At 60.3% G+C, this 55,587-nt stretch carries 57 protein-coding genes (1 of these 57 cut by a window edge); 30 read left to right on the forward strand and 27 right to left on the reverse strand.

Translation table 11 applies throughout. The features are described from left to right. The 3 genes from AC1DF8_RS03140 to dnaG form a co-directional block, all read right to left on the reverse strand. Positions 1-37, reverse strand: the beginning of a protein-coding gene (locus AC1DF8_RS03140; protein WP_113201844.1) for a cupin domain-containing protein. Its footprint begins 425 nt before the window's first position; the window shows 37 of its 462 coding nt (coding positions 1-37); the start codon lies at positions 35-37; the stop codon falls past the left edge of the window. A 75-nt stretch (positions 38-112) separates the two neighbouring features. Next, positions 113-1,978: a DNA helicase RecQ gene (gene recQ, locus AC1DF8_RS03145; protein WP_477994949.1), complete on the reverse strand. Its 1,866-nt coding sequence runs from the start codon at positions 1,976-1,978 to the stop codon at positions 113-115. Then, positions 1,978-3,954, reverse strand: coding sequence for a DNA primase (gene dnaG / locus AC1DF8_RS03150; protein WP_477994950.1), 1,977 nt, complete (start codon positions 3,952-3,954; stop codon positions 1,978-1,980). Before dnaG ends, recQ begins: the two co-directional genes overlap by 1 nt. 666 nt (positions 3,955-4,620) lie before the next feature. Here dnaG and AC1DF8_RS03155 point away from each other — a divergent pair. Continuing rightward, a complete protein-coding gene (locus AC1DF8_RS03155) occupies positions 4,621-5,517 on the forward strand; it encodes a hypothetical protein (RefSeq protein WP_112972250.1) in 897 nt (298 codons plus the stop codon). Here AC1DF8_RS03155 and AC1DF8_RS03160 read toward each other — a convergent pair. Continuing rightward, positions 5,498-5,950, reverse strand: coding sequence for a GatB/YqeY domain-containing protein (locus tag AC1DF8_RS03160; protein WP_112972249.1), 453 nt, complete (start codon positions 5,948-5,950; stop codon positions 5,498-5,500). The genes AC1DF8_RS03155 and AC1DF8_RS03160 overlap by 20 nt on opposite strands. Positions 5,951-6,318: 368 nt before the next feature. Between AC1DF8_RS03160 and carA the strand changes: the two genes are divergently transcribed. Together carA and AC1DF8_RS03170 are read left to right on the forward strand one after the other, a co-directional pair. Continuing rightward, entirely contained in the window at positions 6,319-7,524 is a 1,206-nt protein-coding gene (gene carA, locus AC1DF8_RS03165; protein ID WP_477994951.1) for a glutamine-hydrolyzing carbamoyl-phosphate synthase small subunit, read from the forward strand. A 116-nt stretch (positions 7,525-7,640) separates the two neighbouring features. Then, positions 7,641-7,961 (forward strand): antibiotic biosynthesis monooxygenase, encoded by a 321-nt coding sequence (locus tag AC1DF8_RS03170; protein WP_112543616.1) that lies wholly within the window; start codon positions 7,641-7,643, stop codon positions 7,959-7,961. Positions 7,962-7,983: 22 nt separating this feature from the next. On the opposite strand, the gene AC1DF8_RS03175 is transcribed toward AC1DF8_RS03170, so the two are convergent. The 3 genes from AC1DF8_RS03175 to AC1DF8_RS03185 form a co-directional block, all read right to left on the reverse strand. Further along, positions 7,984-9,387 carry an MATE family efflux transporter gene (locus AC1DF8_RS03175; RefSeq protein ID WP_477994952.1) on the reverse strand — a complete coding sequence of 468 codons (1,404 nt, stop codon included), beginning with the start codon at positions 9,385-9,387 and terminating at the stop codon, positions 7,984-7,986. A gap of 140 nt (positions 9,388-9,527) precedes the next feature. After that, positions 9,528-10,775, reverse strand: a complete 1,248-nt coding sequence (locus tag AC1DF8_RS03180; RefSeq protein WP_477994953.1) for a TCR/Tet family MFS transporter — start codon at positions 10,773-10,775, stop codon at positions 9,528-9,530. A gap of 134 nt (positions 10,776-10,909) precedes the next feature. After that, positions 10,910-11,815: a LysR family transcriptional regulator gene (locus AC1DF8_RS03185; RefSeq protein WP_477994954.1), complete on the reverse strand. Its 906-nt coding sequence runs from the start codon at positions 11,813-11,815 to the stop codon at positions 10,910-10,912. Positions 11,816-11,926: 111 nt separating this feature from the next. Between AC1DF8_RS03185 and AC1DF8_RS03190 the strand changes: the two genes are divergently transcribed. Next, complete coding sequence (locus AC1DF8_RS03190) at positions 11,927-12,919, forward strand: aldo/keto reductase (protein WP_113115240.1); 993 nt, start codon at positions 11,927-11,929, stop codon at positions 12,917-12,919. Positions 12,920-12,971: 52 nt separating this feature from the next. Here AC1DF8_RS03190 and ypfJ read toward each other — a convergent pair whose 3' ends face one another. Together ypfJ and AC1DF8_RS03200 are read right to left on the reverse strand one after the other, a co-directional pair. Further along, positions 12,972-13,895, reverse strand: a complete 924-nt coding sequence (ypfJ, locus tag AC1DF8_RS03195) for a KPN_02809 family neutral zinc metallopeptidase (protein WP_112543611.1) — start codon at positions 13,893-13,895, stop codon at positions 12,972-12,974. A gap of 84 nt (positions 13,896-13,979) precedes the next feature. Beyond that, a complete protein-coding gene (locus AC1DF8_RS03200; RefSeq protein ID WP_477994955.1) occupies positions 13,980-14,468 on the reverse strand; it encodes a DUF2306 domain-containing protein in 489 nt (162 codons plus the stop codon). Between the two features lie 85 nt (positions 14,469-14,553). Here AC1DF8_RS03200 and AC1DF8_RS03205 point away from each other — a divergent pair, with 85 nt between their 5' ends. The 5 genes from AC1DF8_RS03205 to AC1DF8_RS03225 all read left to right on the forward strand — a co-directional run bounded on the left by AC1DF8_RS03205 (position 14,554) and on the right by AC1DF8_RS03225 (position 21,982). Further along, positions 14,554-15,324: a LytTR family DNA-binding domain-containing protein gene (locus AC1DF8_RS03205; RefSeq protein ID WP_477994956.1), complete on the forward strand. Its 771-nt coding sequence runs from the start codon at positions 14,554-14,556 to the stop codon at positions 15,322-15,324. Between the two features lie 77 nt (positions 15,325-15,401). Beyond that, the gene (locus tag AC1DF8_RS03210; protein ID WP_477994957.1) at positions 15,402-16,430 is read left to right on the forward strand and encodes a zinc-dependent alcohol dehydrogenase family protein; all 1,029 of its coding nucleotides are present in this window, start codon (positions 15,402-15,404) and stop codon (positions 16,428-16,430) included. A gap of 172 nt (positions 16,431-16,602) precedes the next feature. After that, the gene (gene carB / locus AC1DF8_RS03215; RefSeq protein ID WP_477994958.1) at positions 16,603-20,088 is read left to right on the forward strand and encodes a carbamoyl-phosphate synthase large subunit; all 3,486 of its coding nucleotides are present in this window, start codon (positions 16,603-16,605) and stop codon (positions 20,086-20,088) included. A 152-nt stretch (positions 20,089-20,240) separates the two neighbouring features. After that, positions 20,241-20,702: a hypothetical protein gene (locus AC1DF8_RS03220; protein ID WP_477994959.1), complete on the forward strand. Its 462-nt coding sequence runs from the start codon at positions 20,241-20,243 to the stop codon at positions 20,700-20,702. Positions 20,703-20,791: 89 nt separating this feature from the next. Continuing rightward, on the forward strand, positions 20,792-21,982 hold the full coding sequence (locus tag AC1DF8_RS03225; protein ID WP_477994960.1) for a T6SS phospholipase effector Tle1-like catalytic domain-containing protein: 1,191 nt from the start codon (positions 20,792-20,794) through the stop codon (positions 21,980-21,982). Positions 21,983-21,996: 14 nt separating this feature from the next. On the opposite strand, the gene AC1DF8_RS03230 is transcribed toward AC1DF8_RS03225, so the two are convergent. Both AC1DF8_RS03230 and AC1DF8_RS03235 read right to left on the reverse strand, forming a co-directional pair. Next, entirely contained in the window at positions 21,997-23,442 is a 1,446-nt protein-coding gene (locus AC1DF8_RS03230) for a UdgX family uracil-DNA binding protein (RefSeq protein WP_477995063.1), read from the reverse strand. Next, on the reverse strand, positions 23,442-24,674 hold the full coding sequence (locus AC1DF8_RS03235) for a putative DNA modification/repair radical SAM protein (RefSeq protein WP_477995064.1): 1,233 nt from the start codon (positions 24,672-24,674) through the stop codon (positions 23,442-23,444). Before AC1DF8_RS03235 ends, AC1DF8_RS03230 begins: the two co-directional genes overlap by 1 nt. A gap of 249 nt (positions 24,675-24,923) precedes the next feature. Here AC1DF8_RS03235 and greA point away from each other — a divergent pair, with 249 nt between their 5' ends. Then, positions 24,924-25,400: a transcription elongation factor GreA gene (greA, locus tag AC1DF8_RS03240; RefSeq protein ID WP_112543605.1), complete on the forward strand. Its 477-nt coding sequence runs from the start codon at positions 24,924-24,926 to the stop codon at positions 25,398-25,400. A gap of 28 nt (positions 25,401-25,428) precedes the next feature. Next, positions 25,429-26,478, forward strand: a complete 1,050-nt coding sequence (locus AC1DF8_RS03245; protein ID WP_477994961.1) for a glycosyltransferase family 4 protein — start codon at positions 25,429-25,431, stop codon at positions 26,476-26,478. A 129-nt stretch (positions 26,479-26,607) separates the two neighbouring features. On the opposite strand, the gene AC1DF8_RS03250 is transcribed toward AC1DF8_RS03245, so the two are convergent. Further along, positions 26,608-27,075: an Lrp/AsnC family transcriptional regulator gene (locus tag AC1DF8_RS03250; protein WP_112543653.1), complete on the reverse strand. Its 468-nt coding sequence runs from the start codon at positions 27,073-27,075 to the stop codon at positions 26,608-26,610. A 229-nt stretch (positions 27,076-27,304) separates the two neighbouring features. On the opposite strand from AC1DF8_RS03250, the gene trxB reads away from it, so the two are divergent. From trxB to AC1DF8_RS03280, 6 genes are all read left to right on the forward strand, one after another. Further along, positions 27,305-28,279, forward strand: a complete 975-nt coding sequence (gene trxB, locus AC1DF8_RS03255; RefSeq protein ID WP_112972239.1) for a thioredoxin-disulfide reductase — start codon at positions 27,305-27,307, stop codon at positions 28,277-28,279. A 22-nt stretch (positions 28,280-28,301) separates the two neighbouring features. After that, on the forward strand, positions 28,302-29,198 hold the full coding sequence (locus tag AC1DF8_RS03260; RefSeq protein ID WP_112543602.1) for a LysR family transcriptional regulator VtlR: 897 nt from the start codon (positions 28,302-28,304) through the stop codon (positions 29,196-29,198). Between the two features lie 577 nt (positions 29,199-29,775). Continuing rightward, positions 29,776-30,069, forward strand: a complete 294-nt coding sequence (locus AC1DF8_RS03265; protein WP_112543601.1) for an ArsR/SmtB family transcription factor — start codon at positions 29,776-29,778, stop codon at positions 30,067-30,069. 2 nt (positions 30,070-30,071) lie between these two features. Further along, positions 30,072-31,238 carry an MFS transporter gene (locus tag AC1DF8_RS03270; RefSeq protein WP_112543600.1) on the forward strand — a complete coding sequence of 389 codons (1,167 nt, stop codon included), beginning with the start codon at positions 30,072-30,074 and terminating at the stop codon, positions 31,236-31,238. Positions 31,239-31,262: 24 nt separating this feature from the next. Further along, positions 31,263-32,387, forward strand: a complete 1,125-nt coding sequence (locus AC1DF8_RS03275; RefSeq protein WP_183878110.1) for an alkene reductase — start codon at positions 31,263-31,265, stop codon at positions 32,385-32,387. Positions 32,388-32,460: 73 nt separating this feature from the next. Then, on the forward strand, positions 32,461-33,258 hold the full coding sequence (locus tag AC1DF8_RS03280; protein WP_477994962.1) for an aminoglycoside phosphotransferase family protein: 798 nt from the start codon (positions 32,461-32,463) through the stop codon (positions 33,256-33,258). Between the two features lies 1 nt (position 33,259). Here the strand turns inward: AC1DF8_RS03280 and AC1DF8_RS03285 are convergent, their stop codons facing one another. Continuing rightward, positions 33,260-34,279 (reverse strand): NAD(P)H-binding protein, encoded by a 1,020-nt coding sequence (locus AC1DF8_RS03285; RefSeq protein ID WP_113147169.1) that lies wholly within the window; start codon positions 34,277-34,279, stop codon positions 33,260-33,262. An 89-nt stretch (positions 34,280-34,368) separates the two neighbouring features. Here AC1DF8_RS03285 and AC1DF8_RS03290 point away from each other — a divergent pair, with 89 nt between their 5' ends. Next, positions 34,369-35,289, forward strand: a complete 921-nt coding sequence (locus tag AC1DF8_RS03290; protein ID WP_113208172.1) for a LysR family transcriptional regulator — start codon at positions 34,369-34,371, stop codon at positions 35,287-35,289. A 25-nt stretch (positions 35,290-35,314) separates the two neighbouring features. On the opposite strand, the gene AC1DF8_RS03295 is transcribed toward AC1DF8_RS03290, so the two are convergent. After that, a complete protein-coding gene (locus AC1DF8_RS03295) occupies positions 35,315-35,596 on the reverse strand; it encodes a DUF2188 domain-containing protein (protein ID WP_112543596.1) in 282 nt (93 codons plus the stop codon). Between the two features lie 239 nt (positions 35,597-35,835). On the opposite strand from AC1DF8_RS03295, the gene AC1DF8_RS03300 reads away from it, so the two are divergent. After that, the gene (locus tag AC1DF8_RS03300) at positions 35,836-36,930 is read left to right on the forward strand and encodes a calcium:cation antiporter (protein WP_477994963.1); all 1,095 of its coding nucleotides are present in this window, start codon (positions 35,836-35,838) and stop codon (positions 36,928-36,930) included. Positions 36,931-37,053: 123 nt separating this feature from the next. Here the strand turns inward: AC1DF8_RS03300 and AC1DF8_RS03305 are convergent, their stop codons facing one another. Further along, positions 37,054-38,256 (reverse strand): pyridoxal phosphate-dependent aminotransferase, encoded by a 1,203-nt coding sequence (locus tag AC1DF8_RS03305; protein WP_477994964.1) that lies wholly within the window; start codon positions 38,254-38,256, stop codon positions 37,054-37,056. A 384-nt stretch (positions 38,257-38,640) separates the two neighbouring features. Here AC1DF8_RS03305 and AC1DF8_RS03310 point away from each other — a divergent pair, with 384 nt between their 5' ends. The 3 genes from AC1DF8_RS03310 (at position 38,641) to AC1DF8_RS03320 (ending at position 40,522) form a co-directional block, all read left to right on the forward strand. Continuing rightward, positions 38,641-38,937, forward strand: a complete 297-nt coding sequence (locus tag AC1DF8_RS03310; RefSeq protein ID WP_113208170.1) for a hypothetical protein — start codon at positions 38,641-38,643, stop codon at positions 38,935-38,937. Further along, positions 38,927-39,259 (forward strand): sortase, encoded by a 333-nt coding sequence (locus AC1DF8_RS03315; protein ID WP_477994965.1) that lies wholly within the window; start codon positions 38,927-38,929, stop codon positions 39,257-39,259. Before AC1DF8_RS03310 ends, AC1DF8_RS03315 begins: the two co-directional genes overlap by 11 nt. A gap of 108 nt (positions 39,260-39,367) precedes the next feature. Continuing rightward, on the forward strand, positions 39,368-40,522 hold the full coding sequence (locus AC1DF8_RS03320; RefSeq protein WP_477995065.1) for a PQQ-dependent sugar dehydrogenase: 1,155 nt from the start codon (positions 39,368-39,370) through the stop codon (positions 40,520-40,522). On the opposite strand, the gene AC1DF8_RS03325 is transcribed toward AC1DF8_RS03320, so the two are convergent. Together AC1DF8_RS03325 and AC1DF8_RS03330 are read right to left on the reverse strand one after the other, a co-directional pair. Next, positions 40,519-41,001 (reverse strand): DUF3052 domain-containing protein, encoded by a 483-nt coding sequence (locus AC1DF8_RS03325; RefSeq protein WP_183878118.1) that lies wholly within the window; start codon positions 40,999-41,001, stop codon positions 40,519-40,521. The genes AC1DF8_RS03320 and AC1DF8_RS03325 overlap by 4 nt on opposite strands. Beyond that, positions 40,941-41,504: a DUF1176 domain-containing protein gene (locus tag AC1DF8_RS03330; protein WP_113210862.1), complete on the reverse strand. Its 564-nt coding sequence runs from the start codon at positions 41,502-41,504 to the stop codon at positions 40,941-40,943. Before AC1DF8_RS03330 ends, AC1DF8_RS03325 begins: the two co-directional genes overlap by 61 nt. A gap of 105 nt (positions 41,505-41,609) precedes the next feature. Between AC1DF8_RS03330 and AC1DF8_RS03335 the strand changes: the two genes are divergently transcribed. From AC1DF8_RS03335 to AC1DF8_RS03345, 3 genes are all read left to right on the forward strand, one after another. Continuing rightward, positions 41,610-42,500, forward strand: coding sequence for a DMT family transporter (locus AC1DF8_RS03335; RefSeq protein WP_477994966.1), 891 nt, complete (start codon positions 41,610-41,612; stop codon positions 42,498-42,500). Positions 42,501-42,988: 488 nt separating this feature from the next. After that, positions 42,989-43,204, forward strand: coding sequence for a cold-shock protein (locus AC1DF8_RS03340; protein ID WP_007824341.1), 216 nt, complete (start codon positions 42,989-42,991; stop codon positions 43,202-43,204). A 143-nt stretch (positions 43,205-43,347) separates the two neighbouring features. Beyond that, positions 43,348-43,803, forward strand: coding sequence for a BA14K family protein (locus AC1DF8_RS03345; RefSeq protein ID WP_477994967.1), 456 nt, complete (start codon positions 43,348-43,350; stop codon positions 43,801-43,803). Positions 43,804-43,866: 63 nt separating this feature from the next. Here the strand turns inward: AC1DF8_RS03345 and AC1DF8_RS03350 are convergent, their stop codons facing one another. Then, entirely contained in the window at positions 43,867-44,739 is an 873-nt protein-coding gene (locus AC1DF8_RS03350; RefSeq protein ID WP_477994968.1) for an oxidoreductase, read from the reverse strand. 98 nt (positions 44,740-44,837) lie between these two features. On the opposite strand from AC1DF8_RS03350, the gene AC1DF8_RS03355 reads away from it, so the two are divergent. Beyond that, on the forward strand, positions 44,838-45,218 hold the full coding sequence (locus AC1DF8_RS03355) for a winged helix-turn-helix transcriptional regulator (RefSeq protein WP_477994969.1): 381 nt from the start codon (positions 44,838-44,840) through the stop codon (positions 45,216-45,218). On the opposite strand, the gene AC1DF8_RS03360 is transcribed toward AC1DF8_RS03355, so the two are convergent. From AC1DF8_RS03360 to AC1DF8_RS03380, 5 genes are all read right to left on the reverse strand, one after another. Continuing rightward, entirely contained in the window at positions 45,215-46,591 is a 1,377-nt protein-coding gene (locus AC1DF8_RS03360; RefSeq protein WP_112543585.1) for an ATP-binding protein, read from the reverse strand. The two genes, AC1DF8_RS03355 and AC1DF8_RS03360, sit on opposite strands and share 4 nt — an antisense overlap. Before the next feature lie 25 nt (positions 46,592-46,616). Next, positions 46,617-47,318, reverse strand: a complete 702-nt coding sequence (locus tag AC1DF8_RS03365; RefSeq protein WP_112972225.1) for a response regulator — start codon at positions 47,316-47,318, stop codon at positions 46,617-46,619. After that, positions 47,319-47,810, reverse strand: a complete 492-nt coding sequence (locus tag AC1DF8_RS03370) for a MarR family winged helix-turn-helix transcriptional regulator (RefSeq protein WP_112543583.1) — start codon at positions 47,808-47,810, stop codon at positions 47,319-47,321. It abuts the gene before it with no gap. Between the two features lie 658 nt (positions 47,811-48,468). After that, positions 48,469-48,735: a hypothetical protein gene (locus tag AC1DF8_RS03375; RefSeq protein WP_112543582.1), complete on the reverse strand. Its 267-nt coding sequence runs from the start codon at positions 48,733-48,735 to the stop codon at positions 48,469-48,471. Between the two features lie 166 nt (positions 48,736-48,901). Then, positions 48,902-49,519 carry a DUF1236 domain-containing protein gene (locus AC1DF8_RS03380; RefSeq protein WP_112543581.1) on the reverse strand — a complete coding sequence of 206 codons (618 nt, stop codon included), beginning with the start codon at positions 49,517-49,519 and terminating at the stop codon, positions 48,902-48,904. Between the two features lie 279 nt (positions 49,520-49,798). On the opposite strand from AC1DF8_RS03380, the gene AC1DF8_RS03385 reads away from it, so the two are divergent. Further along, positions 49,799-50,443, forward strand: a complete 645-nt coding sequence (locus tag AC1DF8_RS03385; protein ID WP_477994970.1) for an MBL fold metallo-hydrolase — start codon at positions 49,799-49,801, stop codon at positions 50,441-50,443. A gap of 2 nt (positions 50,444-50,445) precedes the next feature. After that, positions 50,446-51,015 carry a DUF1349 domain-containing protein gene (locus AC1DF8_RS03390; protein ID WP_477994971.1) on the forward strand — a complete coding sequence of 190 codons (570 nt, stop codon included), beginning with the start codon at positions 50,446-50,448 and terminating at the stop codon, positions 51,013-51,015. Positions 51,016-51,060: 45 nt separating this feature from the next. Here AC1DF8_RS03390 and AC1DF8_RS03395 read toward each other — a convergent pair whose 3' ends face one another. The 4 genes from AC1DF8_RS03395 to AC1DF8_RS03410 all read right to left on the reverse strand — a co-directional run bounded on the left by AC1DF8_RS03395 (position 51,061) and on the right by AC1DF8_RS03410 (position 53,402). Next, on the reverse strand, positions 51,061-51,402 hold the full coding sequence (locus AC1DF8_RS03395) for a tRNA-binding protein (RefSeq protein ID WP_112972222.1): 342 nt from the start codon (positions 51,400-51,402) through the stop codon (positions 51,061-51,063). A gap of 9 nt (positions 51,403-51,411) precedes the next feature. Next, positions 51,412-52,239, reverse strand: coding sequence for a pyrroline-5-carboxylate reductase (gene proC, locus AC1DF8_RS03400; protein ID WP_112543577.1), 828 nt, complete (start codon positions 52,237-52,239; stop codon positions 51,412-51,414). 1 nt (position 52,240) lies between these two features. After that, positions 52,241-52,741, reverse strand: coding sequence for a type III secretion system chaperone family protein (locus AC1DF8_RS03405; RefSeq protein ID WP_112543576.1), 501 nt, complete (start codon positions 52,739-52,741; stop codon positions 52,241-52,243). 400 nt (positions 52,742-53,141) lie between these two features. After that, positions 53,142-53,402 (reverse strand): accessory factor UbiK family protein, encoded by a 261-nt coding sequence (locus tag AC1DF8_RS03410; RefSeq protein WP_112543575.1) that lies wholly within the window; start codon positions 53,400-53,402, stop codon positions 53,142-53,144. Between the two features lie 192 nt (positions 53,403-53,594). Here AC1DF8_RS03410 and lgt point away from each other — a divergent pair, with 192 nt between their 5' ends. Further along, a complete protein-coding gene (gene lgt / locus AC1DF8_RS03415; protein ID WP_477994972.1) occupies positions 53,595-54,446 on the forward strand; it encodes a prolipoprotein diacylglyceryl transferase in 852 nt (283 codons plus the stop codon). Positions 54,447-54,465: 19 nt separating this feature from the next. Continuing rightward, a complete protein-coding gene (locus tag AC1DF8_RS03420) occupies positions 54,466-55,566 on the forward strand; it encodes a class I SAM-dependent methyltransferase (RefSeq protein ID WP_113115258.1) in 1,101 nt (366 codons plus the stop codon). The last annotated feature ends 21 nt before the right edge of the window (positions 55,567-55,587 follow it).

The raw sequence follows: 55,587 nt of genomic DNA on the forward strand, positions 1-55,587 counted from the left end.
CGGGCAGTGATGCGACTGCTCTGTTGAAATGCGCCATTGAAGTTCCCCCAAACTCTGAAACGACCCTAGCAGAGATCCGTGCAGATTGCAGCGGAAGGTACGTGCAACCGGACTATTCGTCGTGGGAGAGAATAATATCGAGGAAGGCGTCGCCGTAGCGCTCGAGCTTCGACTGGCCGACACCGGAAATACCAAGCAACTCCTTGCGGCTGCGCGGCCGCTCGGTGGCAAAGGCAATCAGCGTCGTATCCGGGAAGACGACATAGGGCGGCACGCCGAGCGACTTGGCAATCGACATACGCTCGGTTCTCAGCGCTTCGAAGAGTGAACCATCCGCCCCCGAAAGCCCGGTCCTGCGCTCCGCGCGCTCGGTTTTTTTTGCTCTTCGCTCCGAGGGAGCGCGGTCCTTGCGGAAAAAGACCTCGCGCTCGCGCTTAAAGACGGCGCGCGCCTCCGGCTCCAGCTTCAGGGCGCCGAAAGCTTCATGATCGACCCGGATCAACCCCATCGCCATCAACTGGCGATAGACCGATTGCCAGGTACGAACAGCAATATCCTTGCCCGCGCCGAAAACCGGCATATCGACATGGCGAAAGCGTTCCGTCTTCTCGTTGATGTTGCCGACAAGCACATCGATGACATGGCCGGCGCCGAAGCGCTCGCCGGTGCGGTAGATCGCCGCCAGCGCCTTGATCGCCGCTTCTGTCCCGTCCCAGGTCTCGACCGGCTTCAGGCAGGTATCGCAGCCACCGCATTTGCCGCCATGCGCTTCGCCGAAATGCGCCAGGATTGCCTGCCGCCGGCAGGAGGCCGTCTCGCAGATCGCCAGCAGCGCGTTCAGCTTGCCGCGTTCGATGCGTTTGATCTCGTCGGCCGCGCTACCCTCGTCGATCATCCGCCGGCGCTGGATCACATCGGCCATGCCATAGGCCATCCACACCTCGGAAGGCAGGCCGTCACGCCCGGCGCGGCCCGTCTCCTGATAATAGGCCTCGACCGAGCCCGGCAGATCGACATGGGCGACATAACGCACGTTCGGCTTGTCGATGCCCATGCCGAAGGCGACGGTCGCAACCAGGCAGAGCTCTTCTTCCTTCAGAAAGGCATCCTGGTTGGCATCGCGCAGCGCCCGATCCATGCCGGCATGATAGGGCAGCGCCCGGATACCTTGCGTGTTCAGCCAGTCCGCCGTCTCCTCCACCTTGGCGCGCGACAGGCAATAGACGATACCGCTATTGCCCTTGTGGCCGGAGAGAAAGCGCAGGAGCTGCTGGCGCGGCTGGTCCCGCTCGACGATTTCATAGGAGATATTCGGTCGGTCGAAGCTTGTGGTGAAGACCGCGGCATTATCGAGCATCAGCCGCTCGATAATGTCTTCCCGCGTATGCGGATCGGCCGTCGCCGTCAGCGCAATACGCGGGACGCCTGGATATTGCTCGGCGAGCTTGCCGAGTTCGCGATATTCCGGCCGGAAATCATGACCCCATTGCGAAACGCAATGGGCCTCATCGATGGCAAAGAGCGCAATCTTCGCGCTACCGATCAGTTCGCGGAACCCATCCATGAGGATGCGCTCGGGCGTGACATAGAGCAGGTCAAGATCACCGGAGGAAATACCGCGACGGATGGCGACATATTCTTCACGCGAAATGGAGGAGTTCAGCGCCGCGGCCCGAATGCCGAGCTGCTTCATCGCCTCCACCTGATCGCGCATCAGCGCAATCAGCGGCGAAACGACGATGCCGAGACCCGCGCGGCAAAGCGCCGGGATCTGGAAGCAGAGCGATTTGCCCGCACCTGTCGGAAAGAGCACAACCGCATCCCCGCCGGCAACGACATGCTCCACCACTTCCTGCTGCCTGCCACGAAAGGCCGAATAGCCATAAACGCACTTCAGCACGTCGAGCGGCTTGGCCGCACCTGAAAACAGCGCATCGGATGCGGAGAAGGATGTTTCGCTTTGCTCGGCCTGCGACATCAGTGGCTCGCAGCGCCCTTGACGCGGCCCGAGAGCACACCGAAACCGTCGATGATGGCTTCCTGGTTTTCCAGCCGCAACGCCTCATAATGCACTTCCTGCGAGGCGCGCATCAGGCGGTCTATCTCGGAATCATCCCCAGCTTCGGTCGCCTGGGCAATGTCGCGCTCCAGCTCGATCTTCTGCCAGCGCAGATCCTTGGCGCGCTTGTGGAACGCAAGCGCCTGGCGGTAACCCTCGCGCGCGTCTTCCATCGCTGCCTCCTCCGTTGCCGTCCAGAGCCGGGCATTGCGCACCTGCTGGTCGAGGTTTTTCAGGAGCGGCGCAAAACCCGCAACGTCGAGGCATTCCAGCAGATAGTCGCGCGTCAAATGCGGCCCGGCAACGACGGCGGCCGCGCCCAGCATCGCCGACCACAACTTCTGAAGCTCGCGATTGTCGTAGTCGATGGCGGCAATCTCGTCGTAATCGTCGAGCATCAGCGACGGATGATTGATCACGGTCAGCGCGAGCACGCATTCTCTCAGCGCCGCATTGTCCTGATGGCCGCGCACGAGGCCCGAACGGGTCAGGCGATCCGATGCAGCAACGGGGGTACGAGGCCCTGCAAGAGCACCGCCCTTCTGTCCACGGAAATTGCCGCCACCAAAATTGCGCCGTTCGCCGCCTCCGCGATTCTGGAACTGCGGCTGGAAGAAGCTGTTCAGCCGGTCGCGCATGTCCTGCTGGTAGTGGCGGCGCACATTCTCGTCGGCAATCACCGCTACGAGCTGTCTCAGCCGCGCTTCCAGCTCGGCGCGCGCTTCCGGAGTATCGAACTTGCCGCTGCGTGCTTCGCGATCCCAGAGCATTTCCGAAAGCGGCTTGGCCTGCGCCATGACCTTGTCGAACGGGGCCCTGCCCTCGTGCTTGACGAGATCGTCCGGATCCTTGCCATCGGGTAGCAGGGCAAAACGCACGCTGCGTCCGGGTTTCAGGTGCGGCAACGCCAGATCGGCAGCGCGGTTGGCCGCACGAATGCCGGCGCCGTCACCATCGAAGCAGAGCACCGGCTGCGACGTCATCTTCCAGAGCAGATCGAGCTGGTTTTCGGTCAGCGCCGTGCCGAGCGGCGCGACGGCGTTTTCGACGCCTGCCTGATGCAGCGCGATAACATCCATATAGCCTTCGACGGCAATGATCGTGCCTTCGCCATTCGCGCCCTGCATCGAGCGGCGCGCCCGCGCGAAATTGTAGAGCACGTTGCCCTTGTGGAAGAGCTCGGTCTCATTGGAATTGAGATATTTCGCCGGCGCATCCGGCGACATGGCGCGCCCGCCGAAGGCGATGACCTTTTCGCGCGAAGACAGGATCGGGAACATGATGCGGTCGCGGAACCGGTCATAGGAAACAGGCACGTTCTCGTGCACGACAAGGCCGCAAGCCTCGATCTGCTCCTTGCTGACACCCTTGCCAGCCAGGAATTCCTTCAGCGCATTGCGGCTGTCAGGCGCAAAACCGAGCCGGAACGTCTCGATCGTACGCCCCGTCAGGCCGCGATCGCGCAGATAGGCGCGAGCACGGGCGCCATTGGCCGTCTGCAACTGATCCTGAAAGAACTGCGTTGCCATTTCCATGACATCGAGAAGCGAGGTGCGCTCCTTCTCCCGCCTTTCCATCTGCGGATCGGCAACCGGCATCGGCACGCCGGCCATATCGGCAATCGTCTGCACCGCCTCGGGAAAACTCTGGCCCTCGAGCTCGGTGAGGAATCGGAAATGATCGCCGGTAACGCCGCAGCCGAAGCAATGGTAGCGGCCCTTGCGATCTTCGCAATGGAAGCTCGGCGATTTCTCGCCATGGAACGGACAGCAGGCCCAATAGTCGCCACGCGACACATTGGTCTTGCGCTTGTCCCAGCTCACACGCCGCGCAATCACGTTCGAAATGGCAACGCGGTCGCGGATATCGTCCAGGAAGGTGGGGGAAAAGCGCATCTCTACCTCTTGCAGAACATCCATATAAGCAGCTTTGCCGCGCCGCGCCACGAAACTTCTGCCGTAAATCCCGCTTTTCACAGGGCGCGAGAGATTGTCACAAACGCCTGCCAATGCCACTCAACAACCTGTTATCGGACCTTCACAGGGGGTGCGACATTTTTGACATTTTCCAAGTCGGGAGAGGTCGCCGATGTCAATTTTGCTGAAAGCTGGAACGGCCAAAGAACACGTAGAAACAAAACGTTAAAAGAAACATTGCGGGATTTCGCAGCCTTTCTCGGCATGCGTGGCCGAACCATATAGTCGCGTCCGGAAAGGCCGAATCCGGGATTATTATATTTTTGTAATTTGAATAAGCCGGGGGCTGGCCATAAGTTCGATCTCAACAAAGCGATCCCCAAGCGAGGCACCATCCCTACCCCCGGCGCCGCCTCGCAAGGGTGCCTTTGCAAATACCCGCCGGCTTGGGTTTCGACCCTGCGTCGCTGACGGAAGCAAAGAGCAAGAAGGCAGGAGCGCCCCCAGCTCCTGCCTTCTTTATTTTGGGCTTATGCGCTGCAGCTTTTATTGAGCTTTACCTTACCAATTAACCCCTGAAATACAAAAGCATTGACACTTCCAATAGGCGTGGCAAATGAATGCGCGGAAATCCTGGACAGCGCTATGGCCTACACCGCAGAAAATCTTGCAGCCAACGATAATTTTCTTGCTGCAATTCTTCATTGTGCCAATGAAATGCTCGCGATTTATCGCGACAGCCCGCGTATTGCGTCGATATTCGCAGCACAGCAGCGCTGGCTGATGGCGCATACAGGTTTTGCTCTCTATTACGGCTATCCTGGTGATGAGAAGCGCGGCCTTTATTCCGGCCGCTTCATCGATTTTGTCATGCAGAACAAGATCGCCAGCCGCAACACGGCAGCCGCCTTCGTGCAGGAAATGCTGGCCTACCGTTTTCTGCGCCCCATTCCGGGCGATGACAAGCGCACCCGCTTTCTTGAGCCGACGGAGACGGCGGAGCACCATTTTACCAAATGGCTGGTCGCCCACCTGATGATTCTGGATAGCCTGGATGGCGGCGGCCGCGCAGAAAATCTGACGGCCGATCCCACGTTGATCGCCCGCCTGCAGCCGCTCATCGCCAAGAAGATCATCGAAACCGAAGCTGTGCGCGATCCGGGCGCTACCTTCAATCTCTTCAACTGGGCCAATTCCGGCGGCCTCGTGATGGATTATCTGATATCGCGCCTGCCCGGCTTTCCGCGTTCTGCCGACCGCGTCATCGTCGGTCCGGTGTCGCTGCGCGAGATTCGCGACCAGTTCATGATTTCCAACACGCACCTGAAACGCCTGCTCACACAGGCCGCCGAGATGGGAAGCGTGGGCTGGACCGAGCCGCCGAGAAAGGGCGACTTCTGGCTCTCGCGCGGTTTCGTACTCGAATATTGGAACTATCAGGCGGCGAAATTTGCCATCATCGATTCTGCCGCCGAAGCTGTGCTTGGGCCTGCGGTCGAAGAACAACCGCAGGCAAGACGTCTTACTTCAAGAGCTCTTTGACCGTACCGGAAGCCTTGGCGAAATCCATCTGGCCGGCATAGCGCTCCTTCAGAGCAGCCATGATCTTGCCCATGTCCTTCGGCCCTTCGGCGCCGACTTCCTTGATGATCGCGGCGATATTGGCACGCACCTCATCGTCGGAAAGCTGCTTCGGCATGAAATCCTGGATAACGACAATTTCTGCGCGCTCCTTGGCTGCAAGCTCGGGACGGGCGTTCTCTTCGTAAATCTTCGCCGACTCATCGCGCTGCTTCACCATCTTGGCGAGGATCTGCAGCACTTCGTCATCGCCCGCCTCTTCCTTGCCGATGCCACGATTGGCGATGTCGCGATCCTTGATCGCGGCCTGGATGAGGCGGATGGTGCCGAGACGGTCCATCTGCTTCGCCTTCATGGCTTCCTTGAGCTGGGTGGCGAGTTGATCGCGCAGCATATCTATACTCCTTCTGAAGCACCGGGCCGAAAAGTGTGAAAGGGCTTTTCAGATAAGCCGATGCTTGAACAAAAACTTGAAGCGGCGAATCCGTTTCCCGGCCCGCCGCTCTGGAATGGCGCTTTCATAAACCACGCCGATGTGTGGGATCAAATAAATTGCGAGAATCCCGGCAATATCGGCAGGAAAAGTGCCGCAATCTGCAGTACAAAGATTGACCTAAGCAGAGAGCGTGGCTATTTACCGCCACCTGCACCAAAATTCGTGATCAGGCGTCAAACGCGGCCAAAGCCGCGCGCCTGCACCTGCGAGATCAAATGGCCGGCTCGCGTTGCCAGAACGCCAAGCCCGCCGGAAACGGGATGAAGATGACCGCGACAGCACCCTGGACAACCGAAAAGCCGACCGCCCTGCTCGTTCTTGCCGACGGCACCGTCATCGAAGGCAAGGGTATCGGCGCAACCGGCAAGATCCAGGCGGAGGCCGTCTTCAACACGGCGCTCACCGGCTACGAGGAAATCCTCACCGACCCCTCCTATCTCGGCCAGATCGTCACCTTCACCTTCCCGCATATCGGCAATATCGGCACCAATGACGAAGATATCGAAGACCTGACGCCGGCAGCACGCCATGGCGCGGTCGGCGTCATCTTCAAGGCCGATATCACCGAACCTTCGAATTACCGCGCGGCAAAGCATCTCGATGCCTGGCTGAAGGCCCGCGGCATCATCGGCCTCTGCGGCATCGACACCCGCGCACTGACCGCCTGGATCCGCGAAAACGGCTCGCCCAACGCCGTCATCGCTCACGAGCCCTCCGGCAATTTCGACGTCGAAGCGCTGAAGGCAGAGGCCAAGGCCTGGAGCGGCCTCGAAGGCCTCGACCTCGCCAAGATCGCTTCGTCTGGCCAGTCCTCGCAGTGGTCGCAGACCCCCTGGGTCTGGGACGAGGGCTATGGCGAACTCGGCGCTGCCGACACGAAGTACCATGTCGTCTGCCTGGATTACGGCGTGAAGCGCAATATCCTGCGCCTCTTTGCCGGTCTCTATTGCAAGGTCACCGTCATGCCGGCAACGACGAGCGCCGAGGACGTGCTTGCCCTGCAGCCCGACGGCATCTTCCTGTCGAATGGCCCCGGCGATCCGGCAGCTACAGGCGAATATGCCGTTCCCGTCATCAAGGATCTGATCAAGACCGATATCCCCGTCTTCGGCATCTGCCTCGGCCACCAGATGCTGGGCCTTGCGCTCGGTGCCAAGACCGAGAAGATGCACCAGGGCCACCACGGCGCCAACCATCCGGTCAAGGATCACACGACCGGCAAGGTCGAGATCGTCTCCATGAACCACGGCTTTGCAGTCGACACGAAGTCGCTGCCCGAAGGTGTTGAAGAGACTCACGTATCGCTGTTCGACGGCACCAATTGCGGGTTGCGCGTCCTCGGCAAGTCGGTCTTCTCCGTCCAGCACCACCCGGAAGCCTCTCCCGGCCCGCAGGACAGCCACTACCTCTTCCGCCGCTTCGTGAACATGGTGCGCGAGAAGAAGGGCGAACCGGCACTCGCCGAACGCTGACATCAGATCAAGGCCCGCATAATGCGGGCCTTTTTTCTTTGCCCGCGTATTGACCTCAACTTAACTTGAGGAATTACAGAACTGCCTGCAACACATCAGATGCAGGAGAAGACTGGATGAGCGGAGCTTTCTACAGGATAGACAAATTCGTCGTGCCGGCTGCGGCGCGCGAAGAATTTCTCGTCAATGTGATGATGACCCATAAGGTGCTGGAGGCACAGGACGGCTTCATCAATCATACGGTGCTGGAGCAGATTGCCGGTCCCGGCGAATTCAATTTCGTGACTGTTGCCGAATGGGAAAGCGCAGACGTCGTCGAACGCGTTCGGGCAGTCATTGCCGCAGCCCACAAGGCGGCCAATTTCGATCCTCAGGAAATGTTCGCGCGGCTCGGAATTCGCGCCGATATCGCCAGCTACAAACCGGTTGCGGCATGACAGCTGAGATATGACGGCCGGCTTAAGCCCCGGCCGTCGCGCCCTCGCGGCGTACGAGAATATAGAAGCGGGCGCAGAGCATGGCGGCAGCGGCCGCCAGCCCGACGAGAAATCCATACCAGATTCCAAGCCCGCCGAAGCCGAGCGGGAAGGCAAAGGCCCAGGCGAGGAAAAAGCCGATCGGCCAATAGGCAATCAGCGCCATGACCATCGGCACGCGCGCATCCTTCAGTCCACGCAGCAGTCCGCTGGCGATTGCCTGCAGGCCATCGACAAACTGGAAGAGACCGGCAACGACGATCAGCGGGCCGGCATAAGCCAGCACCTCGGGTGCCTCCGGCAGGCTGACATCAAGGAAGAGCCGCGCCAGAACCTGCGGTATGGCCGCAAAGATGATGCTGCCGATGATGGACGCGGCGGCAGCAATGATGAGCACTGTGATAGCCGCCCTCACCAGCCCGGCATGATCGCCCTGCCCGTGCGCAACGCCGACACGAACGGTTGCCGCCTGGCCGAGGCCGAGCGGGATCATGAAGGCCATCGAAGCCCATTGCAGGGCGATACCATGCGCGGCAAGTTCGATCGTACCGATACGGCCCATCAGCAGCGAGGCTGCCGTGAAGAGGCTGACTTCGGCCAGGATGGTGATGCTGATCGGCAGACCGAGGCGAACGACCTCGAAGAAGGCATGCCAGTCCGGCTTCCAGAAGCGCACGAAGATCTCGTAGCGGCGCGTCTCTTCCCTGCCCTGCACATAGGAGAGGATGAAGAGGAAGCCCGCCGTCTGCACCACGACGGACACGATTGCGGCCCCCTCCAGCCCCATGACCGGAAAGCCGAAATGGCCGAGCACGAGGATATAGGCGCCGATCGCGTTCAGCACCAGCATGGCGATGGTGACCTTGAGGATGACGCCGGCCTTGCCGATGGCGCTGACGAGCGCGCGCATGACGTTGTAGAGCAGCCCCGGCAGCACGCCGAGCTGGCCGATGATGATATAGCCGTGGGCAAGCTTCGCCACTTCAGGCTCCTGCCCGAAATAGCGCAGGATCCTCTCGGAATTATAGAAGGCAGGCTGCATCAGCAGCCAGTAGCAGATGACGACCCAGATGCCCATGCGCAGCGACCGGCGCACGGTCACGACATCGCCGCGGCCATAGGCCTGGGCCACCATCGGGATAACGGCAATCGCAAAGCCCGAACCGAAAATCAGGATCGTGAACAGGAACTGCGCAGAAAGCACCATGGCGGCAAGATGCTCGGCTCCGAGCTGACCGACGATCATTACGTCGGTCATGCCGATGCCGAACTGCGCGAGCTGGGCGCCGATCAGCGGCACGCCGAGCATCAGCGTGGCGCGAAAATGCGCAGACCAACGGTTGTCCTTTGCAGGCGCGACGGCGCGCACATCGATCGGCGTGTCCATGACACTGTTCCTGAGATTGAATTATTGAGAGCCGCAGTGCGGCAAAATATCACGCTGGCTTAAAGCAAGGCAGCGCAAAGAACTACCCCAAAACAAGCAGATGCTGAAAAATTCATCACAGCTTCATTGTTTTTGATGGATCATTCCGCCGCGTTGAAGGCTTGTGCCGGCGCTTTCGCTATCCTCACACGCGTCAGAAATACAACCGCCGCAACCATGATGAAGAAAGCGGCCAGCAGATAAGGCGCACCGGCAAAGGTGATCGGCGCATCCGGCTTGGTGAAATAGCCGAACATCTGCGTGAAGATCAGCGGGCCGATGATCGTCGTGATGCTGCTGATACTCGTGAGCGCGCCCTGCAACTCGCCTTGTGCCGATGGCGGCACCTTGCCGGCGGCGATGCTGCGCAACGGCGGGTCGGCGACATTCTCCATGACGGTCAATACGATCACGGTGTAGACGACCCAGCCCTCCCAGGCGAAAGCGTAGCCCGAAAGCGCCGCCATCGAGAAGCAGAGGCCGAGAACCGCCGTCTTCCATTCGCCGAGAACGGGCACGACACGCGGCAGGACAAGCCCCATGACGACAGCCGCACCGATGCCGTAGATGCCGAGCGACAGGCCGATCTGCCCTTCGCTCCAGCCATAGCGGAAGGTCGAGACGAAGGGCCAGACGGAGGGATAGACGGCATGGGCGAGGAAGAACAGGAACATCACGAGGCAAACCCAGCCGATCCCGGGATAGTGCCGCATTTGCCGCAAAGCGCCGAGCGGGTTTGCGCGCTTCCATTCGAAGGTACGGCGGTTCTTCGCTTCGAGCGTTTCCGGCAGCAGGAAACAGGCGGCGACGAAATTGACGAAGGAAAGCGCGGCCGCACCATAGAATGGCACGCGCGGCCCGAACTCGCCGAGGAAACCGCCGATGACCGGACCGACAGTGAAACCGACACCGAAGGCGATACCGATCAGGCCGAAATTCTTGGCGCGGTTCTCTTCATTGCTGATGTCGGCAATATAGGCCGAGCAGGTGGCGAAGCTGCCGCCGCTGATGCCGGCGAGCACACGGCCGACGAAGAGCATCCAGTAACTGGTGGCGATGGCGCAGATGAAATTGTCGAACGCGAAGGTCAGCACCGAAAGCAGCAGGATCGGCCGTCGCCCGAAACGGTCGCTCAGGTTTCCGAGCAGCGGCGCAAACAGGAACTGCATCAGCGAATAGATCAGCATCAGCCAGCCGCCGTCGACGGCTGCATCGCTGACCGTGCCGCCCGTCAGTTCCTCCAGATAGACAGGCAGGACCGGCATGATGATCGCGATGCCGATAACATCCAGAAAGAGAATAATGAAGACCAGGAAAAGGCCGTGGCGAACGAATTTCGGATCAAGCATAAGACATCTCTACAGCCGATATTTTCTGGAAAGACGATCTCGTCGCCGAATATATGACATAGACGATTGAATTGACCGAAACAATCCGTGAACATTTCAATGTTTTTGATGGAGAATCCGCCAAAACAGATCATTCACGCGCTTTTTCGCTGTTCCATCCGCACGAAATCTACAAAGGCCCGCAATGGCGCGGGCATGTGGCGGCGGCTCGGATAATAGAGAAACGGGCCGGAAAATTCGCTGTCCCACTCACTCAGGATCCGCACCAGCCGGCCTTCCGCAATCCCCGGCGCGAGCAGTTCTTCAAAGGTGCGGATGACACCAAGACCTGCAAGCGCGGCCTCGATTTCCATCTCCACTGCATTGGCGATGACGGGACCGGACGGCGCGATCACGAGCGTTTCGTCACCCCTTTCGAATTCCCAGGCAAGCGAAGCGCCGCTGATGAAGCGATGGCGAATGCAGCTATGTTCCAGCAGATCCCGTGGATGCTGCGGTGTGCCCCGCCTTTCCAGGTAAGCGGGAGCGACCGCCGTCACATAGCGCTGCCGGCGCGGACCGATCGGCACGGCAATCATGTCCCGTTCCAGCCGCTCGTCATAGCGAATGCCGGCATCGAAGCCGGCGGCCAGCACGTCGATGAATGTATCTTCGCCAATGATTTCCAGGGTGATCTGTGGGTAGAGCGTCAGAAACCGGGCGGCGAGTTCCGCCATGAAAAGTTTGACGACAATGCTCGGCACGTTGAGCCGGAGCGTGCCCGCCGGACTATCGCGAAAACTGTCGAGCTGACCGAGCGCGGCAGCCACTTCCGAAAGCGCCGGAGAGAGCTTCTCAAGCAATCGCTGGCCGGCTGCCGTCGGCGTGACGGAACGCGTCGTGCGATTGAGAAGCCTGACGCCGAGCCGCTCTTCGAGGCGTCGCAGAGAATCGCTCAGCGACGATGCGGAAACCCCGCGCTTGCGGGCTGCGGAGCGGAAGCTGCGCTCTCTTGCAATCGCGGCAAAGGCATCCAGATCACTGAGGGGAAGATCATCCATTGTGCATTTTTCCGTACGGCCCGTTCGATACCATCCGGATTATCGCACAAACATGGCTGCTATAAAACGGCATCCGAAGACGCCATCGGGGCGTCGCTGAAGGAGAAGAAGATGCAGACCTATCGTTTGGGAAAAACCGGTCCTGATGTTTCGGCCATCGGTCTCGGCTGCATGGGCATGTCGGGCATGTACGGCCCGTCCGACCGTGCCGAAAGCATAGCAACCATCCACGCAGCACTCGATGCCGGCGTCAATCTGCTCGACACAGGCGATTTCTATGGCATGGGCCATAATGAGATGCTGATTGGGGAAGCGCTCAAGGGCCGCAAGCGCGACGACGCCGTCATCAGCGTCAAGTTCGGCGCCTTGCGCGATCCCTCAAGCGGCTGGAATGGCTACGACGCCCGCCCGATCGCGGTGAAGAACTTCCTTGCCTATACACTGCAGCGCCTGGGCGTCGACTATATCGATATCTACCGCCCTGCCCGCCTCGATCCCAACGTGCCGATCGAGGACACGGTGGGTGCCATCTCCGATCTCATCAAGGCCGGCTACGTCCGCCATGTCGGCCTCTCCGAAGTCGGCGCCGATACGATCCGCCGGGCTGCGGCCGTCGCACCGATTGCCGACCTGCAGATCGAATATTCGCTGATCTCCCGCGGCATCGAGGATGAGATCCTGCCTGCTACCCGCGAGCTCGGCATCTCCATCACCGCTTATGGCGTGCTCTCGCGCGGCCTCATCAGCGGCCACTGGCAGAAAGGCCAGCAGGGTGCAGGTGACTTCCGCGCCGTCAGCCCGCGCTTTCAGGAAGGCAATATCGATGAAAATCTCGCTCTGGTCGAGGAGCTGAGAAAGATCGCCACGCTCAAGGGCGCCTCGGTTGCGCAGGTGGCAATCGCCTGGGTGGCGGCGCAGGGCACGGATATCGTGCCGGTGGTCGGCGCCCGCCGCCGCGACCGGCTGACGGAAGCACTCGGTTCGCGGGCCGTCGAGCTCACCAAGGATGATCTCTCCGCCATCGAACGCGCCGTACCGAAGGGGGCTGCCAAGGGCGCCCGCTACCCGGAGGCCCAGCTCAAGCATATGGACAGCGAAAAGTAAGCTGCCCGGCGTACCGGCACCCCGCCTGCAGGCAGGGTGCCGGATATTCCGCTCAAATCGGGTTGGAGAAAGTATCGCAGGCCGAAAGCTGCCCGCTGTCGAAGCCCCGCTTGAACCAGCGCACGCGCTGCGCCGACGTGCCGTGGTTGAAGCTCTCCGGCACGACATAGCCCTGCGAACGCTTCTGCAGCGTATCGTCGCCGATCTGCTGCGCAGCGTTCAAGGCCTCTTCGAGATCGCCGGCGTCGAGAATGCCCTTCTGCTGTGTGAACTTGCCCCAGATGCCGGCAAAGCAATCCGCCTGCAGCTCGACGCGGACCGACATCTTGTTCGCATCCGCCTCGCTCATGCTCTGGCGTGCCTGATTGAATTTCGGCAGGATGCCGAGCAGGTTCTGCACATGATGGCCGACCTCGTGGGCGATCACATAGGCCTCCGCAAAATCGCCTGAAGCGCCGAACTGATCGGAAAGCTGCTGGAAGAAGGCAGTGTCCAGATAGACCTTATGATCGCCGGGGCAATAGAACGGACCGGTCGCAGCCGATGCGAAACCGCAGGCCGATTGCGTCTGGCCGGAGAAGAGAACAAGCCGCGGCTCTTCGTAATCCTTGCCCTGCGACTGGAAGATGCCATGCCATGTATCTTCGGTTTCGGCGAGAACCGTGCGCACGAAGGCGGTCATCTCGTCATTGGCAGGCGCCTGCGGAGACGATTGGCTTTGCTCGTAACCGGGACCTCCGACCGAACCGCCGCCATCCATCACCTGCATCAGGTCGATACCCATCGCCTTGAAGATCAGGTAGATGACGACGAGAAAGATGATCGTGCCGATGCTGAGCCCGCCACCGCGACGGCCAACCCCGCCGCCCGACGGAAAACTGAAACCGCCACCGCGGCCAAAGGGATTGCCGCCACCGGACGGATCGCTGCGGCGATCCTCGATATTGTCGGATTGACGCCGGCCTTTCCATTCCATCTTCGATCTCCCCGGCTATGCATTGAAGCATGCTCTTAGGAGTCAGTTATATATCCGGTGCGAGAACGAATTCCAGCCGCCTCCTTACGCCGCCCGGCTGCGGCGCGGCCCGAACCGGATGGCACCGACGACCGCAACGGCGACCAGCCCGAGCACCGCTACCGCCATCCAGCTGTCGCCGGAAAAGGCGACGGCATTCATCAACCGGCCCGGCAGCAGAGTGGCAAGGCCGGCAACGACGATGCCGCCGAAATACATGCCCGATACGACCCGGCGATGCGTACGGACATCGTGCCGCCGTGCAGCCAGAATAGCCCGCCAGCTTCCAGCAAGCACCGCGATGGAAAGAAGGTGGATCGGGCTGAAGCCATGGAACAGATTGATCCTGTGGATGAAGAAGCTCGAAAGCGCCGTGATGACCATCAGCGCCATCCAGACCTTGCCGAGCAGCCGGTGCCTTGGCGTGCCCTTCGGCCGGGCCAGCAGATAGGCGCCAAGGATTGCTGCCGGCACGACGGCAAGGACGTGGATCTGAATGGCAAGGGGCGCATTGAACAGTGGCTCGAGGGTCATGGTCGGCTCCGGTTGAAATCGCCCCCTGTTTCCGGCATGACTGCGTTCCTCTCAACAAAGATGGCGTAAACGACGAGGAAACTTCGTGGATCACCCGTCCTTGCAATCCACGCTTCGCGAATTGCAGGTTTTCTGGCGCTCTCCGCGCTTCTGGGGAACCTTCCTCGCCGTCGTTTTGATCTTCGCGGTGACCGGCCCCTACGGCACGATGGAAAGCATGCCGGCCGGCAAGCGCTTCGCCTATTGGCTGATCCTGCACGCTGCCGCATGGTCGATCGCGATCCTGTTTTCGGTGCTTGCCGATACTCTGCTGCGCAAGGTGCTGGATCGCATGTTCTGGCGCATGATGATCGGCTCGCTGGTCGCAGCCTTGCCGATCGGCTTTGCGATCGGTCTCGTCGACTACATTTTCAGCGGCGATCCGGTCCTGCTGGAAAGCAGCCTCTACAGGGCCTTCTTCGCGCTGCCGCTCTGCGCCCTCTTCTGCTTCCTGACCTATCTCACCATGCATCGCCAGATCGAACAGGCAAAGGCGGAAATACCCTCATCAAGCTCGATCCTCGATCGGTTGAAGCCGCAGAATCGCGGCGCCCTGCTGCGTCTGTCCGTGCAGGACCACTATACCGAGGTCGTTACCAGCCGCGGTCGCGAGCTGGTGCTGTTGCGTTTTTCCGACGCGCTGCGCGAGATCGGCGGGACACCAGGCCTCCAGGTGCATAGGTCACATTGGGTGGCCGACGCCCATGTTGAAGCCCTGAAACGCGATAACGGCAAGATCCTGATCCTCACGCGCGACGGCACGCAGATTCCCGTCAGCCGGAGTTTTGCCGAGGAAGCCCGCCGGCGCTTCGGCTGAAGAAATGCCGGCAACTGCTTGACGCGACTCCTGCTTTCCCCCTTCCTGATGATGAGGAGACCTGGAGGAGAATGCCGATGAAAGCCGTGCGCCTGGAAGCGACCGGAAAGCTGTTCCTGCGCGAGGTCGAAAAGCCCGTTCCCGGACCGGATGACCTGCTGGTGCGCGTCGAAGCCTGCGGCATCTGCGGCACCGATCGCCATCTTTTCCTCGGCGAGTTCCCCTCCCATCCACCGGTGACCGTTGGCCACGAATTCGCCGGCATCATCGAAGCAGTCGGCTCCGAGGTCCGCGGTTTCCGCCCCGGTATGCGCGTAACGGGTGATCCCAATATCGCCTGCGGTCGCTGCGAAGAATGCCACAACGGCCGGGTCAATCTCTGCCGGAACCTGCAGGCGATCGGCATCCACAAAGACGGCGGGTTTGCCGACTATGTCATCCTGCCGCAGAAACAGGCCTTCGCCCTGCCGCCTGGCCTCGATCCGCTGCACGGCGCCTTTTGCGAGCCGCTCGCCTGCTGCCTCCACGGCGTCGATCTCGCCAATATTAAGACCGGCGCTTCCGTCATCGTGCTCGGCGGCGGTGTAATCGGCCTTCTCACCGTCCAGCTTGCCCGGCTCGCCGGCGCGACGCATGTCCTCCTCGTCACCCGAAATTCAGATAAACGGACGCTCGCTGAAACACTTGGCGCAACTGCCACCTTCGATCCATCGTGGAAGGATCCAATCAGCGGCATTACCGGCGAAGGCGGATTGCTGCCAGGCGGCGCCGACGTCGTCTTCGAATGCGCTGGCGTGCCGGAAACCATGATGCAGGCGCCGAAGCTCGCAAGGCGTGGCGGCACTGCCCTTATTCTCGGCGTCATGCCGAAAGGCGCAAAGATCGAGGTCGAGCCCTTCGACCTGCTCTTCCGCGAGGTGAGCCTCGTCACTTCCTTCCTCAACCCTTTCACACACGGGCGTGCGGCCGATCTTATCGCGTCGGGCGCAATCAGGGTCGAGCAGCTGATTTCGCGTCGGATCACGCTGGAACAGGCACCCGAAGCGATCGCCAATCCGGCGCACGGCGGCGAGATTCGCGCGCTCGTCGTGCCCGGTCAGCAATAGGCTTCCAAAGGGCGGTCCGGATTCCTGTCGATTCCTTGATTTATGGGGTTCCGTTTGCAAAAACATTTGCCTATAAGCCGCTTCTAGCCTGAAAAGACCCTCAATGCGCGACCCGACCCGGTGACCTCCCACCCTGGCCGGCTTTTTGCGCAGCTAGAAATGGATATCGCCCATGCCGAAGCGCCAAGACATCAAATCGATCCTCATCATCGGCGCAGGACCGATCGTGATTGGCCAGGCTTGCGAATTCGACTATTCCGGCACCCAGGCCTGCAAGGCGCTGAAGGAGGAAGGCTACCGCGTCATCCTCGTCAACTCCAACCCGGCCACGATCATGACCGACCCGGGTCTCGCCGACGCCACCTATGTCGAGCCGATCACGCCTGAAGTCGTCGCCAAGATCATCGCCAAGGAACGCCCCGACGCGCTGCTGCCGACCATGGGAGGCCAGACGGCGCTGAACACCGCGCTCTCGCTGAAGCGCATGGGCGTGCTCGACCGCTACAATGTCGAGATGATCGGCGCAAAACCGGCCGCCATTGACATGGCCGAGGACCGCGCGCTGTTCCGCGAGGCGATGGCGCGCATCGGCCTTGAAACGCCGCGCTCGATGCTGGCAAACGCCACCGACATCAAGGACGCCGACCGCAAGACCCATGAAGCCGAGCGCACCAAGCTGCGCGAAAGCCTCTCCGGCGCCGATCTCGACAAGGCGCTCGACGAACTGGAAAACCAGTGGAACCTCGGCGAGAGCGACCGCAAGCAGCGCTATATGAGCCACGCCATGGCGATCGCCGCCCAGGCGATCGACCATGTCGGCCTGCCGGCCATTATCCGCCCATCCTTCACCCTCGGTGGCACCGGCGGCGGCATTGCCTATAACCGCTCGGAATTCTTCGAAATCGTCGGCAGCGGCCTCGATGCTTCGCCGACCACCGAAGTGCTGGTCGAAGAATCCGTCCTCGGCTGGAAGGAGTATGAGATGGAGGTCGTCCGCGACAAGGCGGACAACTGCATCATCATCTGCTCGATCGAGAACATCGACCCGATGGGCGTCCACACCGGCGATTCGATCACCGTCGCCCCGGCGCTGACGCTGACGGACAAGGAATACCAGATCATGCGCAACGCTTCGATTGCGGTGCTGCGCGAGATCGGCGTCGAGACCGGCGGCTCGAACGTGCAGTTCGCCGTCAATCCGAAGGACGGCCGCCTCGTCGTCATCGAAATGAACCCGCGCGTCTCGCGCTCCTCGGCGCTCGCCTCCAAGGCCACCGGCTTCCCGATCGCCAAGATCGCTGCCAAGCTCGCCATCGGCTATACGCTCGACGAACTCGAAAACGACATTACCGGCGGCGCGACCCCTGCCTCGTTCGAACCGTCGATCGACTATGTCGTCACCAAGATCCCGCGTTTCGCCTTCGAGAAATTCCCCGGCGCTTCCCCGGTTCTGACCACAGCCATGAAGTCGGTCGGCGAAGTCATGGCGATCGGCCGTACCTTCGCAGAATCGCTGCAGAAGGCTCTGCGCGGCCTGGAAACCGGTCTGACCGGCCTCGACGAAATCGAGATCCCCGATGCCGAAGAAGGCGAATCCAGCCTGAACGCCATCCGCGCCGCGATCGGCACGCCGACGCCGGATCGCCTGCGCATGGTCGCCCAGGCGCTGCGCATGGGCCTCACCATCGAGGAGGTGCACGAAGGCTGCAAGATCGACCCCTGGTTCATCGCCCAACTGAAGAACATCGTCGACATGGAAGCCCGCATCCGTGAACACGGCCTGCCAACCGACGAAACCAACCTTCGCATGCTGAAGGCCATGGGCTTCTCCGATGCCCGCCTCGCGACGCTGACCGGCAAGCGCCCGAAGGAAGTGGCAGAGCTGCGCAATTCGCTGAACGTCCGCCCGGTGTTCAAGCGCATCGACACCTGCGCTGCCGAATTCGCCTCGCCGACCGCCTACATGTACTCGACCTACGAGACGCCCTTTGTCGGCGCTGCGCGCTCCGAGGCGCTGGTCTCCGACCGCAAGAAGGTCGTCATCCTCGGCGGCGGTCCGAACCGTATCGGCCAGGGCATCGAATTCGACTATTGCTGCTGCCATGCCGCCTTCGCGCTGAAGGATGCCGGCTATGAAGCGATCATGATCAACTGCAACCCGGAAACGGTTTCGACCGACTACGATACCTCCGATCGCCTCTATTTCGAGCCGCTGACGGCCGAAGACGTGATCGAAATCCTGCGCGCAGAGCAGGAAAAGGGCGAAGTCGTCGGCGTCATCGTCCAGTTCGGCGGCCAGACCCCGCTGAAACTCGCCGAAGCACTCGAAAAGAACGGCATCCCGATCCTCGGCACCGCGCCCGACATGATCGACCTTGCCGAAGACCGCGACCGCTTCCAGAAGCTTCTGATGAAGCTCGACCTCAACCAGCCGAACAACGGCATCGCCTATTCCGTCGAGCAGGCTCGCCTGGTCGCTGCCGAAATCGGCTTCCCGCTGGTCGTTCGCCCGTCCTACGTGCTCGGCGGCCGCGCCATGCAGATCATCCATGCCGAGAGCCAGCTGCAGAGCTACCTGCTCGATACGGTTCCGGAACTGGTGCCTGAGGATATCAAGGCGCGCTACCCGAACGACAAGACCGGCCAGATCAACACGCTGCTCGGCAAGAACCCGCTCCTCTTCGACAGCTACTTGACGAACGCCATCGAAGTCGACGTCGATTGCCTCTCCGACGGCACCGACGTTTATGTCGCCGGCATCATGGAACATATCGAAGAAGCCGGGATCCACTCCGGCGATAGCGCCTGCTCRCTGCCGCCACGCACATTGTCTCGCGAGATGCTCGATGAGCTGGAGCGCCAGGCCAAGGCCATGGCGAAGGCGCTCAACGTCGGCGGCCTGATGAACGTGCAGTTCGCCATCAAGGACGACACCGTCTACGTACTCGAAGTCAACCCGCGCGCCTCCCGTACCGTGCCCTTTGTCGCCAAGACCATCGGCGCGCCGATCGCCAAGATCGCCGCCCGCGTCATGGCCGGCGAGAAGCTCGATGCGACCTTCGCCGCCTATGGCGAGAAGCCGGATCCCCGCGCGCTGAAGCACATTGCCGTCAAGGAAGCCGTCTTCCCCTTCGCCCGCTTCCCGGGCGTCGATACGCTGCTCGGTCCGGAAATGCGCTCGACCGGCGAAGTCATCGGCCTCGACAGCGATTTCGCGCTGGCCTTTGCCAAGTCGCAGCTCGGCGCCGGCGTCGAACTGCCACGTGAAGGCACGGTCTTCGTATCCGTGCGCGATGCCGACAAACCGCGCGTTCTCCCCGCGATCCGCATCCTTGTTGAACAAGGCTTCAAGGTGCTGGCAACCGGCGGCACGGCCCGTTTCCTTGCTGAAAATGGCATCGAGGCGACGAAGATCAACAAGGTTCTGGAAGGCCGCCCGCATATCGAGGACGCCATCCGCAACCGCCAGGTCCAACTCGTCATCAACACGACCGACGGCAACAAGGCGATCTCGGATTCGAAGTCGCTCCGCCGCGCCACGCTGATGCAGAAGGTGCCTTACTACACGACGATGGCCGGCGCCGAAGCCGCCGCCCAGGCGATCAAGGCGCTCAAGGCTGGAAATCTCGAAGTCCGCCCGCTGCAGAGCTACTTCTGATAATACCGTGAAGAGGCATCGCCTCTTCGCATTCATCTTCATCCATCGCCCGGAATACGGCCCGGAACTTGGTATCTTCGAAGCGGTTCCAATTCCAAAGCCAAGCCAAATGGCCTAGGAGTTGATACGCCGCTTAAATCGGATGGCCGAAAATGACTGAATATCCGTTCGATATTGATTACCCTTGGGTCGCGACCGACAAGGATGGCTTCCTTGCCACCTTTTTTACCGGCGGCGCTGGAGCAATTCCCCTGGCCGCGCTCCCAAACATGCATGCTGCATCCAGTGATTTGGAGGCAGCATTTTTACAGCTGCCTGTCGTCTCCGAAGTCAACCTGCTGGTAAGTTATCCGCGGCCTGATGACTTCGTAGCAACGGCAGAGCGAGGGCTTTTCGCCTACGATTGGGCAGATGTTCATCGGATAAAGCGCGATTACTCCGGGAAATACGAAAAGGTAGCAGCGCCTCAAAAACCCATTCGGATTGGAGATTTGCAGCCCTTTTTACAGGTCTTGGCGCGTCGCGCTATGATCAACCTCTCGTTTTTGAGTGCTGACGCAATAAGTATCGAAGACAATTTCAAACCTGACGAATTCATCGCTACCAATTCCTAGACATTGATAGCGTTCGCAATCTGCGACCCCAAATTGCAGACATGCGAACTTGATGTTAGCCTGCTCCCGAGCTGTATCGGGGGAGCAGCATGTCGAAGAACATCGTCATCCTGTTCGACGGCACGTCGAACGAGATATCCGCAGACCGCACCAACATTCTCCGGCTGTTCGGAACGCTGAAGCGCTCCGACGAGCAGATCGTCTATTACGACCCCGGGGTCGGCACGCTTGGCGCGGCAGATGCCTGGTTGCCCCTCTACCGCAAGTCCATTGAGGTCTGGGGCCTTGCCACCGGATGGGGTCTCGATGAGAACGTCAAAGGTGCCTACCGTTTCCTCGTCGAAAATTATGATGCCGGCATGCCCGATGATCACGGCGGCCATCCCGACAGGGACCGCATCTATATTTTCGGTTTCAGCCGCGGCGCCTATACGGCCCGGGTTCTCGCAGGTTTCATCCATGCCTTCGGGCTCTGCAGCAGATATCACCTGAACCTGCTCGACTACGCTTACAGAACCTATAAGGGCATTCCCGAACAGGAACAGCACGCAGATGGCGGAGATCCTTCATCTGCCTTCAAGAGCATGCGGCTCTATGAGCGCATGCTGCGCAACGATCGTCCGCCGATCAAGCTGCTCGGGCTGTTCGATACCGTTGCCTCGGTCATCGAAAAGGGCAAAGGGCGAATCCAGTTCAAGACGCACCCCTTCACCAGAAAGAACCCCAGTGTCGAATATGTGCGTCACGCCATGGCAATCGACGAACGACGAACGATGTTCCAGCCGGAATTGTGGACGCCGGATCAGGATTATCGCGGCAATCCTTTCAAGTCCGCAACCGCAAAGCAGGACTTCAAGGAAGTCTGGTTTGCCGGTGTCCATGGCGATATCGGCGGCGGCTATCCGGAGGCTGAAAGCGCTCAGATCAAGATACCGCTCGAGTGGATGATCCGGGAAACCGGGCCTGCGGGCCTGCTTTACGTTTCGCGCACGGTCAACAATATCGTCCTTGGCAGGAGCGACAACAGCTATGTCGAACTCAACGCCGCCGCACCGCTGCACGACTCGATGAGTGCGGGCTGGAAACTGCTCGAATATATTCCTCGGCGAGTCCCTGAAAACTCCTGGCGCAAACATGGCAACAGAGGAGGCATTTATCTGCCCCTCGAGGACCGGCGATTCATCCCCGATCGCGCAAACCTGCATGAATCCGTGAGAGTGCGCATGGTGACCGGATACAATCCGCTCAACCTGCCGAAGGATCCGGTCTTCGTTCCCTGAATCGAATTCTACGCTCAGTGAGCCAGAGCCTTGATCTGATTCATGTCTTGCCGGAAACGGGCAAGCTCGTGCGCCTTCCTGTCCTCGTCCGGAAGCCGCAACAAGTAGGAAGGATGCACCGTCACGAAAAGCAGCCGTCCTTCCTCCATCGCAATCGACCGACCGCGCACGTCTTCCAGTTTCTGCTTGTCGCCGGTCAGCGAGTAAAAGGCGGTTGCGCCCATCGCCACGATCAGCTTCGGCTTGACGAGATCGAGTTCCAGCTTCAGCCACCAGCGGCAATGCTGCACCTCGCCAAGATTGGGCTTCTGATGGATCCGCCGCTTGCCACGCGGCTCATATTTGAAATGCTTGACGGCATTGGTGACGTAAAGCCGTGACCGATCGATACCGGCCTGCGCAATGGCCTCGTCGAAGACCTTGCCGGCCGGTCCGACGAAGGGTCGGCCGGCAAGATCCTCCTGATCGCCCGGCTGCTCGCCGACGAACATGATGTCTGCATCGGCAGGTCCTTCGCCGAAGACGGTCTGCGTCGCCCTGGCATGCAGCGCGCAGCGATTGCAGACCGCAGCTTCCTCGCGCAACGCCTCCAGCGTCCCCGCCGGCGCCGTCTCCGGCATCGGCAGACGAGCCGCCGCTTCCTGAATTCGGTTGTGATAGGGGAGCGGCATCGTCGCCTCGCGCTCGGCCATGGCGAGTACCTTTGCTTCCGCATCGGCAATCAGGCCGGGAATGAGATCGGCCTCCGGCAGGTTCTTCCAGTATTTTTTCGGCATCTCCGCCTGCATGGCCTTCACCTTCAGCCGCGCCGGATTGAAGATGCTGGCATAGTAGGTGCGCCACAGATCGTCGGTCGCGTCAGTGATATCAGGCTTTTCGCAAGGCGCATCGCTCGTCGTCAGCCGCTCGCCATCCCAGGCGGCCGATCCCTTTGGCGTCGCGATCAGCCAGTCCATGTCGGTGAAGCGGCGCTGGAAGAACGGAGCCTTGCGCGCGACGATGTAGTGATCGGGCTCGAACCAGGCGATGAATTTACGCCGCCCGCCGGCAGGGGCCGCCACCTCCTTGAAGCGGACGAAGGCCGTCATCTTGTGAGCGTCGCGATGCACGCTCTTCTGCATCAGCCGGGCGCGCGACACCTCTTCATCGGATGCCAGCTCCAGCAGGTTCCGGTTTTCCTGCGTTCGCCAGAGCAGGCTGTAAAGCAGTGAGAAGCGCCTGGCATCGCTGTGGCAGATCACTGCCTCGGCCAAAGCCATGAAGGCCGGCGGTACGCTCATCGTCCTGGCATCGACGGGAGGATCTGGCGGCAAGGCATCACGCTGGAAAGCAAAACCCGGTTCGCTGCTTCTTTCATGCCAGTCGATTTCATCAGGCAGAATTCCGGCTGCGGCAAAGGCGCGAGCCGCCTTGCGCCACTCCTCGAAATTCCCCCTGCCCTCCAGAACGACACGGCGCATCATAGCAGCGACAATTGTTCGGGTTGCGGTTCGAACATGGCGCGCAGGTCCGGTCGATCGGCCAGGCGACGCGGCGTCCAGCCCTCGGCAGTGATGAAGGCCTGCACCTTGCGAAGGGAGACACCAAGCCGGGGCAGATCCTCGAGCCGCAACCGGCGCTGCCGCCTCTCCGTCAGGATCGCCTTCACCGTTTTGGTACCGAGCCCCGGAACGCGCAGGAGCTTCTCGCGATCGGCGCGATTGATATCGACAGGGAAGTCCTCGCGATGGCCGAGCGCCCAGGCAAGTTTGGGATCGAGATTGAGATCAAGCATGCCGCCCTGCTGTGACGAGGTGATCTCGTCGATGCCGAAACCATAGAAGCGATAGAGCCAATCCGCCTGATAGAGCCGGTGCTCTCGCATCAGCGGCGGCTTGATGAGCGGCAGGTTCTTCGAACTGTCGGGGATCGGGCTGAAGGCGGAATAATAGACACGTTTGAGACCATAGCTGCTGTAAAGCTGACCGCTGGTCGACAGGATCGTCGCATCATTGGCGCCGTCAGCGCCGACGATCATCTGGGTACTCTGCCCGGCCGGCACGAAGCGCTTGCGCCGCTTGGTCTGCAGCGTCGGCTCTTCCGCCGCCTCGATCTTCAGCCTGAGATCGCCCATCGAGCGGCGGATGCTGGCGGGCTTCTTCTCCGGCGCAAAACGGCTGATGCCGCTATCGGTCGGCAGCTCGATATTGAGCGACAGACGATCGGCATAGAGCCCCGCCTCCTCGATCAGATGTGGAGATGCCTCCGGAATGGATTTCAGGTGGATGTAGCCGCGAAAATGATGCGTGACGCGCAGTTCGCGCACGATGCGTACCATCTCCTCCATCGTATGGTCGGAAGAGCGGATGATGCCCGAGGAGAGGAACAGGCCTTCGATATAGTTGCGCCGATAGAATTCCAGCGTCAGCCAGACGACCTCTTCCGGCGTGAAACGGGCGCGCTCGACATTGCTGGACGAGCGGTTGATGCAATAGGCGCAATCGTAGATGCAGAAATTGGTGAGCAGGATTTTGAGCAACGAAATGCAGCGCCCATCCGGCGCATAGGCATGGCAGATGCCGGCGCCTTCGGTTGAGCCGAGCCCGCCGGAGGCAGTCGAATCCCGTTTGACCGTGCCGCTGGAGGCGCAGGATGCATCATATTTGGCGGCGTCGGAGAGGATCGCCAATCGTTCTCTAAGCGATTTCTTCATCATCTTGTTCACTAAATGTTCACGACGGCAAAATCAAGACGAAGAAATGAGCCTCCCTGCAAGTTCCCTTCAAAAGCAGGCACTTCTGCTGATGATAAAAAGCGGCGATACGAATTTTATGGAAATTGCGCGTGCCGATCTGCTATAAGCAATGAACTAGGTTTGTAACACGGTTCCGAAGTCCCCTTCGGGACCTGTTTTCTTTTGTGTCTGCGCGAACTGCGGATGCGGGGAGAGAAGGACGAAAAAATGGTTGATAAGGTACCGATGACACAGGGTGGTTTCGTCAAGCTGCAGGAAGAACTGCGCTGGCGTCAGCAGGAGGAGCGCCCGCGAATCATCGAGGCAATTGCGGAAGCGCGCGCCCATGGCGACCTTTCGGAAAATGCCGAGTACCATGCGGCCAAGGAAGCACAGAGCCATAATGAAGGCCGCATCACCGAGCTCGAAGACCTGACGGCGCGCGCCGAAGTCATCGACCTCTCCAAGATGTCGGGCGACAAGATCAAGTTCGGCGCCAGGGTGAAGCTCGTCGACGAGGATACCGAGGAAGAAAAGACCTACCAGATCGTCGGCGATCAGGAAGCCGATGTGAAGCAGGGTCGCATCTCCATCTCCTCCCCGATCGCCCGCGCGCTGATCGGCAAGGAAGTCGGCGACTCCATTGAAGTCAATGCGCCGGGCGGCTCGAAGGCCTACGAAATCCTTTCCGTTTCCTGGGGCTGATCGCCCTCGCCTTTCGCACGAGCAGCCAGTGCCGGACATCAGTGACGTCGAGATCATCGCGCCCAACCTGAAACGCCGGCTCTCCGGCGTCACGTCCACGATCGTTCAGCTCATCCCCTGCCAGATCCGGTTGGGGATCAAGATCGCCGCTCTCGGCCCTGGTCTTCCGCCGGAACTTCCGCGGTTGAAATGGCCGCAACTTGCCGGCCTCTGGCGCCCGCCTGCCGGGCACCGGCAGCGCGTCTGGCATGCGCGCCGCAACAACGAAATGGCCGTCGGCATCCTCATGCGCCACGTCCTGCGCATGCCGATGAAGCTCGTCTTCACCTCCGCCGCCCAGCGCCGCCACACCTCCTATACCCGCTGGCTGATCCGCCGGATGGATGCCGTCATCGCCACCAGCAGCCGCTCCGGCTCCTTCCTCAAGGTGCCGCATGTGATCATCCAGCATGGCGTCGATCTGACGCTTTTCCATCCACCCGAGGGGGCTGACGATACGATCGCCGCCGCCGGCCTGCCGGGTCGCTATCTCGTCGGCTGTTTCGGCCGCGTGCGCCATCAGAAGGGCACCGATCTTTTCGTCCAGGCGATGATTGCGCTGCTGCCGCAGCATCCGGACTGGACGGCCGTCATTTCTGGCCGCGTAACGCCGGAGCACACGGCGTTTGCCGACAAGCTGAAGGCCGATATCGCCGCAGCCGGTCTGACCGACCGCATCGTCTTCATCGGCGAAGTGCCTGATATCAAGGTCTGGTATCGCCGCCTGAGCCTCTATGTCGCCCCATCCCGCAACGAAGGTTTCGGGCTGACGCCACTGGAGGCCATGGCTTCGAAGACGCCGGTCGTGGCATCCGACGCCGGCGCTTACGCCGAAATGGTCGTACCGGGCGAAAACGGCGTCATCGTACCGCCCGGCGACGGCGACGCACTGTCGGCGGCCATCGCCACCTATCTTGCCGATCCTGCGCTGACTTCAGCTCAAGGCGAAACAGCACTCCGGCATGTGCGTGAAAACTTCGCGCTGGAAAAGGAAGCAACGGCCATCAACCGGATTTACCGGCAGCTTCTCGGCGCTTAGGCCGAGCCAGGTGACGGACATATCAGGAAGGCGGCGAGACGGAGATGTCGACCGCAAATAGAAACGACACGTGAAAACAAGAGCCTGAAGCGTGGCAAGCGAAACTGAAAGATCGCGACGCGCTTTGGACTACAGCTCGACGAGCCCGAGCTTCTTCACCTGTCGGATCGTCAGCATGGTGCGAACAGTATCGACATGCTCGTTCGCCGTCAGCACTTCGATGACGAAATCCTGGAAACGGGTGAGGTTTTGAGCCACGCAATGCAGCAGGAAATCGCTGTCACCGGAAACCATCCAGGCCTGGCGCACCAGCGGCCATTCGGCGGTGGCTGCAGCAAAGGCCTTCAGATTGGCTTCGGACTGGTGCTTGAGGCCGACCATGCAGAACGCGACGAGATCGAGCCCGAGCCTCGGGCTATTCAACATCGCGTGATAGCCTTCGATGACGCCCGCTTCTTCGAGTTTGCGCACCCGACGCAGGCAGGGCGGCGCTGAAATTCCCACCCTGTCGGCAAGTTCCACATTGGTCATGCGGCCGTCGGCCTGCAGTTCCCGCAATATCTTTATGTCGATAACGTCAAGTTCAGCGCGAACCACGCTCAGGCCTTTCTTTAATTCCCCGTGGGCAGCTTCTATATAAAGCAACGGAATACGCAAGAAAGTTTCAGTCCGATGACGGAATCTTGCACGGCGCCTGCATTTGCCTTGTTGGTAATGCAAGGCTGCCCTTGAATAAAAGCATTGGTCGTTCATAAATGGCGCAGGGATCGCGAAACGGCCTTATTCGCCTCTTAGCCGCCGCATCCTGCTAGCGAAAGGAAATTCCATGTCTGCCCGCCATACCAAGGTGCTCATTATCGGTTCCGGACCTGCCGGTTATACGGCAGCGGTCTATGCCGCGCGCGCCATGCTGAAACCGGTTTTGATCGCCGGTCTGGAACAGGGCGGCCAGCTCATGATCACCACGGATGTCGAGAACTATCCGGGCTTTGCAGATCCCATCCAGGGTCCCTGGCTGATGGACCAGATGCTGCAGCAGGCTCAGCATGTCGGCGCCGAAATCGTCAACGACCTCGTGACCGAAGTCGACCTCAACCAGCGCCCCTTCGTTGCCCGCACCGATAGCGGCCAGGTCTGGACTGCTGACACGCTTGTTATCGCGACCGGCGCCAAGGCCAAGTGGCTCGGCATCGAGAGCGAGCAGCATTTCCAGGGCTTCGGCGTGTCTGCCTGCGCCACCTGCGACGGCTTCTTCTATCGCAATAAGGATGTGATCGTGGTCGGTGGCGGCAACAGCGCCGTCGAAGAGGCACTTTATCTCTCGAACATCGCGAAGTCGGTCACTGTCGTGCACCGCCGCGACAGCTTCCGCGCAGAAAAAATCCTGCAGGAGCGTCTCTTCTCCAAGGAGAACGTCAAGGTTCTCTGGAATACCGAGGTCGCCGAGATCACGGGCACGCCGGCAAAGCCCCCCATGCCGCCGTCCGTTTCCGGTGCTCGCCTGCGCGATACCCGCACCGGCACTATTACCGATGTCGCCGTTGACGGTGTCTTCGTTGCGATCGGCCACGCGCCGGCAACCGAATTGTTCAAGGGCAAGCTGAAGCTCAAGGACAATGGCTACCTCTGGACCGCACCGGATTCGACTGCGACCAGCCTGGAGGGAGTCTATGCCGCAGGCGACGTGACGGACGACACCTTCCGCCAGGCAATCACCGCCGCAGGCTTGGGATGCATGGCCGCCCTCGAGGCAGAACGTTATCTGACGGGCCATATGCCCGTTGCCGTAGCAGCGGAGTAATAGTGGCATGAGGGGTGGGGGAATGCCATTGGACTGGGACAAGCTGCGTATTTTCCACGCAGCTGCCGAAGCCGGATCGTTTACGCATGCGGCCGACAAGCTGCATCTGTCCCAGTCGGCCATCAGCCGTCAAGTAAGTGCGCTCGAGCAGGACGTAGGCACCAAGCTGTTCCACCGCCACGCGCGCGGCCTGATCCTCACAGAACAGGGCGAGCTGCTTTACCGCACCGCCCACGACGTGCTGCTCAAGCTCGAAACCGTCAAGATGCAGCTGACCGAGACGACGGAAACGCCGTCCGGCAAGCTGCGCGTCACGACGACAGTCGGCCTCGGCCAGGGCTGGCTGACCGACAAGATCCAGGAATTCCTGCAGCTCTATCCCGACGTCCAGATCCAGCTCATCCTCGACAACGAGGAAGTGGACGTGAACATGCGCCATGCCGATTGCGCCATCCGCCTTCGCCAGCCGCAGCAATCGGACCTGATCCAGCGCAAGCTTTTCACCGTGCATATGCACGTCTACGCCGCCCCCTCCTACATCAATCGTCACGGCGAGCCGCAGACGATCGAAGATCTCGACAACCACCGCATCATCACGTTCGGCGAGCCGGCGCCAAATTACCTGCTCGACGTCAACTGGCTGGAAATCGCCGGCCGCTCGTCGGACAACAAGCGCATTCCGCATCTGCAGATCAACAGCCAGACTTCCATCAAGCGGGCCTGCCTGCTCGGCATCGGCATCGCCTGCCTGCCGGATTATATCGTTGGCCGCGACCCTGGCCTGATCCAGCTGGCGATCAATGCCGACGTCCCCTCTTTCGATACCTATTTCTGCTATCCGGACGAGATCAAGAACGCCGCCAAGCTGAAAGCCTTCCGCGATTTCATCGTCAGCAAGGCCCGCAACTGGAACTTTTGATTTCCACTTTTGTGGAATGAATCTCAAATCATGCAACCCACGCATGACTGACATGCACAAAAAAGGGTTGTTGTTTGCTCATTAAAGCACCATATCACACATAGCTGATGCACACGGTGGCTTTTCCTCCCAGTTCCACCGCATTAGCTGTTCCCCTCTGGAGGTTTTTGACCTTCACACTTATAAAGGGCCCTGGTTTTCCGGTGGCCCTCTTTTTTTGCCCGATTTTTGCTTTTTGCCTGAATTTTTATCGGAAGATACCGCAGTGCGGAAAAATTTTGTGCAGTGCATAGCTGGCATGCACAAAAGGCTATTGAAAGCTGCACAAAGAACCACCATATCGCTCATAGCCGATGCAATTCGTGGTTCTCTCCCAGTGCCACCGCGTTGGCTGTTCCCCTCTGGAGGTTTTTGACCTTCACACTTATAAAGGGCCCTGGCTTTCCAGTGGCCCTCTTTTTTTGCTTAAGATTTAAGCATGGTCGCGAAATCAATCGCTCACGCCTCCGTGATTTGCATATCGAAAATCATCGATCCATATATCGGGAAAATCCGATTTATACTTCGATGAACGACGATGGACAAAGACGAGATTCTCAAGGCGCTGGCCAATCCTGCCCGGATGGACATCCTCAACTGGCTGAAGAAACCGGAAGAACACTTTCCGACACAGGAACACCCGTTTGAAATGGGCGTCTGCGCCAGCCAGTTCGAACGCTGCGGCCTTTCCCAATCCACTGTTTCCGCCCATCTTGGTACCCTACACCGCGCCGGCCTCGTTACCAGCAAGCGTGTCGGCCAGTGGATCTTCTACAAGCGCAATGAAGAAACGATCGCTGCCTTTCTCCAGCAGCTAACGCAGGATCTCTAGTCATGCCCCTTGCCCTGCTCGTCCTTGCCTTGAGTTCATTTGCGATAGGCACCACCGAATTCGTCATCATGGGCCTCCTGCCCGAAGTCGCCGCCGATCTTTCCGTGACGATCCCCCAGGCTGGCTGGCTGGTAACGGGTTATGCGCTGGCCGTCGCGCTCGGTGCGCCGATCATGGCAGTCTCCACCGCCAAGCTGAAGCGACGCTCGACGCTCATCATGCTGATGGCTTTCTTCATCGCCGGTAACCTGCTCTGCGCCATCGCGCCCAATTACTGGGTGCTGATGATCGCCCGCATCGTCACCGCGCTTTGCCATGGCGCCTTCTTCGGCATCGGCTCGGTGGTCGCCGCCAATCTTGTGAGCGAAGACCGCAAGGCCCGCGCCGTCGCCCTGATGTTTACCGGCCTGACGCTGGCAAACGTTCTCGGCGTTCCAACCGGCACTGCCATCGGCCAGGCTTTCGGGTGGCGCTCCACCTTCTGGGTCGTTACCGCCATCGGCGTCGTCACCATTGCCGGCCTGATCGCCATCCTGCCGCGCGACAAGCAGGAAACGCAGAGCAGCATCCTGCGCGAGATCGCGGCATTGAAGAACGTCCGCCTCTGGATGGCGCTCTCGGTCACCGTCTTCTTCGCGGCCTCGATGTTCACGCTCTTCACCTACATCGCGCCGCTGTTGCGTAACGTGACCGGCATCTCGCCGGAAGGCGTCACGTGGACCCTGTTCCTGATCGGCATCGGACTGACAGTCGGCAATCTCATCGGCGGCAAGCTGGCCGATTGGCGGCTTGGAGCCACGCTCGCCAGCGTCTTTGCTGTAATCGCGCTCACCTCCGCAGTCTTTTTCTACACCAGCCGGTTCGTTATCCCGGCCGAGATAACGCTCTTCCTGTGGGCTGCCGCAACCTTCGCTGCGGTCCCTGCCCTGCAGGTCGGTGTCGTCGGCTTCGGCAAGGATGCGCCAAACCTCGTCTCGACCATCAATATCGGCGCCTTCAACACCGGCAATGCGCTGGGCGCCTGGGTCGGCGGCATGGTCATCAATGCCGGTCTCGACTTCGTTCATGTTCCCCTCGCCGCTGCCGCCATGGCCCTGATCGGCCTCGCAGCGACGGCGCTCACCTATCTCTCCGGCCGGGCACAGACTAACCCCGCTACCGCCGAGTGATCCCCCAAGCAGAAAGGACCTTCCATGGCCAAGCTTTTCCAGCCGACTCAGGTCGGCGATATTTCCCTCAGGAACCATATCGTCATGGCGCCGCTCACCCGCAACCGGTCGCCGGGCGCAATCCCGAACGATCTCAACGTCGAATATTACCGCCAGCGCGCCACGGCCGGCCTCATCATCACCGAAGCGACCGCCATCACGCATCAAGGCCAAGGTTATGCGAACGTTCCCGGCCTATACAGCAAGGAAGCGCTCGACGGCTGGAAGCGCGTGACGGATGCGGTCCACGCCGGAGGCGGCAAGATCGTCGTGCAGATGTGGCATGTCGGACGCATCTCCCACAACACGCTGCAACCCGACAATGCCAAGCCGGTCTCCTCGACCAACCGCATCGCCAAGGCCAAGACCTATCTCGTCAATGCAGACGGCACCGGCGCCTTCGCCGAAACGTCCGAACCGCGTGCACTCGAAACCTCCGAAATCCCCGGCATCATCGAGGATTACCGCAAGGCCGCCCGTGCTGCGATCGACGCCGGCTTCGATGGTGTCGAAATCCACGGCGCCAACGGCTATCTGCTCGACCAGTTCATGCGTGATGGCGTCAACGACCGCACCGATCAATATGGCGGCTCGATCGAAAACCGCGCCCGTTTCCTCTTCGAAGTCGTTGAAACCGTGACCAGGGAAATCGGCGCGCGCCGCACCGCGATCCGCATCTCGCCGGTGACGCCGTCGGGTGAATCCTATGATTCCAACCCGCAGACACTCTTCACCCATGTCGTTGAAGGCCTTGCCAGGTACGACCTCGCCTATATCCACGTCATCGAAGGCCAGACCGGCGGCGAGCGTGATTATCGCCAGGGCGACAACCCGTCCTTCGACTACAAGGCACTGCGCGCTGCCTATGAAAAGGCTGGCGGCAAGGCTGCCTGGATGGTCAACAACGGCTATGTCAGAGACATGGCGATCGAAGCCGTGGAAAACGGTACGGCCGATCTCGTCGCCTTCGGCAAGCCCTTCATCTCCAATCCCGATCTTGTCGAACGCCTGGAGAAGAACCTGCCGCTGAACCCACCGGACCAATCGACCTTCTATGGTGGCGATGCCAGGGGCTATGTCGACTACCCCCTGCTTGAAAAGGTCGCCTGATCCTTTTCGCCGAAACGAAATCCCGCCATCCGGCGGGATTTCCATTCGTGACCATTGCCGCTAGCATGCGTGCATGTTCTCACCCTATCTCGAACGCTGGTCGCTTACCTCGGACGGCGAGCCCATCATCACCCATTCGAGCCGCCTCCTGCCGGTCACCTGGCGGGACAAACCCGCGATGCTGAAAGTCGCAACCGACAGCAGTGAGCGCGAAGGCGCATTGCTGATGAAATGGTGGGATGGTGACGGTGCGGCCAAGGTCTATGCGCAGCAGGACGACGCCATTCTTCTGGAGCGCGCGGCCGACAAGTATTCGCTGCTGGAAATGGCCCTGAACGGCGAGGATGATGAAGCAAGCCGCATCATGGTGCGCACTGCAGCAAGGCTGCATGCGCCGCGCCCCGTGCCTCTCTCCGGTTCCCCGACACTCGAGCGCTGGTTCCGCAGTCTGGAACCGGCAGCGCGCGCCCATGGCGGCACGTTTGTTGATAGCTGGAGGATTGCCAACAGCCTGCTCGCTGCACCGCAACAGCTCAGCATTCTCCACGGCGACATCCACCACCGCAACATCCTCGATTTCGGCGAACGCGGCTGGCTGGCGATCGATCCCAAGCGGATCTACGGCGAACGCGGCTATGACTTTGCCAATATCTTCGCCAATGAAGACCTGCCGACCACGACGGATCCCAAGCGGCTCCAGCGCCAGCTTCCGATTGTCTCCAAAGAGGCAGATATCGAACCATCAAGGCTGCTCAAATGGATCGCTGCCTATTCCGGTCTTTCCGCTGCCTGGTTTCTTGAAGATGGCGACCAAGCCTCGGCGGAAAAACCTCTGACGGTTGCCCGTATCGCCCTCGCGGAACTGGGCTAGCTTAATTTCCGATCGTGAGAGAGTGCGCTGGCGTCGCTGCAGAATGCGGTTCCGGCAGAGATCCCTGCGCGATGAGCGTCGCGCGCACGGCCTCGTCGATCGGCGTATGTGGCTCGGTTCCGAGTTCGGCCACCAGCTTGTCGTTCCTCATACGCACCGTCACCTTCCACAGGTAACGCATCTCCTTCAGCTCATGCATGACGGTCATGAAAGGAGCGAGCAGCGGTACAATGAACCAGGGGAAGCGACCGATCTTTGCCGCGCCGCCGGCAACACGCCGGACAGCCTCCGCCATCTGCTGGCCGTCACCATCCCAGAAGCCGTTCAGGTGATAACAAGCGAAAGCTGGCAGGCGCGCTGCCCGCTCGACGAGTTGCACCATCGTCTCCGCAACATCGGGCAAATAGGCCCATTGGTGACCAATGCCCGGTCTCGCCGGATTCTTGATCGTACCAACAGGCTTGCCCGGCGTGGCGAAGGCGGCGGAGAACCAGCTATTGCTCGTCGCGCCCGGCCCGAAGAAATCGCCGGCGCGAACGATGATCACACCTGTGCCGGTCTCTGAAGCCGCCTTCAGACGCTTCTCCATCTCGACACGTATCTTGCCCTTCTTCGTCACCGGATGCTGCGGACTATCCTCCGTCACAACGGGAAACGCATCCGGCCCGAAATTATAGACGGTGCCTGGCAGTACGATGCGGGCGCCAACGGCACGAGCTGCGGCAATCGTATTATCAAGCATCGGCAGAACCAGCTTCTCCCAGTCGCGGTAACCGGGCGGATTGACGGCATGCACGATAAGGCTTGCACCTTCGGCCGCCTTGCGCACATCCGCCGCATTCATCGCGTCCCCCTGCATCCAGTCGAAACCCTGCCCGCTCGCCGATGCTTTCGCGGCGTTGCGGTTGAGCGCCCTCACCGTCCAGCCACGGGCCTGCAGCTTGCGGGCCACCGCACCGCCGATGCCGCCGGTAGCGCCGAGAACCAGCGCCAGTTTCTTATCCTGATATTCACTGCTCATGATCATCTCCTTGTTCGTTGAGACGACTATGCCTTCTATCCACGATAAACAAAATTGACGAAATAAGTTCCGTCGCTATACATAATTATATGGATACCGAACCAAGCTGGGATTTCTATCGCTCTTTCCTCACTGTCCTGCGTCAGGGATCGCTCTCGGCTGCCGCGCGTGAACTCGGCCTGACCCAGCCGACGATCGGCCGTCATATCGACGCGCTGGAGCAGGCTGTCGGCGCGGAGCTCTTTACCCGCTCTTCGAATGGCCTGCTGCCGACCGATATGGCGCTCGACCTGAAACCCTATGCCGAGACGCTCGCAACGACGGCCGACGCCTTCCTACGCACGGCATCCAGCCGGCGCGACAAGGTGGAAGGCACCGTGCGCATCAGCGCCAGCGAAGTGATCGGCATCGAAGTGCTGCCGCCGATCATCGCCGATCTGCAGGAGGCCTATCCGGGTTTGCAGGTGGAGCTGTCGGCATCGGATGCGCTGGAAGACCTCATGAACCGGGAGGCGGATATCGCCGTGCGTATGACCGAGCCGCAGCAGGATGTGCTGCTGGCGCGGCGCATCGGCGATATCCCGCTCGGCTTCCACGCCCATCGCCGCTATCTTGAACGCCACGGCACACCGCAGACAATGGCCGATCTCACTGGTCATCGTATCATCGGCTTCGACCGGCAGACGGCCTATATCCGCATGATGCGCAAGCTCTATCCGGCAGTTGACGAACTCGCTGCGGCCTTTCGCACCAGCAATCATCTCGCCCATCTGGCCGCGATCCGCGCCGGGATAGGCATCGGCATCTGCCAGACGGGGCTCGCCCGCCCGAACCATGATCTCGTCCACATTCTGTCGGATGAATTCGAGATGCGGCTTGGCACATGGGTTGTCATGCACAAGAGCCTCAGGACCTCGCCGCGCTGCCGCGTAACCTTCGACGCGCTGGTTGATGGTCTGCTGAGCTACATCAAGTCATGCGGGGGAAACGCGCGCCTGATGACGCGCTGAAAGACGTCAGATAATCGGCGGGAGATCAGGGCTCGGGGGAAACCTCGGGCGAACGGCTCTTGGTGAACCCGTCCACAACCTCGGTTTCGGGACGATCGCCACCTTCGGCATATTCCTCGTGCCACTTGCCCTGCGCGTCCTGCCAGCTGATCTCGGCGGAGTCGCCGCCAACCTGCTGCTCGGCCGCAACGATGCGGGCAGCTTCTAGCGCCTCGGAGTGGCTCGGAAATGCCTCGGAATAGACGTCTCCAAGCTTGTAGGCCCAGCCGCCGTCATGCGGTACGACCTCATAGACCACCTTGACCATGCATGTGTCTCCTCTTTCTTCTCGTTGCGCATCCGTAGGCTCCCGGATCATGTCCGGTTCAGCGCGGGCCGCTTGAGAAGATTTCGAGGACGCCGCGATCTGGGTTCGGCTGCCGTATGAAAAGCAGTATTTCATTAATCGTCACAGACTGCAAATTCCATCAGTTACGACTCTGCTTGCCTAGAAAAATCACCGGCTTAGATTCCCGGAGGGAATCAAACTCGGCGCTGGCGGTAGACATGGCATTGCATCTTAAGGAAGAAAAATTCTTGATCGTGGCGGTCGTGGTCGCGATCATCGCCTACATGCTGGAGCATTCGGTCATGGAGTCCGGCCGGACCATGGCGCTTGTCGCGGCCGCCGCTCTGATCGCGACCATCGTGCTCGCCTCCATGCGCGTCGCCCATCACGCCGAACTGTTGGCCGTCAAGGTCGGCGATCCCTACGGCACGATGATCCTGACGCTCTCGGCCGTCGCCGTTGAAGTCATCATCCTTGCCATCATGATGGGCGGCGAGGAAACGTCGCCAACGCTCGTGCGCGACACGATCTATTCAGCACTCATGCTCGATATCAACGGCATCCTCGGCCTGGCCGCCCTGCTCGGCGGCCTGAAACATGGCGAGCAACCCTATAACGACAATTCCGGCAAGACCTATGGCGTGATGATCCTGACCGCCATGGGCATCTCGATGATCGTTCCGGAATTCGTGCCCGACGACAAGTGGCACTATTATTCCGGCTTCACCATCATTGCCATGATCGCCCTCTACGGCCTCTTCCTGCGCATGCAGGTCGGCCAGCACAGCTATTTCTTTTCCTACAGCTATCCACGCTCGGAACGGCAGAAGGAGCATCCCGAAGAACACCACGACGAAGGGTCGGTCGCGACCTCGATCACCATCATCCTCATCGGCGTAGTCATCATCGGTGCGCTCGCAGAATTCATGTCGGGCTTCATGAATGAGGGCCTGCGGGATAGCGGTGCTCCTGTGGCCGTGACCGCGATCGTGGTTGCCGCCATCTCCGCCGCTCCTGAAATTTTGACGGCCCTGAGGGCCGCACTCCGCAACCGCATGCAGGCAACCGTCAACATCGCCATGGGCGCATCCCTCTCGACGGTGATCCTCACCGTGCCGGTCATGGAAGCGATCGCGCTCTATACCGGCCAGCCCTTCATCATGGCCATGTCGCCGGTCCAGACGGTGATGGTCATGGTCACGCTGATCGCCGCGGCAATCAACCTCAACGACGGCGAGACCAATGCCATCGAGGGCATGACACATTTCATCCTCTTCGCCACGTTCATCATGCTGACGGCGATCGGACTTTGAATCTGAAATCAGCGACTTAGCGCCAAGAGCGGAATCGCTTTCGAAGCACGTTGAATCAAAAAATGAGACAAAGAAAAAGCCCGCCATCTCTGGCGGGCTTTTCGATAGGGCTGATGCTGCCGATTACTTGCAGGCGCCGCAGAAGCGCTGGATGCGGCGGCAAGCTTCCTCGAGCAGTTCTTCCGACGTCGCATAGGAGATGCGGAAGTTCGGGCCGAGGCCGAAGGCCGAACCATGAACGACGGCAACGCCTTCCGACTCCAGCAGTTCGGAAACGAAATCTTCGTCCGTCTCGATCACCTTGCCGGACGGGGCCGTCTTGCCGATGAGACCGGCGCAGGACGGATAGACATAGAAGGCGCCTTCCGGCACCGGGCAGACGATGCCCTTGGCCTGGTTCAGCATGGAAACGACGAGGTCACGGCGACCTTCGAAGATCTTCTTGTTCTCGGGGATGAAGTCCTGCGTGCCGTTCAGCGCTTCGACGGCCGCCCACTGGGCGATCGAGGTCGCACCCGATGTCTGCTGCCCCTGGATCATGTCCATGGCCTTGATCAGCTGGATCGGGCCTGCCGCATAACCAATACGCCAGCCGGTCATCGCATAGGCCTTGGAGACGCCGTTCATCGTCAGCGTGCGGTCGTAGAGCTTGGGCTCGACTTCGACCGGCGTGACGAATTTGAAATCACCATAGGTCAGGTGCTCGTACATGTCGTCCGTCAGCACCCAGACCTGTGGATGCTTCATCAGGACATCCGTCAGCGCCTTCAGCTCGTCATGCGTATAGGCAGCGCCCGTCGGGTTGGACGGCGAATTGAAGATGAGCCACTTGGTCTTCGGCGTGATCGCCTTTTCGAGATCGGCGGGCTGGAGCTTGAAATTATGCTCCTGGGTGGCCGAAACGAAAACCGGTGTGCCGCCGCAGAGCGCCACCATCTCGGGATAGGATACCCAGTAAGGCGCGGGGATCACGACTTCATCGCCGGGGTTCAGCGTCGCCATGAATGCGTTGAACAGGATCTGCTTGCCGCCCGTGCCGACAATCGTCTGCTCCCAGGAATATTCCAGACCGTTCTCGCGCTTGAATTTGGCGGCAATCGCCTTACGCAACTCGGGGATACCGGATACCGGCGTGTATTTCGTCTCGCCGCGATTGATCGCGTCGATCGCCGCTTTCTTGATATTCTCGGGCGTATCGAAATCGGGCTCGCCGGCGCCAAGGCCGATCACGTCGCGTCCTTTGGCTTTCAGTTCGCGCGCTTTCTGAGAAACGGCGATGGTGGCTGAAGGCTTCACGCGGGAAAGGGCATCGGCAAGGAAGGCCATGATATCGGTCCTACAAGGTTGAAACGGGCAGAAGGCCGGGACCGGAGTTCTGCGCTAAGCTCTATGTCCAATGTATGACATCATTTCAAGCGCAAAGGCATGATGGCCGCGATGATTCTTATTGATCAATTGCCGCATCTGCGTCTGGAAATTTGAATGGAGCTTTGAAGTGGCGCTGCGGGTGGCCGACCCACGCACACGGGAAGTTGATTCAATTTCTGAGGTCGGCCCTAATTTATTACTAAAAATCAAGGTTATCGCCCGTTTACCATTTGCCATGAATAAGCCGCAACAAATGCCGTGGCGCGCCGCAATTCGGTCGTGAGAGTGCCGAGATCGAAACGATATTCTCCGCCATCCGACACTGGTTATTGAGGGCATACCATGTTTCTGGAAGACGAACGCGCGGCAGAACGCCTGCGTGCAATCCGGGTTTCCCTATCGCTGATGGTGGCAGTCATTGCTTTTGCAAGCTGCATCGTCGCGACGTTCTGCCTGTTTTCGGCCGCCGAAGCAGGGCCGGCCATGGCTTCCAGCTCCCTCAAAACGTCCTATGCCGATCAGAAGATCCTTGATGGCGCAACCGTACTTTTGGCCGCGTTCGTCGCCGCAAACGGACTTGCCATCTGGCTGCGCCGCATCAAGGGCCGTCTCTCGGAGGGGCCGCGCCATGTCCGTTAAGCCGCAGCGATCCGGCTGGACCGAGGAAACGGGCTCGTTCGAGCCGCTGCCGACCTATCTCGAACTGGCAATGGCCGCGGCGTCTGCCCATGAGGCCCCGCCTTCACCGCCGAGACCTCGCCTCCCCGGGCTTTCTGTCGTCGAAAAACTGGTCGCCGTCGGCATCGTTTGCCTCGCCTTCTACGGCATGGCCCTGATCGGCTGCGGCCTCTTCCTGAAAGCGGAAGCAAAGCGCACCGGCTTCATCACACAGCGGATGATGAGTGCGGAGCTGCAGGATGCCGATTTCGATATCCGCTTCTCTCCCCGCACAATCAACTGACCCGCACTCGTTCAACCCGAGAACACAAAACCGTTATGAGCGGCGATTGCGGTTGAAGCGCCCCATGCCCCGCGCCAACTTCCCCTCAAAATGACGACGGGGAATATGATGGATACGATCTCGCCATTCCGTTTTATCCTGCTCCTCGGCGGGGCCATGGCTTTTGCAGGCCCAGCCCTTGCCCAGATTGGAGACATTGTCAGGACAAAGGAAGTTTCGGTTCGAGTCGAAAAGCTCGCCGAAGGGCTCGAGCATCCGTGGGCGGTCGAGGTCCTGCCCGATGGCAGCTATATCGTCACGGAGCGACCGGGGCGGCTCCGCATCATCCGTGACGGCAAGGTTTCCGATCCGATCCGCGGCGTGCCAGAAGTCAGCGCCCAGGGCCAGGGCGGCCTGATGGATGTCGCCCTCGCCCCGGATTTCGCGACCAGCCGAAAGCTTTATCTGACCGCTGCAACCGCCAGCGACCGGGGTTCGGGCACAGAGGCGTTCAGCGCAACACTTTCCCCGGATGAAAAGAGCCTCGAGAACGTCACGCCGATCTTCACCATGCGGCGCTTTACCCGCGGCAACATCCAGTATGGCTCGCGCATCGCGATCGCCCCGGACGGCTCGCTGTTCATCAGCGTCGGCGACCGCGGCAACCGCAACCGCTCGCAGGATTGGAAGGATGATGCCGGCTCCATCGTCCATCTCAACGCCGATGGCAGCATTCCCGCCGACAATCCCTTCAAGGAAAGCAATAAGGTCCTGCCGGAAATCTGGTCCAAGGGTCATCGCAACCCGCAGGGCATCACTTTCGACAGCGCCGACGGCAAGCTCTACACTGTCGAACATGGCGCGCGTGGCGGTGACGAGATCAACAATCCCGAACCCGGCAAGAATTACGGCTGGCCTGTTATCACCTATGGCCGCGATTATTCCGGTGCCAAGATCGGCGAAGGAACAGCCAAGGAGGGCCTCGAACAGCCCCTGCACTACTGGGACCCGTCGATCGCCCCTGGCGCCCTCGTCGTCTATCGCGGCAAGATGTTTCCGGAATGGAACGGCAATTTCATCGTCGCAGCGCTGAAGTTCCAGTTGCTGTCCCGCATGCAGCGGGATTCGAGCGGCGCCTTCACCGCTGAGGAGCGCTTGTTTGAGGGTGACTATGGCCGCATCCGGGACGTCATCGTCGCCCCCGATGGCGCATTGCTGATGGTGACCGACGAGGATGACGGCGAACTGCTCCGGGTTTCCCGCGCCGAAAGCCGGGCCGGCTAGAGCGCGTTTCGCAACTCCTTGCGGATCATGAATTTCAGCCCGGACCAGACATCATCGACGGCGCAGACTTTGACGTCGACGAGACCTGTCGGCAACAGGACCTCCCTAAGGGCGTCCTCGGTGATGCTGGTCGGGACTTTCGAACTCTTCTTCGGCCAGGATATCCAGACCATGCCATCCGGCTTGATCGCGGAAAACAGAGCCGCTGCCATGTCTTCCAGCACCGCACGCTGCGTCTCAAAGATATGGACATAGTCGAATTGCCGATGAGACCCTTGCGATAAGATACGTGCGACCGAAACGAAGCCCTCGAACTCGTCGATCTCCATCAGCCCATCGGGAACATTGACGAGCAAGGCCGCCTGCCCCGCTTTAAGCCCCAGCTTCTTTGCGAGCGGCGTGCCGGAATATCCTGACGTCATTGTCGCTTCCACACGAGCGGCCACGTTGCCGGACCGCCGTCGGCCCTGGCATCGCATTCTTCCTTGATGCGCACTTCCTCGAGAACGAGAAAATCCGTGCTATCGAGCCCGGCGGCACGCCACGCATAATAGCTGCCGCAATCGCCCAGGCCGCGCCCCTTCAGTAAAGAGGTGAAGCGTCCTTCCGCAGCGTCGTAGCGGATATTGACGGCCGTATCGCCGGTCGTTTCCGAAAACTTCAGCGGAAAGACCGTTCGAGAAATCCGGTCGCCGTAACCGCCATAGATCGCGAAAGGCATGTTGTAGGCGCCGGACTGGCCGCAAGGCACGATGATCAGTCTCTTCCCGGTCTCGCCGGTGACTTCGAAGGCGTCGCCATAGGCTAGCCGCTGCTCTTCGATGTGGCAGTCGCCATCATCGGGCTCGACATCCGCGCGCACCACATCGGGCAGATCGGCAAAGTGTGCAATCGGCCGGACGGGTGATGAAGCCTCGGCCGAAACATTCCCAGGCCCAGCCAGAACAGCTGCCGTAACGGCCGCAATCAGTTGCCGCTTCATCCGTGCCTCCGAACCGTTTGAGGAATTCCCATCCTTGTCGAAAAGAGATGCGCCTGCTAACCCGGCAGCACAACTCTTAAATGCTTCCCGAACATTGAGGGCGAGATGACGCGCGTTCAGGCGAACCTCCTTCTATTGCTTGCAGCTGCCATCTGGGGCGGCGGCTTCGTCGCGCAGTCGACGGCAATGAAGGCGATCGGCCCCTTCTGGTTCATCGGCCTGCGCTTCGCCATCGCCGCATTTGCCACCCTGCCTTTCACACTGATCGAAGCGCGCAAGGCGAAGGTCGCAACCAGCCGCCGGCATCTCGGCCTCTACCTGATGATCGGGCTGGCGCTCTTTGGCGGTGCTTCGACACAGCAGATCGGCCTGCAGACGACGACTGTCACCAATTCCAGTTTCATTACCGGGCTCTATGTAATCTTTGTGCCGCTGATCGCAGTCTTCTTCCTGCGCCGCTCGCCGCACTGGATCATCTGGCCGGGCGCCATCATGGCCGTATCGGGCATCTACATGCTGTCGGGCGGCCAGCTTTCGGCCCTGACGGTGGGAGATCTGCTGACGGTCGTCTGCGCCGTCTTCTGGTCGATCCAGATCACGCTTGCCGGAACGACAGTCGGCGAAACGGGACGGCCGCTTGCACTGTCCAGCGCCCAGTTTGCGGTCACGGCAGCCTGTGCGCTCATCATCGCCGCCCTTTTCGAACCGGTGAGCCTGGCAGATATCCGCGTGGCTGCACCCGAAATCCTCTATGTCGGTATCTTCTCCTCGGGCGTCGCCTTCGTGCTGCAGGTCGTCGCCCAGCGCTACACCACGCCGTCACAAGCGGCGATCTTCCTCTCCGCCGAAGCACTGTTCGGCGCCACGCTTGCCGCACTTCTTTTGGGGGAGAGCATACCGCCACTCGGCTATATAGGTTGTGCGCTGATGTTTATCGCTATGCTTGTAGTCGAGCTCGTGCCCGAAATGACCCGCCGCCGCTCCCCCACGGCCTGAACACGGGTCCATTTATGGGGCGTTCAGTACCATCTGAAATTTTTTTTAAGCCAACAACAAGACGCGCTAGCGTTGCATTTTTGGTAAAATCTGCCCGGAACTTATATTGCAGACGATATAAAACGTTAATCAATTGCTCCCGACGAGGATTTTTTGGCGTTTTTGCGAAAACAGGCCATATTTGCGGGGGTCTTCTTAGGAACCCGTTAAAAAACTTTTGCTTGCCAAAATCCTTCAAACGCAGCACTCTTCGCGCGTTCGGGCATTTTGCGAGCATGGGAAGTCCTTAAGAATTTGCGAGCCGGAAACGCTAATATTCCGGTCAGCCGGTCCCAATGAAAGCGGGCGTTAAGTCCTGCCTGGAACCGGTGGAGGTAGAGGGGACCTTTTTCTCACATTTCAAGATCTGCCTGCCAGCGTCTTCGCGAGAAGGCAATAGCGTAGTGCTGCCCGTGTGGATGGCGGGCGGAGACAAAAGGACCTGAGGCATGGCCGAGACTGGCACTGTAAAATTCTTCAATACCGACAAGGGCTTCGGCTTTATCAAGCCGGACAAGGGCGGCGCCGATATCTTCGTTCACATTTCTGCCGTTCAGGCTTCCGGCCTGGCCGGTCTGACGGAAAACCAGAAAGTAAGCTTCGACACAGAGCCGGATCGCCGTGGCAAGGGCCCGAAGGCCGTCAATCTGCAGATTTCAGGCTGAACCCTCGCATAGGCGTGGAATCGAGTTGAAGCCCGGCAGCCATGCCGGGTTTTGTCGTTCAGACTCCATTCAGCATGCCGCGGCTAGTTTCGGAACCATAGAGAAGGGACCGCTTCCGGTTTCCGATACTGGGATTTTACGCGATGAACAGGCTTGCAAAGACCATTCTTCTGACAGCAACCGCAGCTGCTCTGACCCTCGCAGCCATCGGTGAAGCTTCGGCTGGAGATCGCTACTGGCGTCATGGCCACGACCACGGCAACGATGCACTGGTCGGCGGCGCTGTCGGCCTTGCGACCGGCCTGATCGTCGGTTCTGCCATCGCCAATGCCAACAACGGCCCGGTATATGAAGAGCGCCGCTACATCGACCCGCCGGTCTATGAGCCGGAATATGCTCCCCCGCCGGTCTACCGCGCGCGTCCCGTCTATTCCGAGCCGGTCTATGGCCGCCCCGTCTATGGGCGCCCGGTAAGCGCCATGGAACCCTGGAGCGCCCAGTGGCAGCGCTATTGCTCCTATCGCTATCGCAGCTTCGATCCGCAGAGCGGCACCTATGTCGGCAATGACGGTCGCGAGCACTTCTGCGTCGCAAGCTGATCGGCCGAAGATGGCTTGACGAAAAGCGCCGCAATAGTGCGGCGCTTTTCTTTTGTCCGCACCTCAGCCGGCCTTCTTATCCCAAGGCATGGGCCTGGCATCGCCGCTCTGTTCGAAATCGGTCGACTGGCTGACGATACGCCAGGTGCGATCGGCCTCCATTCGCGCTGCATCCGCCTTTTCCACGGCTGCGGCCGCATCGCTGCCGAGCAGCAATCTCAGCGGCGGCGTATCGAGCGAAGCGATATGCAGCACCGCGGCCGCCGCCCTGGCCGGATCGCCGGGCTGGCGGCCATTATAGTTGCGCTGATAGTCCGCCATGGCGCCGACCGTTTCGGCATATTCCGGACGGCCTTCGTAGATCGCCGTCGACGAGCCTGCAAAGTCGGTGCGGAAACCGCCGGGCTCGATCACCGTCACCTTGATGCCGAGCGGCCCGACCTCCTTGGAAAGCACTTCGGAAAAGCCCTCGACGCCCCATTTCGCCGCCGCGTAGGGCGCGCGCCCGACAGGCCCGATCCTGCCGCCGACGGAAGAGAACTGGATGATATGGCCTGCCCCCTGCCCGCGCATGACCGGGATCGCCGCCTTGGTCATGATGATCGTGCCGAAGAGATTGGTCTCGATCTGCGCCCGGAAATCGGCAAGGCTCGTATCCTCGATCGGCGCGACATTGCCGTAACCGGCATTGTTGACCAGCACGTCGAGCCGGCCGAATGTATCGACCGCGGTCTTCACGACCGCTTCTGCCGCCACCTCGTCGGTCACATCGAGCGCCAGGGCGAGAACGCGCGAGCCATACGCATCAACAAGATCGGCAAGCTGGGCGGGATCGCGCGCCGTCGCGACCAGCTTTTCGCCGGCCTCAAGCACGGCATTGGCGAGCGCGCGGCCGAGGCCACGTGAACTTCCGGTAATCAACCAAACCTTTGACATGGGAAACCTCCTTTTCGGTTCTCAATCCATTTAGGATCTATTGTTTCCTTTAGAAAGAAGGTACCCAATGGATCTATACAAACCTGAAGGTAACTGTAATGAAAGACGACATCTTTGATTTCTGTCGTAACATGAGCGATGAGCAGGATGCGCGAGCCCGGCAGATGCTGGAACGTGCCGCTGCAAAATGGCCGCTCCGCGTCCTGCACGTGCTTTCGGAAGCGAACGGGCCTCTACGCTTTTCAAGAGTGCTGGAGCGGGTGGAGGATATCAGCCAAAAAGTCCTGACACAGACATTGCGCACGCTCGAAAGCGACGGCCTCGTCATCCGCACGCTCTATCCGCAGGTGCCGCCGCGCGTCGAATATGAGTTGACCCCGCTCGGGCGCGAATTGCTGACGCAGGTCGTCTCGCTCTGGCGCTGGATCGTCGTCCACCTCAATGAGTTTGACGCCGCCAAACCTGCAGCCAGCCGCTAGGCTGGAATACGCACCGTCGCCCTCAGCCCGCCAAGCGGACTGTCGCCGAGCGTGATATTACCGCCGTGGCTGCGGGCAATGTCCCTGACGATGGCGAGCCCGAGACCGGTACCCGAGGCATCGAGATTGCGTGCACTGTCCAGCCGGAAGAACGGCTTGAACACGTCCTCCCGATACTTCTCGGGGATGCCGGGGCCATCGTCGTCAAAGACGATCGTCAGCCACTTTGCGCTATGCTTGGCCTCGATATGAAGCGTATCGGCATAACGCCTTGCATTCGAGGCCAGATTGGTAACAAGCCGCGTAAAGGCATTGGGGCGCACAGCGATATGGTCCTCGCCATCGATGGAATAGGTCAGCGCCTTGCCGTGCAGGTCGAAATCGGCCTCGAGTTTCTCGAAGACTTCACTGAGCTTCAGCTCCCCGACATCCTCCTCGACCTCGCCCCTGGCAAAGGCCATGTAGGCCTCCAGCATGGTCTGCATGTCGTTGACGTCTTCGTTGAGGCCGGCAAGATCGGGATTCTCGCCGGCGAGCGCCAGCTGCAGTTTGAAGCGTGTCAGGATGGTCCTAAGGTCGTGGCTGACACCTGAGAGCATCGCCGTGCGCTGCTCGATCTGCCGCTCGATTCGCTCACGCATGAGGATGAAGGCAAGACCGGCACGCCGCACTTCATCGGCGCCGCGTGGATAGAAATTGTCCGCCTTCTGCCCCTTGCCGAAACTTTCCGCCGCCCGTGCGAGATTGAGGATCGGCCGGATTTGGCCGCGCAGGAACAGGATCGAGATGGCGATCAGCACAAGTGACGCGCCGACCATCCAGAGAATGAAAATATGCGTGTTCGATGCATAGGCCTGACTGCGTTTCGTGATCACGCGCAGGATGCGATTGTCGAGCTTGATACGGATCTCGATGAGATTGGAATTGCCCACCGTATCGATCCAGAACGGCCGGCGGATTTCATCGGTGATCTCATCGCTCAGAATGCCGTCGAGGATTGAGAAAAACGGCTTGTTGCGCGGCGGCGGCAGATCGCCATCCGGCTCGATCGAAATTTGCAGGCTGAGCTGGTCGCGGGCGATGCGGGTTATGTCGCTGTAATCGGCATCCTGCGGATAGGTGTCGATGACCTCGATGATGGCGGCAATATCGCGGGTGACGGCAAGCGACAGCCGCTCCGTCACCATCTGCCAGTGACGTTCCATGAAGACGGCTGCGACGACCGACTGCAGGAGCACCATCGGAATGATGATGATCAGCAGCGAACGCGTATAGAGACCCGTTGGCAATCGCCGGCGCAGCCAGCGGACGAACCAGCGCCAGCCGGGTGCAGGAGAGCGGTCTTCCCGCCGCAAGCTGTCGAATGTCACCATTTGCGCCGGTCCCGAACCCGTCGTTTCAGTCGATACTCAGTCTGTATCCGATCCCGCGCACCGTTTGCAGCCAGACCGGATTGGCAGGATCATCCTCGATCTTGCGGCGCAGGCGGTTGATCTGCACGTCGATCGTACGTTCGCCGACCTCGGCATCGTCTCCGATCAGCTCGTGGCGCGGGATCGTGTCGCCGGCCCGACGGGCAAAAAGCAGCATGATCTCCTGCTCACGGTCCGTCAGGCGGATCACTTCCGCAGCCTTCTTCAGCTCCTTGCGCGTGAGCGAGAAGGTGTAAGGACCGAACATGATCTGCTCGATCTTCGGCGTATCACCACTGCTGTTGCGCCGCAGGATATTGTTGACGCGCAGGACAAGTTCGCGCGGATCGAAGGGCTTGGGAAGATAATCGTCGGCTCCGGCTTCAAGCCCGGCAATACGGCTGTCGGATTCTGCAAGCGCCGTCAGCATGATGATCGGCACGTTCTTCACGGCCCTGAGCCCGCGTGTCACTTCGATGCCGGATTCGCCGGGCATCATCACGTCCATGATGATCAGGTCGAAATCGAGCCCTTCCAGCTTACGCTGCGCCTCCGCCCCGTCAGAGGCAATGGTCACCCGAAAACCGTTTTCCGTCAGGTAGCGGTTCAGGAGCGCACGGATACGGGTATCGTCGTCGACGACGAGAAGATGCGCCGCGTCATCGGAAATGCCTGTCTTGACCGCCATTCAATCCGCCTTCTGTCTGTCTCGCATGCCTCTGAGGAATGCCTTTACGCCCTCCCGTGCCTCCGGGGTAGCTCCCCCGAATGCCCGTTCAATACGGCGTGATTGCGGCTCGGCGAGCGCCAGAGCCAGCTCCCTGCCCGATTTGGTGGGATAGAGCTTGCGCTGTCGGCGATCCTCCGGGCCGGCCACCTGCCGAATATAGCCTGAATCGATCAGTTGTTTCAGCACTCTTGCAAGGCTCTGCTTGGTGATCTTCAGCGTATCGAGCAGATCGGCGACCGTCATTCCCGGATTTCGGTTGACGAAATGTACGACGCGGTGATGCGCGCGACCAAAACCACTCTTTTCGAGAATGGCGTCGGGATCGGATACGAAGTCACGATAAGCGAAGAAGAACAGCTCGATGATCTCGAAATCGATGATCCCGGTATCTTCCATCGGCGTGGCCAGCGGCTCAGGTTTGCCTGCTTTCGAGCTGGTCTGTCGTGGCACTCGGCATTCCCTTCCTCTTGGCGCGATATAGCGAAGCTTGCACAAAAGCATGCCCGCCTCGTTGGCATTGCGTCGGTGGTCGTTTCCCCGGACGTTGCAGGAGGCCTCGCACGGACTCCTCCTTCCGGAAACTAAAGCCCGCCCGGCAAATCTCCAATACAACGCGCAATTTCCCCCAACGTCAGTGGATAGAACGTAATGGGGACAACAATCAACTGACATGACGCAAAAGCGCCGGGAGAGGCGAGGATGCATTCTGATCTGCGGCCGATCGCATGGCGCAGCTGCGATGGCGTTTTGTGTCAGGCGAACCGCAATCGAGGTCCATCCCGGCCTGTTTGAGGACCGGCACACCCGCAGACGGTGATCAAGTTCACCGGCCGCCGCGGCATTGAAGCCGTCGAACAATCAATCTTCCCGGAAGAGCCAAGCGGCTTCTCCGGATGCGTCCTACGGGCGCGGAAATTACTCCCGTATCCGGAATCGGTTGTAGCATCGCGCCGGCGACCATCTCCGAACGCTTGAGGAGCAACCCATGGAGGAAATCTATCCGGCCGCGGCAATCGCTGCCGAATAAATCATTCGCCAATCATGACAGCCCAGCCAGACGTGTCGTCCACGGGCCATTTGGTTGTCCTGCGTCGGGCGTGCCGAACCGTCAGCGTGCCTTGGCCATGACCAGCCCGGCAAGCGTCGAAAGGATGCCGCCGCCGATCAGCCCGCCGATACCGTCGGCGATCAGCCCGGTCGCTGCAGCTTCACCGCCGAGCATGCTGAGCAGCATGCCGCCGCCAATACCGCCAATTGCGCCCGCAATCGTTCGAGCAACGACGTTGATCGCCGTCTGTTTCAGTGCGGCGCTCGCAGCATTGCCGCCGACTGCCCCTGCAATCACTTGTGTGATGAGCGGAAGTAGAGCTTCCATCATTTCCTCCTCTGGCGATCTCCCCGATCGCCGACTCATGCCATCACCGGATGACATGTTAGAATATTATCATATTCCAGAGAGGAAGTAGAGATACATAACAACCCACGCGGGAGCTGTGACATGTGAGAAAGGCGACCCAAAGGCCGCCTGTCACTTCTGCCGCTTATTGATAGACGTAGACGATGCGGCGCGTGCCCGGATCGACCAGCACCGGTCGATCGTTGATGCGCACGTAGCGATACTGGTAATCCGGAATCGTCTGGAAGGTTACGTCCGCGGGCACTTCGGCGCCGACGACCACATCACCGCCAAGCTGTACCGCCTGCCCCGGCGTCGTGTCGATATAGGTGCGGACTTCCTCCGGTGGCGTGATGGTCTCGACCGAGCCGACCGGGCCAATGAGTTCGTCGCCTGGTGCAGGCATCGGCTCTGCCGGCACGACGCTGGCGGTTGTCTCATAGGTCACCACAGGCACACCGAGATCGCCGCGATGCTGCTCTACGATGACGGGAGAACCGCCCTGATCGACCTGCAGATATTCGGCATAGACCCAGCCGCGCACGCCATTCACATCGACGCGGCACCAGCGGCTGCCTTCGATGCAGCCATCGAGAACAGCGGTCGAGCCACGCGTGGCAAGACCGACGGACGGATATTGCGGACCGGGCCCCGAACGGATGTTCAGGTCGTTGATGGACGTCGCCACCATCTCCGCCTGAGCAAGGCCGGCACTCGCAGCCAGAAAGGCGCCTGCCAGCAAAAGGTTTCTCTTCAAGGTCATTGTAAGGTCTCCTTGTTGCGATGGGCTGACAACGCGCGGGTTGCGTGGTTGTTCCGCGGCATCAGGCAAGGCGGAAGAATGGCGTAAAGAAGACAGCGGCAAACATTTGAAATCGCTTCAGAAAGCGTCCATGTGCGAGTGCCGCGCCACTCTCCCGAACCCGATAAATTCCTGTTGCGACCTGTCGTTTCCGCGTGAACCACGCCGAAAATTCCGGCTGCCTTCGACCGCAATTGCGCCTATAGAGACAGGCGATTGAAAAGACGAAACGAGGCATTCATGGGCATGCTCCAGGCCGGCATCATTCCGGTAACCCCCTTCCAGCAGAACTGCACCATTCTCTTCGATCCCGATACGAAGGAAGGGGTGGTCGTCGATCCCGGTGGCGACGTCCCGGTTATTGTCGGGGTAATCGAGGAGCACGGCCTGAAGATCAAGGAAATCTGGCTGACCCACGGCCATCTGGACCACGCCGGCGGCGCCAAGGAACTGAAGGAAAAGCTCGGCGTCGATATCGTCGGCCCCCACGAGGACGACCTGCCGCTCCTGCAGCGCATCGAAACTCAGGCCGCGAAATATGGCGTCGAGGGCCTGCAGAACGTCGTGCCCGACCGCTGGCTGAAGGATGGAGACAAGATCTCCTTCGGCTCTCACGAATTCGAGGTCTATCACACGCCGGGCCATGCGCCGGGCCACGTCATCTATTTCAACCGTGCCCAGAAATTCGCCCATCTCGGCGATGTGCTCTTCAACGGCTCGATCGGCCGCACAGACCTGCCCGGCGGCAATCATCGCCAGCTTCTGGACTCCATCAGGGGCAAGGTGCTGCCGCTCGGCGACGATGTCGGCTTCATCTGCGGCCATGGACCGGGTAGCCGCATCGGTGATGAACGCCGTGAAAATCCCTTCCTGAAGGAGATCTGATCATGAAGCATATGAGCTGGCTGAACCCGCCGCCCTTCTTTGAAGAGCGCGACGGCGCGCTCCATGTCCGCTCCGGCGAAAAGACCGATTTCTGGCAGGGCACCTATTACGGCTTCCATCGCGACGATGGTCACTTCTTGCATGAAAGCCGCAAGGGTGACTTCACCGCCGAGATTACCTTCTCCGGCAATTACGAAGCGCTTTACGATCAGGCCGGCCTGATGATCCGCGCCGATGAGAAGCACTGGATGAAATGCGGCATCGAATATACCGATGGGGCCAGGCACTTCAGCACCGTGGTTACCAACGGCAATTCAGACTGGTCGGCTTTCCGCATCGGCCATGATTTCGATGCCATATCGATCCGCGCCACCCGCAACGGCGACGCCCTGTTCATTCAGTACAGTACGGACACTATGGACGAATGGCGCATGGCCCGCCTCGCCTGGTTCGATCCGGCCCTTGAGGAGGTGCTGGTTGGCCCGGTCTTCTGTTCACCGCAGCGTGCCGGCTTCGAAGCCGTCTTTCACGATTTCACGTTGGGCGATCCGCTCTCGCGCGACATTCACTGAGGCTGCTTGCCGCGATGCCGGTCGACGATAGGGAAGTCTGACCGCTTACATCAGCTTCTGGCCATTCGGCACCGGCCGCTCGACCGCGGCAAGGACGATATCGCCCTTCTCATCGGCAAAACCGAGTGTCAGCACTTCCGAGCGGAACGGACCGATCTGCCGCGGCGGAAAATTGACGACGGCGAGCACCTGTCGCCCGACGAGCCGTTCCGGCGAATAATGAACCGTGATCTGCGCCGAAGATTTCTTGACGCCGATCTCGGAGCCGAAATCGATCAGAAGCTTGATCGCCGGCTTTCGTGCTTCCGGAAATGGATTTGCCTCGATGATCGTGCCGACACGAATGTCGACGCGCTCGAAATCTCCAAAGCTTATCTCTTCGGCCATGACCGCCTCTCAGCCGGCGAGTTCTTCGGCGCGTTTGCGAGCTGCCGCAAGCGCCTGGTCGAACAGCGGCTGCATACCGTCTTCCGCCATCAGCACGGAAAGAGCGGCAGCGGTCGTACCGCCGGGAGAGGTCACATTCTGGCGCAGGCGCGCAGCGTCGTCGGGGGACTGGTGCAGCAGCTCACCAGCCCCCGCCACAGTTTCCCGCGCAAGACGCATGGCAAGGTCCGCCTGCAGGCCAAGTTTGCGGCCTGCTTCTGCCATGCACTCGACGAGATAGAATACATAAGCAGGCCCGCTGCCGGAGACTGCCGTCACGGAATCGATATCGGATTCGGAAGGCACCCATTCGACAGGACCGGAGACACGAAGAAGCGCATTGACGCCATCGCGCTGTTCGGCGCTGACACGCGCGTTGGCAAAGGCGCCCGTCACGCCGCGCCCGATCATGGCAGGCGTGTTCGGCATGGCGCGCACCATCGCCGCCTCGCCGAGATGCTTTTCAAGAAAGGCCAGCGTCTTGCCGGCCGCGACCGAAACCACCACTGTCTGAGGCCCGACGACACTCTTGACTGTGGGAAGCACGGCCTCCATCACCTGCGGCTTCACCGCAAGAAATAAGACGCCGGCTTTAAGATCGGCCGGAGCGGCAGTGACATGCGCGGCGCCGGCATCGGCAATCGTCGACATCATCGCCGGCGACGGGCCAGGATCGACAACGACGACAGCAGAGCCCGGAACTCCGCTCTTCAGCCAGCCCGAAAGCATCGCTCCGCCCATATTGCCGGCCCCGATGAGGACGACCGGATTGGTAGCGGAAAAGGTAATCGCAGGCATGTTACGCCTCGCCGACAGTTTCGAAGAGTACGGCCTCCATCGCCTTGTTGGCTTCCATGCCGGACCAGACGACGAACTGGAAAGCCTGATAATAGGCCTCGCAGGTGTCGAGTGCACTCGAAAGCAGCACCTCGACCTGACGATTGGTGGGCTCGGCACCGCCGGCAAGCAGCAGCGACTGGCGGAAGATGACGACATCTTCCTGGCGCCACAGGTCGAAATGACCCATCAGCACCTGGCCGTTGATCGCCGAGAGCAGCTTCACCACCTCGTTGACCCTGATTTCAGGAACCCGGATGTCGAAGGCGCAGCCGAGATGCAGCGCTTCGAATTCCTCCATCCAGGAGAAGGAGACGTGATAGTCGGCCCAGCGGCCCTCGACCGTCATCGCGATCTCGTCTTCGCCGGAGCGCTCGAAGGCCCAGTCATTGTTTGAAGCCACGTACTCGATCATGTCGACCGGGTTCGACTGGCGTTCGACTTCCAATTCCATAAGGCTCATGCAGCACCTTCTTGACCGGAATGAATGCGGCCTAACTTCGTGAAAAACACAAAACGAGACACACGCAATACCGGAAACAACCACTGGGGATGATCGTTGAACCGCTGCCAGACTAACGCAGTGAACCTGCCCGGAGCTTACCATTCGCTTCGAATCATCATTTAAAATCAGTCTATAATGGGCCTCGCGGCCTGCCAGCCCCCTTCACGGAAATTTGGCCGGACCTGCTGTGGAAAGCACTTATGGAATCAGATTCAGCGGGGGAGGTAAAAGACTCTGCCCATTGGCTTTTTTGGCAGTGTCCACAGGTGAAAAATCACACCCGATTTTTTTATCGAGGATGCGGCATGTTACATATGGGCCACGCCGCACCTTATACAGCATCTTCTTTAAGCTGAGATCACTTGCCCTTTGCGGCGAGCTTGGCTTCGAGCACAGCTATGCGGGCGGCGAGCGCCTCGTTCTCGTCCCGGGCCTTGATAGCCATTTCGCGCACGGCTTCGAATTCCTCGCGCTTGACGACATCCATGCTGTTCAGCCAGCGCTCGGCATGGGCGTTGAAAGCGGTTTCGACTTCCTTGCGCACGCCCTGCGCGGCCCCTGCCGCATCGGTCATCAGCTTGGCGAATTCATCCATGATGCGGTTCGTTCCGGTCGTCATGGCGTATTTCTCCCTTCGCACGACGTGGATGTCTGGCCCTGCGGCCTCTGAAATGGAGGTAGGGCTTCGACGTTAAGGATGCAAGCGCTTTACACGGGATAAGCCCTTGCGCGCAGGGCCGTGACGAACAATGCACTTGACCCCCAGAGATCGCAGGGTCATGTTCCGCGCATCTCAACGGGTGGGAAAACCTTGCCGATAGCCGCTGATCTTCTTGCTATAATGCCTTTCCCTGATATCGATCCGATCGCTTTTTCGATCGGCCCGCTGGCGATTCATTGGTACGGCCTGGCCTATGTCGCCGGCATCCTGCTTGGCTGGGCCTATGCCCGGCGTATCGCGGCAAACGATGCGCTCTGGCCGGACAATAAATCGCCAATAACAAGGGCCCAGCTCGACGACTTCATCGTCTGGGCCGCACTCGGCATCGTTCTCGGCGGCCGCATCGGCTACATCCTTTTCTATGACCTCGGCGCCATTATTGAAAATCCGATCCGCGCCGTGCAGATCTGGAACGGCGGCATGTCCTTCCATGGCGGCCTGGCCGGCACGACGATCGCCATGATCCTCTTTGCTCGCCGCAACCACATTCCGATCTGGAACCTTTTCGATATCGTCGCGACTGTCGTGCCCTGCGGCCTGTTTTTCGGCCGTATCGCCAATTTCATCAATGGTGAGCTCTGGGGCCGGCTGACGGATGTGCCGTGGGCAGTGGTCTTTCCGACGGGAGGCCCTTTTGCCCGCCATCCGAGCCAGCTCTACGAAGCCGGCCTTGAAGGTATCGTGCTGCTCCTCGTCCTTGCCGCCCTCGTCTATGGCACCAAGGCGCTGAAAAGCCCCGGCTTGATCACCGGCGTCTTCGTCTGCGGCTACGCGCTCTCGCGTATCTTCGTGGAATTCTTTCGCGAGCCGGATGCGCAGCTCGGCTACCTGCTGGGAACGAACTGGCTGACGATGGGAATGGTCCTGTCGTCCCCGATGATCCTGCTCGGCCTTTGGGCGATCTTCCGCGCCTGCCGACAGGCCGCTGCCTTGCAGCACTGAAGCTACCGGAATTGTTGCCATGACCACCGCTTTGGGCGAAAAGATCAAGACGATCATCCAGGCAAACGGGCCGATCAGCGTCACCGACTACTTTTCGCTTTGCCTGGCCGATCCCGAACACGGCTATTATCGCACCCGCGAACCCTTCGGCCGCTCCGGCGATTTCGTCACCGCGCCTGAAGTCAGCCAGCTCTTCGGTGAAATGATCGGCGTTTTCGTCGTTCACGCCTGGCAGCGCCATTCAACGCCGGCAGGCGTTCGCCTGGTCGAGATCGGTCCGGGCCGCGGTACGATGATGGCGGATATGCTGCGTGTGATTTCACGCATCGCTCCGCCGCTCTTCGACAACATGACGATCCATCTCGTCGAAACCAGCGAACGCCTGCGCGATGTCCAGAGCCAGGCGCTGGAAGCCTATGACGGCAAGATCAGCTGGCATGCCGGCTTCGACGAAGTACCGCCGGGCTTTACCCTGATGGTCGCCAATGAACTCTTCGACGCGATCCCGATCCGCCAGTTCATCCGCACGTCGACCGGCTTCCGTGAACGCATGGTCGGTCTCGATGCCGATGGCGAGCTGATGTTTGCCGCCGGCGTCGCCGGCATTGATCCGGCGCTGCTGCCGGAGCCCGCGCAGAATGTTCCCGTCGGCACGCTCTTTGAGATTTCGCCTGCCCGTCAGGCGGTCATGAGTGCCGTCTGCGAAAGGCTGCGGGCCTTCAGCGGCACGGCGCTCGCAATCGACTACGGACACCTTGTCACCGGCTTCGGCGATACGCTGCAGGCCGTGCGCATGCATGAGTTTGATCCGCCGCTTGCCCATCCCGGCGAAGCGGACCTCACAAGCCACGTCGATTTCCAGCAGCTCGCCGAAACGGCCGCGTCCGCCGGTCTCCACATCAACGGCGCGCTGCATCAGGGCGATTTCCTGACCGGCCTAGGCATCCTTGAGCGCGCCGCCGCACTCGGCCGCGACCGCGAGCCGCATACGCAGCAGATTATCCAGAGCGCCGTCGACCGTTTGGCAGGAGCTGGGGAAGGCCGCATGGGCGAACTTTTCAAGGTGCTGGCCGTCTCGCATCCGGCAATCGACCTGATGCCGTTCCGCCCGGTGGATTGACAGACAACGTCGCGCTCGCCA

The sequence above is a fragment of the Rhizobium sp. 05N49 genome, assembly GCF_056396805.1.

Coding starts and splice junctions, on each gene's coding strand:
- AC1DF8_RS03395 (WP_112972222.1), bottom strand. CDS start 51,402: ATGGCCGAAGAGATAAGCTTTGGAGATTTCGAGCGCGTCGACATTCGT.
- AC1DF8_RS03410 (WP_112543575.1), bottom strand. CDS start 53,402: ATGACGACCGGAACGAACCGCATCATGGATGAATTCGCCAAGCTGATG.
- AC1DF8_RS03180 (WP_477994953.1), bottom strand. CDS start 10,775: ATGCTTGATCCGAAATTCGTTCGCCACGGCCTTTTCCTGGTCTTCATT.
- AC1DF8_RS03155 (WP_112972250.1), top strand. CDS start 4,621: ATGGCCTACACCGCAGAAAATCTTGCAGCCAACGATAATTTTCTTGCT.
- AC1DF8_RS03175 (WP_477994952.1), bottom strand. CDS start 9,387: ATGGACACGCCGATCGATGTGCGCGCCGTCGCGCCTGCAAAGGACAAC.
- AC1DF8_RS03285 (WP_113147169.1), bottom strand. CDS start 34,279: ATGAGCAGTGAATATCAGGATAAGAAACTGGCGCTGGTTCTCGGCGCT.
- proC (WP_112543577.1), bottom strand. CDS start 52,239: ATGCCTGCGATTACCTTTTCCGCTACCAATCCGGTCGTCCTCATCGGG.
- AC1DF8_RS03225 (WP_477994960.1), top strand. CDS start 20,792: ATGTCGAAGAACATCGTCATCCTGTTCGACGGCACGTCGAACGAGATA.
- AC1DF8_RS03335 (WP_477994966.1), top strand. CDS start 41,610: ATGACGCGCGTTCAGGCGAACCTCCTTCTATTGCTTGCAGCTGCCATC.
- AC1DF8_RS03270 (WP_112543600.1), top strand. CDS start 30,072: ATGCCCCTTGCCCTGCTCGTCCTTGCCTTGAGTTCATTTGCGATAGGC.
- AC1DF8_RS03210 (WP_477994957.1), top strand. CDS start 15,402: ATGAAAGCCGTGCGCCTGGAAGCGACCGGAAAGCTGTTCCTGCGCGAG.
- AC1DF8_RS03235 (WP_477995064.1), bottom strand. CDS start 24,674: ATGAAGAAATCGCTTAGAGAACGATTGGCGATCCTCTCCGACGCCGCC.
- AC1DF8_RS03315 (WP_477994965.1), top strand. CDS start 38,927: ATGTCCGTTAAGCCGCAGCGATCCGGCTGGACCGAGGAAACGGGCTCG.
- AC1DF8_RS03330 (WP_113210862.1), bottom strand. CDS start 41,504: ATGAAGCGGCAACTGATTGCGGCCGTTACGGCAGCTGTTCTGGCTGGG.
- AC1DF8_RS03320 (WP_477995065.1), top strand. CDS start 39,368: ATGGATACGATCTCGCCATTCCGTTTTATCCTGCTCCTCGGCGGGGCC.
- AC1DF8_RS03355 (WP_477994969.1), top strand. CDS start 44,838: ATGAAAGACGACATCTTTGATTTCTGTCGTAACATGAGCGATGAGCAG.
- trxB (WP_112972239.1), top strand. CDS start 27,305: ATGTCTGCCCGCCATACCAAGGTGCTCATTATCGGTTCCGGACCTGCC.
- AC1DF8_RS03365 (WP_112972225.1), bottom strand. CDS start 47,318: ATGGCGGTCAAGACAGGCATTTCCGATGACGCGGCGCATCTTCTCGTC.
- AC1DF8_RS03360 (WP_112543585.1), bottom strand. CDS start 46,591: ATGGTGACATTCGACAGCTTGCGGCGGGAAGACCGCTCTCCTGCACCC.
- carA (WP_477994951.1), top strand. CDS start 6,319: ATGACCGCGACAGCACCCTGGACAACCGAAAAGCCGACCGCCCTGCTC.
- AC1DF8_RS03375 (WP_112543582.1), bottom strand. CDS start 48,735: ATGGAAGCTCTACTTCCGCTCATCACACAAGTGATTGCAGGGGCAGTC.
- AC1DF8_RS03160 (WP_112972249.1), bottom strand. CDS start 5,950: ATGCTGCGCGATCAACTCGCCACCCAGCTCAAGGAAGCCATGAAGGCG.
- greA (WP_112543605.1), top strand. CDS start 24,924: ATGGTTGATAAGGTACCGATGACACAGGGTGGTTTCGTCAAGCTGCAG.
- AC1DF8_RS03190 (WP_113115240.1), top strand. CDS start 11,927: ATGCAGACCTATCGTTTGGGAAAAACCGGTCCTGATGTTTCGGCCATC.
- AC1DF8_RS03350 (WP_477994968.1), bottom strand. CDS start 44,739: ATGTCAAAGGTTTGGTTGATTACCGGAAGTTCACGTGGCCTCGGCCGC.
- AC1DF8_RS03340 (WP_007824341.1), top strand. CDS start 42,989: ATGGCCGAGACTGGCACTGTAAAATTCTTCAATACCGACAAGGGCTTC.
- AC1DF8_RS03405 (WP_112543576.1), bottom strand. CDS start 52,741: ATGAGCCTTATGGAATTGGAAGTCGAACGCCAGTCGAACCCGGTCGAC.
- AC1DF8_RS03185 (WP_477994954.1), bottom strand. CDS start 11,815: ATGGATGATCTTCCCCTCAGTGATCTGGATGCCTTTGCCGCGATTGCA.
- dnaG (WP_477994950.1), bottom strand. CDS start 3,954: ATGCGCTTTTCCCCCACCTTCCTGGACGATATCCGCGACCGCGTTGCC.
- AC1DF8_RS03300 (WP_477994963.1), top strand. CDS start 35,836: ATGGCATTGCATCTTAAGGAAGAAAAATTCTTGATCGTGGCGGTCGTG.
- AC1DF8_RS03295 (WP_112543596.1), bottom strand. CDS start 35,596: ATGGTCAAGGTGGTCTATGAGGTCGTACCGCATGACGGCGGCTGGGCC.
- recQ (WP_477994949.1), bottom strand. CDS start 1,978: ATGTCGCAGGCCGAGCAAAGCGAAACATCCTTCTCCGCATCCGATGCG.
- AC1DF8_RS03345 (WP_477994967.1), top strand. CDS start 43,348: ATGAACAGGCTTGCAAAGACCATTCTTCTGACAGCAACCGCAGCTGCT.
- AC1DF8_RS03275 (WP_183878110.1), top strand. CDS start 31,263: ATGGCCAAGCTTTTCCAGCCGACTCAGGTCGGCGATATTTCCCTCAGG.
- ypfJ (WP_112543611.1), bottom strand. CDS start 13,895: ATGGAATGGAAAGGCCGGCGTCAATCCGACAATATCGAGGATCGCCGC.
- AC1DF8_RS03280 (WP_477994962.1), top strand. CDS start 32,461: ATGTTCTCACCCTATCTCGAACGCTGGTCGCTTACCTCGGACGGCGAG.
- AC1DF8_RS03200 (WP_477994955.1), bottom strand. CDS start 14,468: ATGACCCTCGAGCCACTGTTCAATGCGCCCCTTGCCATTCAGATCCAC.
- AC1DF8_RS03385 (WP_477994970.1), top strand. CDS start 49,799: ATGGGCATGCTCCAGGCCGGCATCATTCCGGTAACCCCCTTCCAGCAG.
- AC1DF8_RS03220 (WP_477994959.1), top strand. CDS start 20,241: ATGACTGAATATCCGTTCGATATTGATTACCCTTGGGTCGCGACCGAC.
- AC1DF8_RS03380 (WP_112543581.1), bottom strand. CDS start 49,519: ATGACCTTGAAGAGAAACCTTTTGCTGGCAGGCGCCTTTCTGGCTGCG.
- AC1DF8_RS03325 (WP_183878118.1), bottom strand. CDS start 41,001: ATGCGATGCCAGGGCCGACGGCGGTCCGGCAACGTGGCCGCTCGTGTG.
- AC1DF8_RS03260 (WP_112543602.1), top strand. CDS start 28,302: ATGCCATTGGACTGGGACAAGCTGCGTATTTTCCACGCAGCTGCCGAA.
- AC1DF8_RS03390 (WP_477994971.1), top strand. CDS start 50,446: ATGAAGCATATGAGCTGGCTGAACCCGCCGCCCTTCTTTGAAGAGCGC.
- AC1DF8_RS03420 (WP_113115258.1), top strand. CDS start 54,466: ATGACCACCGCTTTGGGCGAAAAGATCAAGACGATCATCCAGGCAAAC.
- AC1DF8_RS03230 (WP_477995063.1), bottom strand. CDS start 23,442: ATGCGCCGTGTCGTTCTGGAGGGCAGGGGGAATTTCGAGGAGTGGCGC.
- AC1DF8_RS03170 (WP_112543616.1), top strand. CDS start 7,641: ATGAGCGGAGCTTTCTACAGGATAGACAAATTCGTCGTGCCGGCTGCG.
- AC1DF8_RS03310 (WP_113208170.1), top strand. CDS start 38,641: ATGTTTCTGGAAGACGAACGCGCGGCAGAACGCCTGCGTGCAATCCGG.
- AC1DF8_RS03305 (WP_477994964.1), bottom strand. CDS start 38,256: ATGGCCTTCCTTGCCGATGCCCTTTCCCGCGTGAAGCCTTCAGCCACC.
- AC1DF8_RS03265 (WP_112543601.1), top strand. CDS start 29,776: ATGGACAAAGACGAGATTCTCAAGGCGCTGGCCAATCCTGCCCGGATG.
- AC1DF8_RS03290 (WP_113208172.1), top strand. CDS start 34,369: ATGGATACCGAACCAAGCTGGGATTTCTATCGCTCTTTCCTCACTGTC.